Here is a 56,251-nt window from a genome sequence, read left to right as displayed (position 1 = left end):
GTGCGCGCGTCAAGGGGCGACGCGCCCGGACATCGAGGACGTTCCACGCCCATGCCGGGCATCTGACAAGATCGCCGGAATGGCTGCACGCCATCCCGGCCCCGATGGGAGGACGTACGACCTGTGAGTGATCTCCGCTCGGCCGCCGAGCTCAAGGACGTCGCCGATCCCGCCTGGCCGGAGCTGCGCGAGCTGCTCGGCCGCACCGACGGCCACCAGACCGCCGAGATCCTGCCCATCGGGCCGGAGGCCGGCGAGGAGGCCCTGCGCGGGATCCAGGTCAGCGCCGGCTCGTACCTGGGAGCGCTCGCCCTGCACACCGGCGGCGCCCTGGTCGCGAACGGATGGGTGCGGGTGCTGGGCGGCGGCTTCCCCGAACGCGGGCTGCCGAGCCTCGCCGAGGCCAATCCCGCGCTCGCCGTACGCGGCGGGCCCGCTCCCCCGCTGCTGGTCGGGTACGACGTGCTGGGCGGGCGGTTCGAGGTCAACGGCTCCGATCCGGCCGCCGACGGCCGTCCGGGCGAGCCGGGGCAGGTGTGCTACTTCGAGCCCGAGAGCCTGGAGTGGAAGCTCCTCAAGACCCCGCAGCGCGTCTTCGGGCACAGCATGTGGCTGCGCTTCCTCATCCTCGGCAACCTCTCCGACTTCTACTGGACGCTGCAGTGGCCGGGCTGGGAGGACGACATCGCCGGCCTCCGCCACGACGAGGGCATGAGCTTCTACCCGCCGCTCCCCACGCTGAAGGGCGCCGAGGAGATCGCCGCCGCCGACCGCAGGCCCGTCCCGGTCGGCGAGCTGTTCGGCATGTACGAGGACCTGCGAAACGCCTGAGTCAGGGCGCCTCGCCCGCGAGCTTCCGTTCGCGCGCCACTTCGTGCGCCTCCAGGCCCCAGTGGCCCTCGTTGCGGCGCTGCTCGGCCTGCTGCTCGATCCAGCGGTTGTGGGTCTCCCAGGCGGTCTGCTTGCTCGTGCCCATGGCCCGGCCGATCTGCGACCAGGAGGCCCCGGCCTCGCGCGCGGTGCGTACCGAGAGCTGGCGGCCGTAGCGCGCCTTGTGGGCGATGACCTCACCCAGGGTGATCAGCTCGAGGGCCTCGGCCTTGCCGAGCGGCCGGTCGGCGAACGCGTCGTGCTCGCGCAGCTCCTCGAACCTGGCCACGGCGGTCCGCAGCGTCAGCGCGGTGTCCAGCTCATCGGGTGACATGCCCCCATCCTTGCGTCAGGACCACCTGACGTCAAGTCGCCCTGACGAACCCTCATGTCGGATTCCCGCCAGCGTGGCACGCGCGCCGGCGGGCAGGCTGGGGCCCATGAGCAAGCGCTTCCGATTCGGCGTCGTCGGCGAGTCGGTCCGTACGGCCTCGGAGCTGACCGCCCTGGCGCTGCGGGCCGAGGAACTCGGGTACGCGACGCTGACGCTGCGGGACCACTTCGTGGCCGAGCCGTTCGGCGACCAGCTCGCCCCGATGCCCGCCCTCACCGCCGCCGCCTGCGCCACCCGCACGCTGCGCGTCGGGACGCTGGTCCTGGGCAACGACTACCGGCACCCGGTCATGCTCGCCAAGGAGGCCGCCACCCTCGATCACCTGTCGGGCGGGCGGTTCGAGCTGGGCATCGGCGCGGGCTGGGCGCGCGAGGAGTACGAGGCGGCCGGGATGCCGTTCGAACCGGCGGGTGTACGGGTGGGGCGCCTGGAGGAGGCGCTCCAGATCGTCACGAGCCTCCTGCGCGGCGAGGCGACCACGTTCGCCGGCGAGCACTACCAGGTCGGCGGCCTGACGGTGTTCCCACGGCCGGTCCAGGCACCGCCGCCCCTGCTCGTCGGCGCGGGCAGCCCGCGGATGCTCCGGCTCGCGGGCCGGTACGCCGACATCGCGGGCGTCCTGCCGCGCGCGCTGCCCGGCGGAACGATCTCCGACGAGATCACCGAGCGGCTGCCGGAGACGATCGCCCGGAAGGTCGCCCACGTACGGGAGCCGGGACGCGACGTCGAGCTGAGCATGCTGGTGAACCCCGCGTTCGGACCGGATCCCGATGACTGCGCCGCGCGGATCGCCCGCCGCCGCGGCTGGGACGCCGATCTCGTGCCGGACATGCCGTCGCAGTTCGTCGGGCCGCCCGAGCACATCGCCGGGCAGATGGCCGAGCGCCGCGACCGGTACGGCTTCAGCTACTACCTCGTCTCCGACCGCGACCTGGAGGCCTTCGCCCCCGTCATCGGCCTGCTGACCTAGCCGATCCGCTCTCGAGGGAACTCATCGGCTCGAACGGTAGCGGCCCGGGGCGATGCCGTATTCGCGCTTGAACGCGTTGGCGAAGGCGTACTCCGACCCGTACCCGACCCGCTGGGCGATCGCCGCCAGTGGCGCGTCCCCGCCGGCCAGGAGCCCGGCGGCCGTCGTCAGGCGCCACCAGGTGAGGTAGCCGAGCGGGGGCCGCCCGACCAGCCCGGTGAACCGGCGCGCGAACGCCGCCCGCGAAAGCCCCGCCACCGTGCCCAGTTCCTCGACCGTCCAGGGCCGCGCCGGGTCGTCGTGGACGGCGCGCAGCGCCGCGCTGATCCCGGGATCGCCCAGCGCTCCGGCCCATCCGGTCTCGGGACGCTCCTCGTACCAGGCGCGCAGGATGAACAGCAGCAGCGTGTCCAGCAGGGCCGGTACGACCGCGTCGGTGCCGGGGCCGGGACGTTCCATCTCGGCGGCGAGCAGGTCGATCGCGGCCCGCAGCGGCGCGCGGCGGCCGAGCCTGGCGGGCAGGTGGATGATCTCGGGCAGCTCGTCCAGCAGCGGATGCGAGCGGCCCCGGTCCATCGTGTAGGCGCCGCACAGCATGACCGCCGAGGCCTGCGCGTCCTCCACGCTGGATTCGAGGGTGTCGAGCTCGACGATCGACTCCAGCGGCCTGGAGGGATCATCGGTCAGGCCGTGCGCGGTCCCCCGCGCCGCGAACACCACGTCGCCGACGCCCAGCGGCACCGGCGCCCCTTCCTGCGGGACGAGCCAGCCCGACCCGGCGAGCATCACATGGAAGCCGGCCCCCGACGAGGCATGCAGCCACGAGCCCCAGGGCGCCCGCTCGGTGGTGCGGGACGAGTGCGGCCGACCGGTGCGGACGGAGGCGATGACATCACTGAGCACGTCCATGAAGAGACGATCACGTATCCCAACGAGACAATGGATTATTCACGATCTCATGATGCCCTCCTAGATTGACGGACATGAAGATCGTCATCTACGGAGCGTACGGCTACCAGGGCCGGCTCGTCCTCGCCCAGCTGGCCCGGCACGACACGGAGATCGTCCTCGCGGGCCGCGACGCACGGCGCCTCGCCGCCGACGCCGGCGGCCGGGAGACCCGCGTCGCCGCCCTCACCGACCACGACGCCCTCGTCGCCGCCTTCCGCGGGGCCGACGCGGTGATCAATTGCGCGGGCCCGTTCACCCCCTCGGGTACGGCCGTCGCCCGTGCCGCCATCGCCGCCGGGTGCCACTACACCGACACCTCCGGCGAGCAGCTCCATGTGAAGCGGATCTACGACACGGTCTCGGCGGACGCCGAACGCGCCGGGGTCATCGTCACCCCCGCCATGACCGACGGCGGCGTCCCCGGCGACCTCCTCGCCCGGCTGCTGTCCGAGCACCTCGGCGGCGGTCCCCTCCACGAGGTCCTGGCCGGGCACCGGGTGAGCGGCGGCGGGGGAATGTCCCGCGGCTCGATGCGCTCGCTCTTCGGCACCGTGGACGTCCTCAAGTCCGGCGGCCTGGCCTACGAGGACGGCGAATGGCGCGCCGACGTCCAGCCACGCCTGTCCTCGCTCACGTTCCCGGGGGACTCCCCCGTACCGGCGGTCAGGTTCGCGCTGAACGAGGTCGTCACCATCCCTCACCACCTGGAGGTGGCCCACGTCCAGGGTTTCGTGGAGGCCGAACTGGCCGCGCTGTTCTCCGACGCCATCCCGGAGGAGACCATCGCCGCCCAGCCGGAAGGCCCCGACGGCGATACCCGCCGCGGGGAGCGCTGGACGATCGTCGTGCAGGCCACCACCCCGGACGGCCACCGCGCCGGCGCCTGGGCGGAGGGCCCCGACACGTACGGCACCACCGCCGTAATGGCCGCCGAGGGCACCCTCCGCCTGTCCGGCCCTCCCGGCGTACGGGCCCCGGCCGAGGTCCTCCGGCCCGCCGCGTTCCTGGACGCCCTCGCCCCGTACGGGATCACCTGGAAGGTCGGCCGGCCGGCTTGACCGGTGGCACCGCGGGCCGGTGGCCGGCACTCGCGCCTGCGGGGGGCGGAATCGCGTAGCGTTCCGTTCATCATGGCCGACATGGGGAATGCGCTGCCCGGGGATTATGACGCCGACCCGGGCCGGTTCGCGGCCGGGCAGGAGCGGCGCCGCACGGCCGGACGCTCGGCCGGCACTTCCGCGACCGCGCCTGGACGTGAATCGCCGTGTCAGGCCTCTTCGGGGTGGACGTCGCCGGGGGACTTGTCCGGGCGGATGCCTCGCCAGGTGGGGTGGCGGAGACGGCCGTCGCCGGTCCATTCGGCGTAGGCGACCTCGCCGACGAGCTTGGGTTCGACCCAGTGGGCGTTGCGGGCGTCGGGGGCGGGTACGGGGGCCGGCGGGACGTCGCGTTCCAGCGGCGTCAGCTTCTCGGACAGGTCGCGGAGCATGGTGTCGGTGAACCCGGTGCCGACATGGCCGGCGAACGTCAGGGGCCCGGACGGGGCGTGCACGGCGAGCAGGAGCGCGCCGATGCCTCCGGCGCGGCGGCCGGCGCCGGAGGTCCAGCCGATGACGACGACCTCCTGGGTACGGATGTTCTTGACCTTGGTCCAGCACCGGTCGCGGCGGCCGGGGCGGTAGCGCGAGTCCAGGCGCTTGGCGACGATGCCCTCCATGCCGAGCCGGCCCGATTCGGTGAACGCGTACGCGAGGTCCTCGTAGCTGGGCGGCGTGTCCCAGCGCGGGGCCGATAGGCCGAGATCGAGCAGGAGGTCGCGGCGCTCGCCGTACGGGCGGTCGATCTGCGGCTTCCTCCCGGTGTGCAGGACGTCGAAGACGATGTAGGTGACCGGGTTCGCGGCGGCGAAGGCCTCGATCCTGGCCGGGCTGCGGACGTGCATGCGGTGCTGGAGGGCCTCGAACGAAGGGCGGCCGGCGCGGAAGCCGACGATCTCGCCGTCCAGGACGGTGGGGCGGTCGAGCGCCCCGGCGAGTCCGGCGAGCTCGGGCCAGGCGGGGGTGATGTCGCGGTCGTTGCGCGACAGCAGGCGCAGGCGTCCCTCGTTCAGGTACGCGACGGCGCGGATCCCGTCCCACTTCATCTCCGCGGCCCAGGGGCCCGCGGGCAGCTCGCCCGCGACGGCGAGCATCGGCCGGTACGTCGGCAGTAAGCCCATGGCCTGGGGCGTACCGGCGAAAGGACCAGGTCAAGGCCATGGCCGCGAAAAGACTTCGCTCAGCGGCCGGCTTCGGATCCCGTCCTAGTCGCCCAGGTCTTCGGCCAGCTCGTCGACGTGCAGCCGCTCCTGGTGGAAGCGTCCCGTACGGTACGCGGCGCGGCCGACCATGTGGGCGGCGACGGGGACGGTGACCAGCTGGAGCAGCGCCACGAGCAGGATGGTGGTGATCACCGAGGCGGCGGGGAAGTTGATGGCGACCGCGACGAGGATCAGGATCAGGCCCACGGCCTGCGGTTTGACCGCGGCGTGCATGCGGGTCAGCAGGTCGGGCAGGCGGAGCATGCCGAGCGCGGCGCTCAGCGTGGCGCCGGAGCCGGCCAGCAGGCAGAGCGCCATCACGACGGTCATCGGTCCTCCCTGTCACGGATCACCAGGAAGCGCGCGATCGACACCGAGCCCACGAAGCCGACCAGCGACAGCGCCAGCAGCGAGGTCAGCACCCAGGGGTCGCCGGTGGCGATGGCCTGGACGGCGAGGCCGCCCATGGTGATCGCCACCATGACGTCGAGGGCGACGGCGCGGTCGAGCATGGACGGGCCGCGCACGAGGCGCACCAGGTTGAACGCGGCGGCCAGGGCCAGGGCCCCGGACGCGATGGCGATAACGATGGTCACGGGCCCTCCAGGGCGCGGCGGTCGGCGCGGGTACCGAAGGCGCGCACGACGCGGGTCTCCAGGGTGAGCACGTCCGCGCGCGCCTTGGCGACGGCCTCGTCGCTGGAGCCGCCGAGGATGTGCAGGTAGAGCGTCGAGGTCCGGCGCCGTACGTCCAGGACGAGGGTGCCGGGGGTGGCCGACAGGGCGATCGACATGACGGTGAGGATGAGGTCCGAGCGGGTGCGCAGCGGGACCGCGATGACCGAGTTGGCGTTGCCGCTCTCGGGGGTCCCGAACGCCTGCCAGGCCAGCGGGCCCGCGCTGCGCAGCAGGTCCACGCCGAAGCGGGCGGCGAAGTGGACCAGGCCGACCGGGTGCAGGCGCAGGCCCGGATCCAGCGGCGGCAGCGGGAAGATGATCACCACGGCCAGCCCGAGCAGTGCCCCGGACACGGCGTTGGCCACCGAGAAGCGGTCCCACATCAGCAGCCAGATCAGGGTGAGCCAGGCGATCAGCGGGAGCGGGACGACCCGGCGCCCGATCCGGATCGTGGTCCGCGGCAGCTCGTTCACGGCGCTCCTTCCGGCGCGACGGCGCTGGTGTACGCGTGCGGCCCGGCCAGTTCGGCGGCGGTACGGCCGGTCAGCTCGACGAGCGGGCCGCCGCCCACGGTGTAGGCGAGGCTGAGCGCGACCATCACGAGGGTGGCGCCGACCATGGCGGCCGGCAGCCGGATCGTGGGCTGGACCTCCTCGTCCTCGTCCGACTCCTCGTCCTCGTCGGTCTCCTGCGGCTCCGGGACGACCGGAGCCCGCCAGAAGACCTGGTTCCACACCTTCACCAGCGCGTACAGCGTCAGCAGGCTGGTCACCACGGCGGCCGCGACCAGCACCAGGGCCAGCGGGCCGCCGTCCCGTACGCCCGCGTCGAGCAGGCCCAGCTTGCCGAGGAAGCCCGACATCGGCGGGATGCCGCCGAGGTTCATCGCCGGGACGAAGAACAGGACGCCGATCAGCGGCGCGGTCCGGGCGAGGCCGCCGAGCCGGTTCATCGAGGCGCTGCCGCCGCGCCGCTCGATCAGCCCGCTGACCAGGAACAGGGCGGTCTGGATCGTGATGTGGTGCAGGACGTAGAAGACGGTGGCCGACAGCGCCGCGACGGAGCCCAGCGCCACCCCGAAGATCATGTAACCGATGTGGCTGACCAGGGTGAACGACAGCAGCCGCTTGAGGTCGACCTGCACCATCGCGCCCAGCACCCCGACCAGCATGCTCAGCAGCGCGGCCACCAGCAGGACGGTGCGCACCGCGCCGCCGGGGAACAGCAGCGTCTCGGCCCGGATCACGCCGTAGATGCCGATCTTGGTGAGCAGGCCGGCGAACACGGCGGTGACGGGCGCGGGGGCGGTGGGATAGGAGTCGGGCAGCCACATCGACAGCGGGAAGACCGCCGCCTTGACGCCGAACGCGGTCAGCAGCATCAGCTGCGCCGCCAGCGCGATCCCGTGCGGCAGCTCGGCGATCCGGCCGGCCAGATGGGCGAGGTTGACCGTGCCGGTGGCCGCGTACAGGACGGCGATCGCGATGAGGAACATCGACGACGACAGCAGCGCCACGATGATGTACATCGTCCCGGCCCGGATCCGGGCGGCGGTCCCGCCCATGGTGATCAGGACGTAGCTGGCCATCAGCATGATCTCGAAGCCGACGAACAGGTTGAACAGGTCGCTGGCCAGGAACGCGTCCGCGACGCCGGCGGCGAGCAGCAGGTAGGTGGGGTGGAACACCGACAGCGGGGTGAGCGGGCCGCGCTCGGCCATGTCCTGCCCGATGGCGTAGATCATCACGCAGAGGGTGACCGCCGAGGACACCACGAGCATCAGAGCCGACAGCCGGTCGGCGACCAGCGTGATGCCGATCGGCGCGGGCCAGCCGCCCAGCCGGGCGACCAGCGGACCCGACCGGTCGGCCGCGACCAGCAGCGCGATCGCGATGCCGAGCACGGCGGCCAGCACCGTCACGCTGATCGCGCGCTGCAGGCCGGGCCGCCGGGGACCGAGCATGATCTTGATACCGGCCGCCAGCAGCGGCAGCAGGACCGGGAGCGGTACGGCCTGGTTCACCGGCCTGCCCCCGCTCCGCCGCCGCTGCGGCCGGTGGCCTGCGGGCCGTCGCCGTCCGGATCGTCGTCGAACATGCCCGGGTCGTCCACGGCGCGGCGCTCCCGTTCGGCCCGGATCCGCTCGCGCAGCTCGGCCCGCCCCTGCCTGATCTCGGTGCGCCGCAGCCGCCGCAGCCGGCGGAACTCGCGGCGCTGCGCGCGGATCCGGTCGCGTAGCTCGTGCCGGCCGCGCGCCAGCCGGCGGTCCTCGATGTCGTCGCGGACCTCGTCGTCGCCGCCCCGCCGGCCGGCCCGGTAGGCGATCGACAGCACGAACGCGGCCGAGGCGAGCGCGATCACGATCGCGGTGAGGATCATCGCCTGCGGCAGCGGATCGCTCATCGGGCGGGACGGATGCACGCCGGGCGCTCCGCCGTACCGGATGGGCGCGCGCCCGGCCGGGCCGCCCGCGGTGAGGATCAGCAGGTTCACGCCGTTGCCCAGCACGAGCACGCCGACCACCAGCCGGCTCAGCGTGCGCTCCAGCAGCATCGTGATCCCGGCCGCGATCAGCAGCCCGCCGGCCAGCGCCAGCGCGACCGACGCGGTCATCCGGCCGCCCCCGCGCCCGGCCCCGTGCGGGCCTCGTCGCCGGCGTCCTCGTCGGCCTGCCGGTCCACCTCGGCGCCGAGCGCGCCCAGGATGTCCAGGATCAGGCCCAGCACGATGAGGTAGACGCCGATGTCGAACAGCAGCGAGGTCGTCATGTGCAGGTCGCCGAGCAGCGGCAGGTGCGCGTCCAGGGCGGCGCTCTCCAGGACCGCGCCGCCCCACACCAGCCCGAGGAACGCGGTGACCGAGGTGACGACGATGCCGGCGCCCAGCAGCAGCCCGACCTTGACCGGCGCCGCCTCGGCCAGCTCGAACGGGCCGCCCGCCAGGTAGCGGATGGCCAGCGCCAGCCCGGCGACGATCCCGCCCACGAACCCGCCGCCGGGCGCGGAGTGCGCGGTGAACAGCAGGTACAGCGAGTACAGCAGCACGGTGTGGAAGACCAGCCGGGCGACGACCTCGATCACGATCGTGCGCCGTTCGGCGGCGAGCGTGAGCCCGGCCGCGGGCAGCCAGTGCCGCTCGCGGAACCCGTCCCCGGCCTCGTCCCCGTCCCGGCTCTCGCCGTCCTGGGCGGCGTCGGCGTCCCGGACGTCGTCCCGGCCCGCCGGGGACATGTCCCGTACGGCCCACACCGCCGTACCCGAGGCCACGTCGCTCGCTCGCGGCCACGGGAAGCGCTGCCGGCGTGCGAACACCATGCTGGTCACGCCGAGCGCGGCGAGCGCGATCACCGAGCTCTCCCCCAGCGTGTCCCAGGCCCGCATGTCGACCAGCAGCATGGCGACGATGTTGGAGCCGCCGGCCTCCTCGGCGGCCTCCGGGTACCGGCCCGAGATCGGCGGCGACTGCCGCGCCTGCGCGGCCAGCAGCGTGAGCCCCGCCGCCAGCAGGCCGGTCAGCGTTCCGACGGCCACGTGCAGACGGCGGCGGCGGCGCGACGTACGGGAGAAGTCCTTCGGCAGTTCGCGCAGCACCAGGACGAAGACCACCAGGCTCACGGTCTCCATCAGCAGCTGGGTGAGCGCCAGGTCGGGGGCGCCCTGCAGGCCGAACAGGACCGACACCCCGTAGCCGGAGGCGCCCGCGAGCACCACCGACTGGGCCCGGTAGTCCGCCCGTACGGCGGCGATCGCGGCGGCCACGGTGAGCGCCGCGACCATCACCTGCGGTATGCCGTCCCACCACAGCCACGGCACCGGAGTGGGCCACGGGCTCTCCTTGATCACGACGGCGCCGGTGAGCAGCACGGCGGTCAGCAGGATCGACAGCAGGTAACCGGGCAGCGATCCGCCCTGGACGGTCCCGGTCACCTGGAAGGCGACGTCGTTCAGCCGGCCCATGATGCGCCGGTAGACGGCCTCGGGCTCGGCCAGGGTCAGCCGCCGGTGCAGGTGCGCGAGGGGCGTGGCGGCCAGGAACATCCCCACGCCGATCAGCAGCGTGAGGGCGGTGAGCAGGAGCGCGCCGCCGAATCCGTGCCACGCGGCGAGGTGGTAGTCGCCGGAGCCCTGGTACGGGGCGGCCTCCCGTTCGAGCGGTACGTGCATGGGCGAGGCCAGCAGCCCCAGGACCACGCCGCCCACCGCCAGAAGTGCGGGCGGCAGGAGGAAGAGCAGCCCCTGTGGTTCGACGGGCGTTCGCTCCTGGTCCTTCCGGATGCGCCCGGCGAAGGCTCCCCAGACGAACCGCAGGCTGTAGGCGGCGGTGAACGCCGATCCGAGAACGAGCAGGGCGAGCAGCACGGGCCGTCCGCCGAGGAAGGCCTCGTACGCGGCCTCCTTGCCGGCGAAGCCCAGCGTCGCCGGGATGCCCGCCATCGACGCCGCCGCGAGGACCGCGATCCCGCACAGCACGGGGGCCGAACGCCCGAGCCCGCGCAGCGACCGCAGGTCGCGCGTGCCGGTGGCGTGGTCGATGATGCCGACCACCATGAACAGGGTCGCCTTGAACAGCGCGTGCGCGAGCAGGATCGTGAACCCGGCGAGCGCGGCGACCCGCCCGCCCTCGCCCAGCAGCACGGTCATGAAGCCGAGCTGGCTGACCGTGCCGTAGGCGAGCAGCAGTTTCAGGTCGTGCTCGCGCAGCGCGCGCCAGCCGGCCAGGACCATCGCGGCCGTGCCGAGGACCAGCACGATGGGCCGCCACACCGGGACGGCGGCGAACGCGGGTGCCAGCCGCGCCACCAGGAAGACCCCGGCCTTGACCATCGCGGCGGCATGCAGGAACGCGCTCACCGGCGTCGGCGCGGCCATCGCGGCGGGCAGCCACAGCCCGAACGGCACGATCGCCGACTTCGACAGCGCGCCCGCCAGGATCAGCACCAGCGCCACCGACACGGCGGTGCCCCCAGGGGGGCGCTGCAGGATCTCCGACAGCCGGAACGTCCCGGCGGCCTGGCCGAGCACGATCAGGCCGACCAGCATCGCCAGCCCGCCGAACGTGGTGATGACGATGGCCTGGGTCGCGGCCCGGCGGGAGGCCGCGCGCTCCGCGTCGTACCCGATCAGCAGGTAGGAGAAGACCGTGGTCAGCTCCCAGAACACGTACAGCAGGATCAGGTCGTCGGCCAGGACCAGGCCCAGCATCGCGGCGGCGAACGCGATCAGCTCACCGGCGAACGCGCCCAGCCCCCGCTCGGTACCGGAGAAGTAGCGGGCGCAGTAGACGACGATCAGGGCGCCGACGCCGCCGACGATGATGACCATCATCCAGGCCAGCGGATCGGCGCGGAACGCCAGGTCGAGATGGAGCCCGGTGATCCACGCGTACGTCTCGGCGCGCGCCGCGCCGCCTTCCAGCCAGGGGACCAGCGCCCACACGCCCGCCGCGGCGGGCACCAGCGCGAGCAGCAGGAACGCGTTGCGTCCGAACCATCGCACCAGGAGCGGTGCCAGTGCCGCGGCCACGCAGTGCGCGGCGAACAACACCAGCATGGCGCCCCAGGGTGACTAGACAGTGACTATCGGTCACTTTAATGGCGCCCGGGTTGCGTTGGCGTCACCCGCCCCCCAAGAGTCTGCGCTACTTCATCGACGCGAACGACCTGCGGACACGGCGCAGGTCGCGCATGCGGTGCTCGTACGTGGCGCCGGTGAACAGCAGCGCCGTCCCGGTGAGCGCGATCGGCAGCCAGCGCGGCCCGTTCCCGACCAGATCGGCCAGGGCCGGTGACAGCTCGTGCGCCGCGTTCAGGACGAGCACGACCCCGCCGAGCACCAGCGGTGCCTGCAGCCGGTACCAGGCTCCCGCGAGCGTCGTCCCGAACGCGACGAGGCCGAGCAGCAGCGGGCGGATCAGGCCCTCGTCGTTCCAGGCCATGACGAGGCTGGGCAGGAGCGTCAATGCGAGCGCGGGCCCGTAGGCCGTCCAGGACGGGACCACGTGGTCGTGGCGGCGCAGCCACCAGCCGGCGAGGACTCCGATGACGGTGACCGAGGTCGTGTACGCCTCCGGTGCGGTCACTCCGGCGTCGCCGAGCCGGAGCCACAGGGCCAGGTGGAGCAGAAGCACCCCCGCCCACATCGCGTGGCGCCGGTCGGCGCGCAGCGCGATCGCCAGCGCGAGCAGCCCGGCGCATGCCAGCGCGATGCTCGCGTACGCGGCGCTCGCGCACGTCAAGGCGACACCGATCGCGGCGGCCGCGTACCCCGCGGACTCGACCGCGAGTGCCGGTTCGCGGCGCCGATGGCCGATCTCCCAGGCCGCGAGCGCGGTCATCGCGGCGACGGCGAGAACGGCCAGACCGGCGACCTCGACGCGCAGGCCGGCCGCGAGCGCAGCCGCCGCGGCGAGCCCGCCGGAGGCGAGGACCGCGACGGCCGCCGCCCCGGAACGCATCGGCTCGTGCCGCGCGGCGAGCGCGCATCCCGCCGCCAGCGCGGCGAGCCCGCCGGCGACCGCGAGCGTCGGGATGATCGCGGCCAGGGACCAGGCGACGGCATGCGCGGACAGCACCGCCGCCATGCCCGCCGAGACGACGTCCATGTGGCGCGATAGGGCGGCCCGTACGGCGAGCGCCACGGCGAGCCCGCACACCAGGGCGAGGCCCGCCACGTACGGAAGCTCGGCGGCCAACGGCAGCACCAGCACTGCCAGGGGCACCGCGATGACGGCCGAGCGGGAGGCGGCAGGCGCACCGCCCAGGACGCGGGCGCTCGCGATGGCCGTCAGTACGGCGACCCCCGCCACCGTCACCGCCACCAGGGCTGCGGAGTCGGCGATCGTCGGAAGGCTCGCGCCCCACGTGTGCCCGACCCAGCCGTACGGTTCCAGTACGGCGTACGCGAGTTCGGGCAGATGCAGCAGCAGCGCGAACCCCTCGATCGCCCAGGCGAAGAGAAGGACCGGCCGGCGGGCCTCGTCGCGCAACCGTGCCGCCGCCATGACCGCTGTCAGCCCGCCTATCGCCGCGACGAGCGAGAGCTGGTCCGTATGGCCGCCGGTCATGACGAGGGCACCGAACCACAGCACGAGCGCCGCCGCGTTGAGTGCTTGGCCTATCCAGGGTTGGCGCTCGTGGAGCAGCGTCCCCGTTCGTACGGCCAGCGCGGCGATGGCGAGCACGACGAACGCCGCGTACCGCGCGGGCAGATCGGCAGCCAGCGCCGCCGCCGCGCCCTCCGCGCCCACGGCCAAGGCCGCAACCGCCGAGGCTCCGGACGCCACCGGGGACTCGCCGCCCCGGAGCGCGCACACCACCGCTGCCAGCACGAGGGCCGCGAGCACGGCGAGCGTGGCGGTCTGGTCGGCCAGCGACCACGACACCGCGAGCGTCGCCGTCCACAGCGCCACTCCGCCTGCGGCGGAACGGTGCACGGCCGCCCACAACGCCAGGCCGGACGTCAGTGCGACCAAGAACACCAGCGCGGCCCAGTAGGGAAGGTCGGCGGCGAGCGGTATCGGCGCGATGGCCACCGGAACGACCACTTGCGCCACCCCGAGCGCAGCCCATCGGCCCTTCTGCACCGCCGCCGCGCACACGACCGCGAGCGCCGCCAGGAGCAGGACCGGCATCAGCATGGGCTCTACGGTCCAGGCCGCCTCCGGCGACAGCGCCCCGCGCGCGCTTTGGGGATCGCCCGCCCACGCCTTGGCCAGCCAACCGTACGGGCCGAAGAGCGCGGGGAAGAAGGCATCGCTCAGCGGCAGCGGCGCCAGGGCCGCGAAGAGATAGGACTCCCCGATCGATGGAGTGGCCACAAGCCCGGCCCGCTTGCGCGACCAAGCAGTCGCGGCGGCCAGCAGCGCGGTGAGGGCGAGGAGGAGCGCCAGCGCGCCCGGCCAGAACTGCTCCTGCGACCGGGACAGCGCGAACGCGCATCCGAACCCGATCGCGCCCAGGGACACCACGACCGAGGAGATATCGAGCGCGACCGCCTGCGCGGGACGGCGGCGCTGCAAGGCGGCTCCGAGCGACAGCGCCACCACCACCGCCAGCAGGCGGATGCCCAGCAGAGTGAACGGCAACGCGATCAGCGGCCAGTCGTACGCCTTCCAGGCGAGCAGGACGAGCACGCCTGTCATCACCACGGCGCCGACCGCCATCACGACCTGCGCGACCGCCGTACGGGCCGGGCCCGCGAGTGCGAGGAACGCCGCCGCCAGCAGCGCGGCAGCGATCAAGGAGGTGGACTCGCCGGTCATTGCCCAGGAGAGTGCGAACACGGCGATGTACGCCCCGGCGGCGGTGGCGACGGGCGCCAGCGGCGTCGTCCCGGCGCGGGCGGCGAGTACGAGCAGGGACACGGCCAGGGCGAGTAGCAGCGCGACTTCGGCTTCGCGCGACAGGTCCATGGCCGCCGGCAGAACGGCCACGGCCAGCGTCACGAACACCAGCGCGGAGGCACGGGTGGTGCGTGCGGGCACCGCCGCAGCGACGAAGGCCGCCGCTGCCAGCACGACGGGCGTCGCGGGGGAACCGTGCCAGCCCCAGAACGCGAACGGCATCTCGTTCCAGTCGGGGTGCACGATGACCGCGGTGAGCACACCCGGGACCACCCACACGACGGTCAGTGCCAACGCGCCCAGGCCCGCCGCCGCGATCCCGGGGCGGAGCCGCTCTGGTGGCCAGGTGGCACCCAGCAACACCAGGCAAGCGGACACTGTGTACGCCGCGACGCCCCAGTCCGGATCAGGGAAGACCTTTGCGAGGGGCGTGGCACAGGCGACGACGGCGCACGTTCCGGCCGCCCCTGCCACGAAGGCGCGCAACGAGCCGTCCCTCGTCGCCCACGCGCTCGACGCGGCGAGCAGGGCGGCCAGGACGAGCACCCCGGAGACGCGCAGCGCGGCGATCGGCGTGTCCACCACGAAGGAGGCGCTGAGCGCCGTCGCCGTTCCCGCGACACCCGCCAGGCCTCCGGCGACCGCGGCGACCGCGCGCACGGGCGTCTCCGAGGCGCGCTGCCAGAAGACCAGGTCGAACGCCGCCGTGAGGATCAGGGCGAGCGCGATACCGGCCGGCGTCGGCCCGGCGATCGCGGCGAGCGGAAGTGGCACCTGGGCGAGCGCGAGGGCCGTCGGGCCGGGCAGGCGCAGCGGCGCGATCCGCGCATACCCGGCCCAGGCCCCCGCGACCGCGGCCGCGATGGCGGCCGCGGTCCAGAGCCCCGAACCGCCCGTCCCGGGCAGGTCGATCTCCTCCGGTGCCGCCGACCTTCCGGCGAAGGCATTGGAGACGGCCATGTACGTCAAGGGCAGGAGTACCAGGCCGATGAACGCGACCGTCTCGGCGGTGGACCGCAGGCGGCGCCGTGCGAGAAGCCAGGGCGCGGCCAGCGTGCCCGCCGTGACCGCCACCAGGATCGCCGCCCGGAAGCTCAGGTGCCCCCAGCTCACCACCGTGAAGACGATCGCCGCGATACCGAGCAGCAGGCCGCCGAGAAGCAGCAGGACGTTCTGCACCGCGTGCCGGGAGAGGTCCCGTCTCGGCTCCTTCGGAGCCGGAGCCGGAGCCGGAGCCGGAGCCGGCGCGGGCTCAGGCCGGGGCCAGGCGGCGGGCGCGGCGGGCGCTGGAGGCCCGGCGGCGGCTCGGGCCATCGCCGCCGCCTGCTCGATATCGCGAAGGTAGACGATCAGTTCGGTCCTGCGAGCCGACAGCTGCGCATGCGTGGACTCCAGCCGCACCAGTTCGGCGTCGATCCGCCGGATCTCGTCGTGAACGGCCCAGGCGTCGATCGCCGCCACCTCGCCAAGGTCGGGAGCAGAGTCCCGGACTGTAGCGGCGACAAGGCGACAATGACGGCATATTTGACCAATTCGATATCTGTTCGATGAGCGGGAATTCACGCGCGCCGAAGTCGTCCATTTCCGGCAAGCAGCGCGGAGATCGGCGGGGGGATCAGAGCGATCAGCGGGGAGGTCGGTGGCGGGTGGCGAAGCCCGCGTTCATGGCGATGCTGAGATCGGCCTCGCTGAGCCGGTCGCCGGTCAGGGTCTCGACGATCCGGCCGTGCTGGAAGACCAGGACGCGGTCGCACAGGTCGACCAGCTCGGCCAGGTCGGTCGAGGCGATGAGCACCACCTTGCCCTCGGCGGCCAGGCCGCCGACCAGGGCGTGCAGCTCGCCGCGGGCCCCGACGTCGACGCCGCGCGTGGGGTCGTCCAGCGCCAGGACGGACGGCGCGGCGTCCAGCCACTTGGCCAGTACCGCCTTCTGCTGGTTGCCCCCGGACAGCGCGCCCGCGCGGTCGCGGACGTCGCCGCGTACGCGCAGCCGTTCCAGTCCGGTACGGGACCGTTCGATCAGCGCGGAACGGGCGGGCATCATGCCCAGCCCGCCCTGCCCGAGCCAGCTGACGGCGGTGACGTTCTCCCAGAGCGGTCTCTCCAGCATCAGCCCGCGCCCCTTGCGGTCGCCGGAGATATAGGCGACGCCGGAGGTGACGGCCCGGCGCGGCGAGCGCGGCGAGGTCCCGTCGGGCAGCCGCACGGTACCGGCGGACGGCCTGGCCCGCCCGCAGACGGCGTCCAGGACTGCCAGGTGCCCGGCGCCCTGCAGGCCGGCCAGCCCGACGATCTCGCCGCCGGCGGCCGTGAGCGAGACGTCCTCGAGCCGGCCCGGTACGGTCACACCGCGCAGCGTGACCTCCGGACCGCCAGTGCTCTGGGCGGCCGGGCTCAGGTCGGCAGGGCTCAGGTCGGCAGGGCCGGCGCCGAGGCCGGTGGCCGCGCCGCCACCGGCCCCGGCCCGGCGCCGGGAACCGGCCGCGCCGTCCACCGGCCTCCCGATCATGGCGGTGACCAGGGCGTCCAGCTCCACATCGGGCACGGCCGCCAGCACCACCCGGCCGTCCCGCAGGACGGTCACGCGGGTGGCCACCCGCATCACCTCCTCCAGGAAATGCGAGATGTAGAGGATCGCCAGGCCGCGCCCGGCCAGCCGCCGGGTGGTGGCGGCCAGCCGCGCGGCCGCCTCGCGGGGCAGCGCCGAGGTCGGCTCGTCCAGGATCAGCACGTGCGGGTGCTGGAGCAGCGCGCGGCAGATCTCCAGCAGCTGCCGGTCGGCGAGCGAGAGCGTGCCGACCCTCGCGTCCGGCGGCGGGTCCAGGCCCAGCTCGGCCAGCACGGGCTCGGCGAGCCGGTGCATCTCGCGCCGGCTGACCAGGCCGCGGCGGCGGGGCGCGCCGTACGGGAACAGGTTCTCCAGCACGGTCAGGTCGTCGTAGGTCATCAGCTCCTGCGAGACGATCGCCACGCCGGCCGCGGCGGCCTGCCGCGCGCCGGGGAAGCGGACCCGGGCGCCGTCCAGCTCGATCGTCCCGGCGTCCGGGCGGACCACTCCTGAGATGATCTTCACCAGGGTGGACTTGCCCGCGCCGTTCTCCCCCACCACCGCGTGCACCTCGCCGGGGGTGAGCGTGATGCCGACGCCGTCCAGCGCGGTGACGCCGCCGTAGTGCTTGACCAGGCCGGAGGCGACCAGCATCTCAGCGGGCCTCCTTGAGCGGCCGGAGGCTCGCGGCGGTGTCGGCCAGCAGCCTGTCCAGCTGCGGCTTGTACCAGGCGTGCGCGCTCTTCGGGCTCTTCTCGCGCTGGACGATCTCGTCGATGTTGCCGGCGTCGATCACGAAGCCGGGGGTCTTGAACCACCCGTCGGGCAGCCTGCCGTCGCTCTCCCGGACCGACTTGATCAGGATCGCGGTGGCCAGGTAGCCCTTGAGGAAGTGCTCCGGGTCGATCGCGACGAAATTGGTCCCCCGCTTGACGGCCTGCAGCGTCTTGGGATCGACGTCGAAGCCCGCCGTCAGGTACCCGCCCTTCCGCTGCTCCTTGAGCCGGGCCAGGTTGTAGCTGTCGGCGTCGCCCACGCCGAGGAACGCCAGCGCGCCGGGGTTGGCGTTGACCTGCGACTGCCAGGCACCGTAGTTCTGCGCCGGGTCGCTGTAGGTCTGGAACGGGCCCACGACCTTGATCCCGGGCGCCAGCCTGCCGAGCGTGTCCTTGATCCCGGCGGCCCGGCTGTCGAGGACCGGCGTCCCGGGATTGGGCACGCCGATCACGACGGTGCCCTTGGCGTCCGCGCCGAGCCGTTCGACGGTCTGCTCCGCGAGCAGGCCGCCCAGCTCGTAGTTGTCGTTGCCGACATAGAACGTCACCTTGCTGCCGTCCGTCGGCGCGGTGTCGAGCGCGACGATCGGGATGCCCTTGTCGACCGCCTGCGCGGCGGGCCGGGTGAAGATCGGCGGGTCCAGGTTCTCCAGCACGATCCCGTCCGGATGGGTCACGGTGAGGCTCTGGAACAGCTTCTGCTCGGCGGGCCCGTCGGTGTTGGGCGGCCCGACGACCTTGAAGTCCACGTTCCCGGCGTGCGCGGCGGCCTCGGTCGCGCCCTCGTACATCGCGCGGGCGAAGTTCAGGCTGTAGTTGGCGACGGCGATGCCCATCTTGAGCCGCTTGCCGGAGCCGGTCCCCTCGGAGCCGGAGTCGCCGCACGAGACGGCGAGCCCCGCGGCGAGGGCGAGCGCGGCGGCCGCGGCGAGCAGCGGCCGGGGACGCCGGGGACGGACGGTCATGGGTTCCTCCCTGCGGAACGCAGATCACGGACCCGGCGCAGCAGCGGCGCGGCGCCCACGGCGACGAGGATGACGCCCCCGGTCGCGAAGGTCGTCCAGTTGATGGGGACCTCGAAGAACACCAGCGCCGCGGTGACGACGCCGAGGATGAGGGTGCCGGCGGCCGCCCCCGGCACCGAGCCGGTACCGCCGCCGAGCGGGGTGCCGCCGATGATCGCGGCGGCGATCGCGGTCAGCTCGTACCCCTGGCCGATCGTCGGGTCGCCGGCGATGAAGAACGCCAGCGACAGCACCGCCGCCAGCCCGGCCATCAGGCCCGACAGCGCCAGCGCCGTGATCCGGGTCCGGGCGATGGGCAGCCCGCCGAACTCGGCCGCCTCCGGGTTGGACCCGATCGCGCGGACCCGCGCCCCGAAGCGGGTGCGGGTGAACAGCACGGTCAGCGCCACGACCGCCACCAGGAACACCCACACCGCGTTCGGTACGCCGAGCAGTTCGCCGCCGCCGAGCACCCGGAAGAACGCGTGCTCCTGCGGCAGTTCGGCGATCTGCTTGCCGCCCGCCACCGCGAGCCCGATCCCGCGCAGCAGCATCAAGGTGGCCAGCGTGACGATGAACGACGGCAGCCGCAGGTACGTGGTGATCGCGCCGTTCATCGCCCCGAACCCGGCCGACAGGGCCATCACCGCGACGGCCGCGAGCCAGGGGTTCATCCCCTCGCGGATCAGCAGCGCGCCGACCACGACGCCCATCGCGTACATGCCGCCGACCGACAGATCGACCTCGCGCATCGCCAGCGCGAACACCATCCCGCAGGCCATCAGCCCGACATAGACCGAGTTGTGCGCGGTGGTCAGCAGGTTGCCGCTGTCCAGGAAGCCGGGCCGCAGCAGGCCGACGCCGACCACCAGCAGGACCAGCACGCCGATGACGCCGGCCTCGTCCGGGACCGAACGGCGCAGCCGCGGGCGCGCGGCGGGCCTGGCGTCCTTCTCGCTCGCGGAGGCCGGCGCGGCCGGCGATGGGGGCGATGGGCTCGACATGCGGTGAGCATGGAACCCGCCCGGCCGCCCGACAAGGAACGCGTTTCGCTCAGTGAAAACGCGTCCTTGTCGGTTCCGCCGCCGAGGGCGAGGCTGCCAGACATGAGGCGAGCGGGAGACAGAGCGCGAGCGGGAGACGCACCATGAGCGTGACGCGGCGGGTCGCGCTCGTCACGGGTGCGGCCGGGGGGCTGGGCCAGGAGTTCGCGGTCGCCCTGGCGGCGCGCGGGCACCGGGTCGCGGGCCTGGACCTGGCGGACATGTCCGAGACGGCCGAACGGGTCGCCGGGCTCGACGGTTCCCCGCCCTTCCATCCGGTACGGGCCGACGTCGCCGATCCCGGCGAGGTGGACGCCGCCGTCGAGGAGGTCGCGGCCCGGTACGGCGGGCTGCAGATCGTGGTGAACAACGCCGGGATCTACCCGCCGATCCCGTTCGAGAAGACCGAGCCCGAGGAATGGCGCCGGATCATGCGGGTCAACCTGGACGGCCCGTTCCTGGTCACCCGGGCCGCGCTGGCGCATCTGAAGGCGGCCGGGTGGGGCCGGGTGGTCAACATCGTCTCCGCCGTGATCTTCCTGGGCCCGCCCGACCTGGTCGCCTACACCGCGTCCAAGGCGGGGCTGGTGGGCTTCACCCGGGCTCTGGCGAGCGCCGTCGGCCCGTACGGGATCACCGTCAACGCGATCGCGCCGGGCCTGACCCGTACCGCCACCGCGGCCCGGACGACCGGCGCCGACGGCGGGTTCGAGCGGGTCCGCGCCCTGCAGGACGTCCCGGCCGTCGAGGAACCGGCCGACCTGGTCTCCACCCTGCTGTACGTGTGCGACGAGGGCAGCGGGTTCCTGACCGGCCAGACCATCAACGTCGACGGCGGATCCGCCAAGCACTGAGCGACCGAACACCGAGCCACCGAGCACAGGGTCAGCGAACACGGGGCCACCGAGCACCGAGGGAGATCCATGAGGCCGATCGAGGCGCTGCTGGAGATCGTCCGCGGCGAGGGTGTGACCCGGGTGTTCGGCAACCCGGGCACCACCGAACTGCCGCTGATCGACGCGCTGGCGGAGGCGGACGACCTGGAGTACGTGCTCGGGCTCCAGGAGGGCTCGGTGGTGGCGATGGCCGACGGGTACGCCCGCGCCACCCGCCGCCCGGCGTTCGTCAGCCTGCACGTGGCGGCGGGCGTGGCCAACGGCCTGATCGGGATGCTCAACGCGATGCGCTCGCGGACCCCGCTGGTGATCGTGGCGGGCCAGCAGGACCGCCGGCACCTGATCCAGGACCCGATGCTGTCCGGCGACCTGGTCGGGCTGGCCGCGGCCGCCACCAAGGGGGCGGTTGAGGTCCAGCACGCCCGCGACCTGCCGATCGTGCTGCGGCGGGCGTTCGCGGCGGCGGTCCGGCCGCCCGCCGGGCCGGTGCTGGTCTCGGTGCCGATGGACCTGCTCGAAGAGCGGGGACAGGTGATCGTCCCCGGCCGCTCGCCCCTCGCCGCGCCCGGCCCGGCGGCCGGCGGGATCGCGGCGGCCGCCGACCTCCTCGCGGCGGCCGGGCGTCCCGTGGTGATCGCCGGGGACGGCGTGGGGCGGGCGGGGGCCGTCGGCGACCTGGTCGCGGTGGCCGAGCGGCTCGGCGCCATCGTGCACCACCAGCCGATGAACGACGGCGTCGACTTCCCCGGCGGGCACCCTCTCCACGCGGGCATGCTGCCGCCCCGCAACGCGCTGATCAGGGAGATCCTGGCCCGGTACGACGCCGCGCTGATCGTCGGCTGCCACGCGTTCATGCCGCACCACTACACGGCGGGCGCGGCCGTCCCCGACGGCCTGCCGATCGTCCAGCTGGACGAGGATCCGGCGGAGATCGGCCGCAACTTCGCGGTACGGCTCGGGCTGACCGGCGATCTCGGCGGCACGCTGCGCGCCCTGGCCGTCCGGCTGAACGGCCGCGTCCCGCAGGCACGCGCGCGTACCGAGGCCGCCGCCGCCGAGCACGGCCGCGAGCGCGCCGCCGTCGAGGCCCGCGCCCGGGCGGCCTACGACGCCGTACCGCTGGATCCGCTGGCCGCCGCGCATGCCGTGGCGGCCGGGCTCCCCGACGGCGCCGTCGTGGTGGAGGAGGCGATCACGGTCGGGATGCGGCTGCGCTCGGTGCTGCGCCAGGACCTGCCCGGCTCGTACGTGCACACGGTCGGCGGCGGGCTCGGCTGGGGCATCGGCGCGGCGATCGGCCACCGGATGGGCGACCCGGGCCGTCCCGTGGTGGCCGTGCTGGGCGACGGATGCGCGATGTTCGGCCTGCAAGGGCTGTGGAGCGCGGCCCGCCACCAGGTACCGGTGGCGTTCGTGGTCATGAACAACGGCGAGTACCGGACGCTGAAGGACACCCTGGACGAGGGCGGCGGCCCGTCCGCCGAGCACGGCCGCTACGTCGGGCTCGACCTCGCTCCGCCCGAGCTGGACTGGGCGAGCGCCGCCCGGCTGTTCGGCATCGGCGCGCTGCGCGCGGGCTCGGCGGCCGAACTGCGGGACGCGGTCGCCTCGGTGAAGGATCTGGAGGCTCCGCTGCTCATCGAGGTCCCGGTCGGCGGCCACCCCTCCGGGCGCTCGTCCGGCCGGGACGCCGGGCCGTGAGCCCGGACGTGCGGAGCCTTGCCCGAAGACCGGCCCGCGGTGACCATCGAGCCATGGACCTCCTGCCCCCGGCCGGCGAGCCGCCCAAATCCGTGCTGGCGCGGGGACTGCGGCTGCTGGACGCGTTCGGCTCGGCCGACGCCGAGCTCACCCTGACCGAACTGGCCCGCCGCACCGGCCTGCCCAAGCCGACCGCCTACCGCCTGATCGCCGAGCTGGTGCGCTGGGGCGGTGTCGAGCGGACCGGGTCCGGCTACCGGCTCAGCATCCGGCTGTTCGTGCTGGGCCAGCGCGCGCCCACGCCGCGCGGGCTCCGCGAGGCCGCGCTGCCCTACCTGGAGGACCTGTACGAGGCGACGCACGAGAACATCCATCTGGCGGTGCCGGACGGGACCGACACCCTCTTCCTGGAGAAGGTCAGCGGCCGCCGCTCGATGCCGATCGTCTCGCGGGTCGGCGGGCGGCTGCCGGCATATTGCACCGCGACCGGCAAGCTGTTCCTGGCCCTGGGGCCGCCGGACACCCTGGACCGGGTGCTGGCGGCCGGGCCGGCCCGCTACACCCCGCACACGATCATCATGCCGGGGCTGCTGCGGCGCGAGCTGGCCCGTACGGTCGACCGCGGGTACGCGGTCAACCGGGAGGAGTCCGAGGCGGGCGTCTCCGCGATCGCCGCCCCGATCATCGGCCCGGACGGGCGCCCGATCGCGGCCATCTCGATCACGGGCAGCACCCACCGGCTCGACCTGGAACGCCTCGCGCCCGCCGTCCGCACGGCCGCCTCCGCACTCACCCGCGAGCTGGCCCGCGAGCTCGCCCGGCGCTAGCGGGCGGCCCGATCAGCCGACCGCGACCGTCTCGGGGGACGCGGGCGCGGCCGGCTCGGAGCGCCGGACCAGCAGGGAGTCGAAGATCTCCCCCGCGCGGACGGCGCCGTTGGACAGCAGCGACGAGGTGATGCCGTGCGTGTGCTCGGTGCCGCCCTGCAGGTAGATCCCCGCCCTGACGCCTGGAACGGTCGTCACGCGGTAGTCGCGCTCCACCCGGATCCGGCCCCGCTCGTCGCGCTCGCACAGCCCGGCGGCCGGGCCGAGGAGGCCCGCGACGTCGTACGGGCGGTACCCGGTGGCGCAGATCACGACGCCGGAGTCCAGCTCGATCCGCTCGCCGGTGGGCAGGAACTCGTACGCCGTCCGGACGCCGCCGGCGATCTCGCGGACCTCCAGCACCCGGCACGTGTTGAGGATCCGCAGCCGCTCGCGGCCGCGCACCTTCTCCTGGTACGAGCGGCGGTACAGCTCCTCGATCAGCTCCAGGTCCACCACCGAGTAGTTGGTGCCCCGGTGGTAGTCGAACAGCCGCTCCTTCACCTCGTCGGGCGCCGCGTAGAAGTGGTCGACCGCCACCGGGTCGAAGATCCGGTTGGCGAACGGGCTGTCGTCGGCCGGGCTGTAGCCGTACCGGGCGAAGATCGCGCACACCTCGGCGGCCGGATAGGCCCGGTGCAGGTGGTCGGCCACCTCGGCGGCGCTCTGCCCGGCCCCGATCACGGTCCAGCGCTCGGGCGCGGGCCCCTCGTGCTCCTTCAGCCGGGTGAGCAGATCGCTGTTGTGCCAGATCCGCTCCGAGGGCCGCACGCCCTCGGGCAGCGACGGTCGCAGCCCGCCGCCGATCACCAGGTCGCGGGCGCGCAGCACCCGCTCGACGCCCGAGGGGTCGCGGACCGTCACCGTGAAACCAGTCACATCGCCGCCGTCCTCCACGGCGCCCACGGCGACGGCCTCGGTGCCGTACCGGACCAGGTGCTCGACCCCGCCCGCGGCCCACGAGAGGTAGTCGTGGAACTCGGTCCTGGCCGGGAAGAAGGTCTTGTGGTTGATGAAGTCCACCAGCCGGCCCCGCTCCTTCAGGTAGGAGAGGAACGTGAAGCCGCTCGCCGGGTTCCGCAGCGTGACCAGGTCCTTCAGGAACGACACCTGCATGGTCGCGCCCTCCAGGAGCATCCCCCGGTGCCAGCCGAACTCGGGCTGGCGCTCGACGAAGACGGCGCTCAGCCGGTCGGCGGGGGCGGCCCGGACGTTGTGCTCCTCCAGCGCGATGGCCAGGGCGAGGTTGGCAGGGCCGAAGCCCACGCCCACGATGTCGTACGGTCGGTCTCCCGGCTGGGACACGGGGGCTCCTTCTTAGGTAAGGCTAAGCTAACAACAGCTCTCCCCACCTAAGCACCGCTTGATCAGCAGGGTCAACGGCCGGGCGCCCCCGACCCCGCAAGAGCGACCCAGGCCACACTCCGGCCCCCCGCGCACCGGCGGAGTCCCCGTCCTGGAACGGCGAAACGCCCCGATGACCGGAGTCATCGGGGCGTTCCCGCCGTTCGCCAAGTGACGCGGCTCGCGCTTTTGTCGCCCCTCAGGAACCGAAAGGCTGCGGCTTGCCGCGCTCGCCCTTGCCCTTGCCCCACTCGAGAACCTCGTACTTGAGGCCCTTGATGTGGCCCTCGCCGGTCCCGGCGTTGTACTTGCTCTTCGGCTTATCGCCGTCCAGCAGGTACCGGAACGTGTAGGTGTCCAGGTCGAGCATGACGCCCTTGTGAGAAGGGTCACCCGGGCCGCGGTCGCCCACGAAACCGGTGATGCTGCGGCCGTTGGCGCTCACCTTCACCTTGGTGTGCATGGGCCAGCTCGGGCTGGCGAACAGGCCCTTCTGCATCGGCTTCCCACCGGCGGGGGCGCCGGTGTCGCCATTGACGCCCGAGCCGTCGTCCCAGAAGTACGACGCGGTCGTCTTACCGGAGACGAGGACCTTCTTCTCGGCCTTCTTCTCGATGTTCTTCTTCGCCGACTCGTTGGCCGGCTCACCCGCCTTCTCGGCCAGGCTGCGCGCCTGGGAGCCGTTCTTCTGCTCCGTGGTGTCCTGCTGCGCCATCGGCGTCTGCGACGGTGTCTTCTGCTGCTGTGCGGTGTCATCGCCGCTGGCGGCGGCCACGCCGGCCACCAGCATGCCCGCCAGGCAGGTACCGGTCACGCCGGTCATGGCAAGGTTGAGCGCACGCTTCTGCATGAAAGTCCTTTATTCGGCGGTCAGGGATGCCGTTTCACGCCGGGACATGGGGAGTCCCGTTAAGGCTGGGGAAACGGCCCCGAGAGTCGAGCTCCGGGAGGAGAAGCCGTCGCGTGGGGGGACCCCGCAGTGGGCTGATGGCCCGCGTACATGGCGGACCGCCGTTCGGGTACTGTGCGCGACCGAACATCGGTCACGCGCGGAACGCGAACGTGATCTGCGGGAGATATGCCGACCGGGGGCTCATGGGCCCGTCCGGGGCGGCCGTAGCATGGAACGGCCGGGATTCGGCGAAAGAGGACCCCGCCTGGCGGGCGGGAAGGCAACGGCTATGCGGTTGGCCAGGTCAACGGATCTTTGACCCCGACCTGGCGTCGAGTATATGCGCCATTACCACGCTTTGGGCAAATCACACATTTCTTTACCTTCGGCGAGGTAGATCTTTTTGTTCGTGGTGCCCGTGGGTTTGAACGCCCCGCCCGTCCCAAGGATTCCCCATGAACAGGTCACGCACTGGAACGCCCTGAGGCAAGGGGCTGTGGAACGATGGCCCGCATGACCGATCCCGCCGGCCTGCGTACGGCCGACGACGACGACCTCCTTCCACCACCCGACTGGGGCGCCCGGCCCGCGGGAGCGGGGACCAGAGCCGCCTGGGGTTTCGCCGCCCTGGCCGCCGCGCTCGTCGCGGGCCGTGCCTGGGTGGCGCCCCTGATCGACGCCCGGGCCCTGGACGCGTGGACGACGATCTTCGTGGCGATCTGCGTGCAGGCGCTGCCGTTCCTGGTGTTCGGGGTCGCGCTGTCGGCCGCGATCACCGCCTTCGTGCCGCCCTCGTTCTGGAACCGGGTGCTCCCCCGCAGGCCCGGTGCCGCCGTCCCGGTCGCGGGCGCCATGGGCGCGGTGCTGCCGGGCTGCGAGTGCGCCTCGGTCCCGGTGGCCGGCGGGCTGATGGCCCGCGGGGTCGCCCCCGCCGCCGCGCTGACCTTCCTGCTGGCCGCTCCGGCGATCAACCCGATCGTGCTGGTGGCCACCGCCGTCGCCTTCCCGGACGCGCCGGAGATGGTGCTCGGCCGGTTCGCCGCCTCGCTGATCGTGGCGGTGCTGGCGGGCTGGGCCTGGCTGCTGTTCGGCAGGAGCGAGTGGATCAGGATCCCGTCCAGGCCCGAGACCGGCACCGGCGCGGGCGCGCGCTGGGAGGCGTTCCGGCAGGCCATGCGGCACGACATCATGCACGCGGGCGGCTTCCTGGTGGTCGGCGGCGTGGCCGCCGCCACCATCAACGTGGCGGTGCCCGCCGAGATGGTGAACGGCGTCGCCGGGATCCCCTGGGCCTCGATCCTGGTCCTGGCCGTACTGGCGGTGCTGATGTCGATCTGCTCGGAGGCCGACGCCTTCGTGGCCGCGAGCCTGACCCAGTTCTCCCCCACGGCCAAGCTGGCGTTCCTGGTCGTGGGCCCGATGGTCGACCTCAAGCTGATCGCGCTGCAGACCGGCTTCTTCGGCCGCCGGTTCGCGGTCCGCTTCATCCCGCTGACGTTCGTTCTCGCCGTGGTGATCAGCACGATCGCCGGAGGAGTGCTGCTGTGACCAAGGCCGCCCAGAACCTGCTGCTGATCGTGATCGGTGCCGCCGTGCTCTGGATCACGCTCGGCTCCGGCGAGTACGTCAACTACGTCAAGCCCGGCTTCCGCTACCTGCTGGTCGCCGCGGCCGTGGCGCTGCTGGTCCTGGGCGCCGCCGGGCTGCGCCGCGAGTGGCGTACTCCGTCCGGCGAGAGTGGCCGATCCCACGCCACCGCGCAGGACGGTTGTTGCGCCGTTCCCGGCGAGACCGGCGGGCACGACGAGCACGGCGGCGCGCACGATCAGGGGCACGGACACGACCACGGGGGGCGCGGGCCCCGGGTGGCCTGGCTGATGTGCCTACCGGTGCTGGCGATCTTCATCGTGGCGCCGCCCGCGCTCGGCTCGTACAGCGCCGGTCGTGACACCGGCCGCCAGGCCCAGCCGCCCGCCCCGCCCGCGCAGGGCTTCGGGCCGCTTCCGCAGAACGGCGCGCCGGTCCAGATGACCATGGGCGAGTTCATCGGGCGCTCGTTCGAGGCGCAGACCGGGCAGTCGCCGTACATCAAGGGCGTGCCGGTGGCGCTGACCGGCTTCGTGACCCCGCGCCCCGGCGGCCAGGGCTGGCAGGTGACCCGGCTCAAGATGGCCTGCTGCGCGGGTGACGCGGTGCCGTTCCCCGTGCTGGTGCACGGGCTGCAGCCGCCGCCCGCCGACACCTGGGTACGGGTCGTCGGCACCTGGCGGCCCCCGAACGGCCCTGCCGTGTCGGGCCTGCACGAGTTGCAGGGACGGTCGGTCACGAAGATCAAGAAGCCGAAGACCCCGTACGAGTAGAAGGCCGCGTACGCGGCAGGCCCCGTACGCGACCGAAGGCCCCGTACGGCCGGCCCGAGCAGCGGGCCCCACAAGAAGAGAAGACCCCTACGGATCGAGGGCGTGATGGCCGTGATGGCGTCGTGACGGCGGAGGGCGGCCGGGCGCTGGTCCTGGGCGGTGGCGGGATCACCGGGATCGCCTGGGAGTGGGGCATCCTGTCCGGGCTGGCCGAGGCGGGCCTCGATCTGGCCGCGGCCGATCTGGTGGTCGGTACCTCGGCGGGTTCGATCGTCGGCGCCCAGGTGGCCTCGGGCATCGATCCCGAGGTGCGCTACCAGGCGCAGCTGGCCGGGGCCAACGGCGAGATCCCCGCGCGCGTGAGCCGCGCCGTCGTGGCCCGCTGGGGCTGGGCCGCCGTACGCTCGCGCAGTCCCGAGCGGCTCGGGGCGCGGATCGGCCGGCTCGCCCTGGCCGCCCGCACGGTCCCCGAGGCCGAGCGGCGGGCCGTGATCGAGTCGCGGCTGCCGGTCCGGGAGTGGCCGGAACGGCCGCTGCTGATCACGGCCGTGGACGCGGCCACCGGCGCGTTCACCGTCTTCGACCGCGCGGCAGGGACACCGCTGGTGGACGCGGTCGCCGCGAGCTGCGCCGTACCGTGCGTCTGGCCTCCGGTGACCATCGGGGGCCGCCGCTACGTCGACGGCGGGCTCCGCTCGGCCGCCAACGCCGATCTGGCGGCGGGGCACCGCGGCGTGGTGGTGCTGGCTCCGACGACGTCGGGGTTCGGGCCGATGGTGAGCGTGGGCCGCCAGGTGGCCGCGCTGCGCCGCGCGGGCGTCCGGGTCGCGCTGATCTCACCGGACCGGGCGGCCCGGGAGGCGTTCGGCGGCAACTCGCTGGACCCGGCGCGCCGGGCCCCCGCCGCCCGCGCCGGGCGGGTGCAGGCACCGTCGGTGATCGAGTCCGTGACCGCCGTCTGGAAGGACGCGTAGCCGACCGGCAGGGCCCTCGTCATCGCGGGCCGGCCGGGCGGGCCCAAGCTCGCGTACTTCGGGGCCCGGGGTCGCGTCAGCGCCGCAGGAGGGGCGGCACTGCAGGACGATCAGCACTGCGGAAGGACCGTGCCACAGCACGATCAGCACTGCAGGACTATCAGTGCTGCAGGGATCGGTGCTGCAGAGGATCGCTGTTGCCGAAGGGTCAATGCGGCGAACAGGTCAGTGCGGCAAGCAGGTCAGTGCAGCGGGAAGACGGTGGGCAGCAGGCCTGGCGGACCGCCCGCCGTCATCGGTGCCACAGGCATGTCGGTCGCCGTCACATGCGGCACGTGTGGCGCATGCGTCGCATGCGGCGCGTACGGCACGTGCCGTGGCGGCGGAGCCGCCATGGCGGGCTCGGGGGGCGGTGGCACATGGGTACCGTCGGCGCGCCGCGCCTCGGGGTACCGCTGGGCCTGCTCGCGACGCTCCACGAGCAGCGCCATCATGGCGCGCGCCGTCTCCTCGTCCATCTTCAACAGGACGGCGGGCCGCCCCGAAGGATCGACGAACGGGGAGACCGAAGGTCCGGCGGCCTGCCGTGGCAGGGCCTGCCGCATCTCTTCGCGGAGGTCGTGGGCAAGCCGCAGGGCCTGCCGGTCACTGTCACTCAAGTGTGCGTTCATCGCGATCTCCGGGGGAGTTCACGTGCGGGGGTCCGGGGCAATCCTGCTAGGAATGTCGTGCATGTGCAAGGGCCGATGCACGTGCAGATGCTCAATGATCGCTTTCCGGTAACGGTCGCGAACGATATTGGAACGGTCCGATCCGGGCCGTGTCGAAGCGCTCCCCAAGCGCCTGACCGGCGACGACGAGCAGGTCCCGGGGCGTGCCGCACACCGCCCGCCCGGGACGGTGAGCCGCCCGCCAAGTTTTTATAGAACTCGGTTCGAGCACGGAGGGTCGCCACTGACCGTGTGGTCACCACTACGCAGCGGTCCGGCCGCGATCACGTCGGGCCGCCGCGTACATGCGCTCGGTGACGGAGATCGCGGAGCCCCGTCCCGTTCGCCGGACGATCATGGTCCGGTCACCTAACCTGAGGCCGGTGACCAACGACCCGATCTCCCTCCGGGCCCTGAACCGGGCCACGCTCGCCCGGCAGGCGCTGCTCGCCCGCGAAGAGATCTCCGTCACGGAGATGGTGCGGCGGCTGTGCGGCATGCAGGCCCAGGAGCCCAAGCCCCCGTTCCTCGGCCTCTGGACCCGGGTCAGGGGTTTCCGCGCGGAAGACCTCCACACCGCCCTGAACGAGCGCACCCTCGTACGGGCGACGATGATGCGCGGCACCCTCCATCTCATGGCGGCCGCGGACTACCTGTCCTTCCGTACGACGATGCAGCCGATGCTGGACGCGGGTCTGAAGGTGCTCGGCGATCGCACCAAGGGAATGGACAGGGAGGCGGTCCTTCCCGTGGCGCGCGCTCTGTTCGAGGAGTCGCCCCGTACGTTCACCGAGATGCGGTCGCTGCTCCAGGCGGAGTTCCCGGATGTGAACGAGCGCGCGCTGGGCTTCGCCGCACGGATGTGCCTGCCGCTCGTCATGGTCCCCACCGAGGACCGCTGGGGCTTCCCCCGTACCGCTCGGTTCACGCTCGCGGACGGCTGGCTGGGCGCGCCTCCTCCGGAGTCCCCGGCCGTGGCGGAGCTCGTCCTGCGCTATCTGGCGGCCTTCGGCCCCGCCTCCGCCGCCGACGCCCAGGCCTGGTCCGGCCTGCCCGCCCTCGCCGAGGTCCTGGACGGTCTCCGCCCACGGCTGCGCGCCTTCTCCGACGAGCGGGGCCGCGAGCTGTTCGACCTTCCCGACGCCCCCAGGCCGGACGAGGCCACTCCGGCCCCCGCGCGCTTCCTGCCGGAGTTCGACAACCTCGTACTGGCCCATTCCGACCGTACGAGGGTCATCTCGGACGAGCACCGCCCCGGCCTCACCACCAAGAACCTGCGGGTGCGGGCGACGTTCCTCTGGGACGGCTTCGCCCTCGGCACATGGGAGATGGAGCGCAAGCGCAAGACCGCGACCCTGCGCCTGCGCCCGTTCGAGCCACTCCCCCGCGGTGCCCTGAAGGAACTGACCGCCGAGGCCGAGTCCCTGCTGTCCTTCACCGACCCGGACGCGACCGACCTCCAGGTGACCGCCGAGCCGGTGTAGCCGACCAGGGGTAGCGGGCCCGGGGCAGCGGGCCCGGCACAGCCTTCGCGGCCGGCGCTGCGTAGCCGGCACAGCCGGTGTCGGGCTTTCAGGCGATGGTGCGGCCGAGGCCCTCCCAGTACGGTGCGCGCAGGTCCTTCTTCAGGATCTTGCCGCTGGGATTGCGCGGCAGCGCCTCGACCAGATCGACCGAACGCGGCCGCTTGAAGCCCGCCAGCCGCTCCTTCGCATAGGAGAGGACCTCGTCCTCGCTCAGGGCGGCGCCCGGCGCCGGGACGACGACGGCCTTCACGGTCTCGCCCCACCGGTCGTCCGGAACGCCGATCACGGCGACGTCGGCGATCCCGGGATGGGCGGCGAGGACCTCCTCGACCTCGATCGGGTACACGTTCTCCGCCCCGGTGACGATCATGTCCTTGATCCGGTCGGTCAGGAACAGGTAGCCCTCGGCGTCGACGTGCCCGGCGTCGCCGGTCCGCATCCAGCCGTCCCCGGCCAGCAGCCGCCCGGTCTCGGCCGGCCGCTTCCAGTAGCCCGGGGTGTTCTGCGAGGAGCGGATCAGTACCTCCCCGACCTCTCCGGGCGCCCGCTCGGCCCCGGTCGCGGGATCGACGACCCTGATCTCCACCCAGTCGTACGGTCGGCCCGCCGAGCGCATCAGATGCCGGCGCGGGCCCTCGGGGTCGTGGTCCTCGGGTTCGAGCTGGACGATCGCGCCGGTCGTCTCGGTCATCCCGTACAGCTGGAACAGCGGGGCCCGGAACGTCTCCAGCGCGCGGCGCAGCGCCTCGGAGGTGATCGGCGAGGCGCCGTAGGTGATCGCCCGCAGCGCCGAGTAGTCGCGCCCGGCCGCGCCCGGCACCTGGCACATGAACTGCAGCACCGCCGGGACGATGAAGGCGTTGGTGATCCGCTCGCGCTCGACCATGTCCACCAGCGCGGCCGGGTCGATGTCGCGGACCAGGACCTGCCGGCACCCCGCGTACAGTCCGGCCAGCGCCCAGCCCGTACCGCCGATGTGGAACAGCGGCATCGGGACCAGGCTCACCGACGACGCGTCCAGCCGCCAGCGCAGCGCCATCCGCTCCCCGACGGCGAAGTTGGCGTTGCTGAGCTGGACGCCCTTGGGCACGCCGGTCGTCCCCGAGGTGTAGAGCTGGACCACGATGTCGTCGGGCCGGCCGTTGAAGCCGGGATCCTCGGCGGGGTGCCCGGCCAGCCACTTCTCGTACGGCTCGCCCGTGACGATCACCTGTCCGGCCAGCCCGGCATCGGGCGCGGCGAGCGCCTCGGCGAACTCGGCGTCCACCACGGTCACCCGGGCCTCGGCGTCGGCGGCGATCGCGACGATCTCGTCCCGGGTCAGCCGCCAGTTGACCGGCGTCACCACGGCACCGATCTTGGCCGCGCCGAAGAGGAGATCGAAGTACTCGGGCGCGTTCTTGCCCACGTACCCGACCCGGGACCCCGGGCCGAGCCCGGCCGCCAGCAGTCCCTGCGCGGCACGGCTGGACCGCTCGTGCAGTTCGGCGTACGTTACCGTCCGGCCGTCCCCGCTCACGGCGGGCGCCCCGGGGCGCTGCCGAGCATGATCGCGGACGATCGACACGACGCGGTAGTCCAACTCCGACCTCCTCCGAATGCAATTCGGTTACCGCACGTAACCCTAGCCACCGACCTGCGCGTCCCGTAAGAGGACCCGTGTCGGCATCACCCTACGGACGTGCATGACTTCGAATAGTGATCAATCCGATATCTCCGATGATTGAAAGATCCACCAAACAGCCGCAAGCTTTCCCTCACATCTGGAAAGCCCCGCGCCCCACCCCCTATCGCCGACAGGACGCGACCATGTTCGAGATCTGGGAGACGGGCGAACCCGCCCGCCTCATCAGCGACGCCGGCAGCCTCAAGGTCGCGCTCGAGAAGGTCGACACGATGTGCCGGCTCCGCCACGACCAGGCCGTGGCGCACATCGGAGAGGCCGCCGCCGCGGACGGCTACCACTTCGAGATCCGCGACCAGGACGGCAGGGCCCTGGCCCGGCTGACCTACGTTCCCGACACGACCCGCGACTTCCAGAGCGTCGTCGTCGAGGAACTGCACGGCGGGGACTCCCGCTGAACGGCCCCCGGTCAACGGCCCGCACGGGCCGTTGACCGCCGGTCCGCCCGCCGGTCCGCCCGCCGGTCCGCTCCCGCGCGGCGCCGCCCGTCCAAATCCCTGACCTGGTCACCTCCACTGCGCGCAGCGTGGCAGGATGCCGTGGGACGTGGACGCGGAAAGGAGCGGGGCCGGTGGTTGGGGCGACCCGATGGTGGAACCGGAAGGCCGGCGGATCGGCGCCGCCCGAGGACCACACGGCGCGGAGCCGCCCGCTCCAGGGCCCCGTGTCCCGCCTCCAGCAGGGCGTCACGACGGCCTGGGCGCGCGGCTGGCAGCCCGCCGACCTCGTCCGCCACACCGCGCGCAAGCTGGGCCCCCGGCACGAGCGCCTGCTCGTCGACGCCATCGCCGCCGAGATGCGCGGGTACGCCGCCACCGAGGTCGACGGCCGGTGGCGTGAGCAGCTCACGGCGATCGGCGCGCGGATCTGGTGGGCGGACGACTACGCGCACGCCTGGTGCGACGCCGAGGAGGCCGGCCCCGAGGACCTCCAGGCCTGCGCCGCCGAACTCCTGGACCACCTCCTGGCCCTCCCCCGGCTCCCGACCGTCGGCCCGCGGCCCGGTACCGCCGTACCGGACGCCGCCCGGCCGCCGGAGATCGACCAGCGGATGCTCGGCAAGGTACGCGCCCTGCTGGCCAAGGCCGAGTCGACCGAGTTCCCCGAGGAGGCCGAGGCCCTGAGCGCGCGCGCCCAGGAGCTGATGGCCCGGCACAGCATCGACCACGCCCTGCTGGACGCCGAACTCGGCGGCACGAGCGAGCCCGCCGGCCGCCGGATGGCCGTGGACACCCCGTACGACGGCCCCAAGGCGGCGCTGCTCACCGTGGTCGCCGACGCCAACCGCTGCCGCGCGGTCTGGCACCGCGAGCTGGGCTTCTCCACCGTGCTGGGCTTCCCCGCCGACCTCGCGGCGGTCGAGATGCTGTTCACCTCGCTGCTGGTCCAGGCGACGACGGCCATGGTCCACGCCGGTCCCCGGCGCGATGCCGCGGGCCGGTCACGGACCCGCTCGTTCCGCCACGCGTTCCTGAACGCCTACGCCTCCCGCATCGGCGAGCGGCTCCGCGAGGCGGCCGGCCGGGCCGCCGCCTCCGAACCCGGCGGGCGCGACCTCGTTCCCGTCCTGGCCGCGCGCGACCGGGCCGTCGACGACGCCGTCGAGACGATGTTCCCCAATTTGGCCAGGGGCCGGGCCCGTACGGTCTCCAACCACGAGGGCTGGGCCGCCGGCCGCGCGGCCGCCGATCTGGCGAGCCTGAACGCCCGTTCCGAGGTGTCCGGCCGCTAGCGGCCCCTGCTCCCCGCTTCGGTCCCCCTGTTTCGGCGCACCCCCCGGTCCGCCGCCGCTGCCCCCTGTTCGTCACGGTCCCGTTCGGGTCCGTCACGGTCCCGTTCGCGCCGCAGCGTCCCCCCTGGGAGCCCGGGGGGACGCCTCGTCAGTCCTTCTTGCGGCGGGTGTTGCCGCCCCGCCCACGCAGCGGGATCCCCGCCTCCTTGAGAACGTTGTAGATGAATCCGTACGACCTGCCGGTCTCGGCGGCCAGGTCTCGGATGCTTTCTCCTGCCGCGTACCGAGGGGCGAGCTCCGCCGCCAGCCGGGTGCGCTCGGCACCGGTCACACGGGTGCCCCTCGCCAGGGTGCGGGCCACGAGTACCTCCTCCATCGACGCGTGAGCCGGACATAGAGATCATCCCCGCAGCTCACGGCTGTGTTGATCTACCCAACGTACACAATCCCCAATAATCCGCCCCCGATGCCGCGCGAAACGACACAAGACCGGCCACTGGTGGTCTTTTCCACGGCGAACGGCGTGTCGTTACCAGGCACACCACCCACCCGTACCGGACCAACGCCCCCTCCCCGGGCTTTCCTGGTCCTTCCCCAAGAACCAGACGCTCCCTGAACGATCCAGGTTGGCAAAATGTCCCCCGGAATCCACCTCTGGCCACCTCCGGGCCCCCGTCCCGTGGTAGTGGACACCCAGGGTCAGCGGGCACCGCTTTCGTGCCCCAGGGCGCCGTGGAGGTTGCGGATGAGGCCGACCTCGGCGACGTTCTTGGTCAGCTCGATGCTGACCCAGCCCGCCACCTCGGCCAGCGTCAGATCCCGTCCCCACGGCAGCCCGGCGGTACGGTCGGTGGAGTCGAGGTCGGCGTCGGAGAGGTCGCGCAGCCTGACCCGCCACGCCTCGTTCAGCCCGCGCAGCCAGTCGGCCATCGCCGCGGCGCCGCCCGGCCAGGTGATCGCCTCGCGCTCGGGCGCCCCCGACCCGAAGCAGTGCCCGATCGTGGTCGTCCACCAGAAGCCGATGTGCCAGGTCACCCAGGCGATCGTGACGGCGGGCACCGGATCCGGCTCCGGCACCTGCCAGTCGGCCACCCAGCGGCCGTGATCGTCCGGCCGGACGGTCCAGCAGTGGGGGGCCGGCTCCCAGAGGCAGACCACATCGTCGAGGTCCTTCAGGTGGTATTCCAGCAGTGACCAAGCGATGTCGAGTTGCCGGACCAGGAGATCAACGCGCGGGACGGTCATTCCGGGAGTCTGCCACCGCCTCCGATCCCCATGCCAAATGACTCGCCCTCCGGTCGCCGCAGGGCGCGGGGCACCCACGGGCACGGGGCACGCACGGGCACGCGGAGGGCGAACCGGCTAGGCCTCGGTGCCCGGCGAGCGGCCGTCCGCCACAGCGGCGACCGCGAGATCGCCCGCGGGCGGGTCGGGTACGACCACGCCCTGCGAGGCGGCCTCGCGCAGCGACAGATCGGCCCGGCTCAACGGGTGGCGCAGGGGCTGGAACGGGTGCACCGAGGTCTCGTTCAGCCCGTTCACGATCAGCAGCTCGCCCGGCTCGAGCAGCCGCCAGCCGGGCTGACCGTCCATCGGCTCGCTGGCCACGACGACCGCCGGAACATGCCCCTCGGCTCCGGCGTGTCCGTGCGCCGCGGAGGCGCACTGCGTTCCGGCGGACGAGCCCGGCCCGCTGAGGCCACCGCGCTGGGGGGACAGGACCCACAACTCGTTGGACTCCGGGTAGCGCAGGGCCCAGAGGCGCCCGGCCTCGGCGATGAGCAGGTTCAAGGAGAACACCGGCAGCTCGGCACCGATCCGGCGCACGGCCTCGATGAGGCCTTCGGTGGTGTCGCCCCTCCGGCGGATCTCCGCGGTGATGTAGGCGAACAGCAGCTCGGAGTCGGTCTCCCCGGCCACATGGGCGAGATCGACCTCCGTCAGCCAGGAACGCAGCGTGGAACGGCCCTTGACCACCCCGTTGTGCGCGAACAGCCGGTCGTTCATGACGAACGGATGGCAGTTGTGCACCGTCAGGCCGCCCACCGACGCGTCACGTACATGGGACACGAACGTGTGCGAGACCACGTTTCGGGCGTGCAGGGCGAAGTCGGGGCTCTCGAACGCGGCGAGCGGAGCCCGGTCCCGGACCGGCTCGTCGCCCAGCGAGAACCAGCCGAGACCCGCGCCGTGCGGCATCCGGTGGCTCTGTGCCCGCAGGCACCCGGGGGCGTCCATCAACCAGTGCGAGGCCCGGATCCGGGGCCCACCGGTGCTCATGGCGAACAGTCGGCACATGCCGTTACCTTTCATTTTGTCGGTCGTGCGTGTCCCCCTCCGGCCCAGGCCACGGGGCACCGGCGCCTTCGGGGCCTGCCGCCGAGCCGGGCGGGCGGCCGCACGCCGTCGCGTACGCGCGGGCCCGTTCGCCCCTTTTCTCGGCGTTGCCGACCCTGTGGGCATGCCGGAACACGACACCGCGGGAGATAACTGCGGGTGACCATGACTTTACCCTGTGCATTGCCCGGCTGTCCGGCACTCTTCGCCGACGGCCGGTGCCGGTCGTTGTGACAATGCGTCCGCCTTCGGCCAGTACGACCACTGTCTCTACCCACGAACCATCGGAACTTGCACGGAAGTCGCTTGTCCGCGATAGGCAAACCCTCGCGTCCGGGACCGGAAAGACGGCGCCGTCTCCCCGGTATTGACTGAAGGCGACGGCACCCGACCGAGGAGAGGCCATGCCCGAGGAAGCGCGCGAGGAGTTCTGGAAGACCCTCAAGCCCATCGAGAACTCGCAGAAGCCGGACGCCCTGCCGGAGGTGTACCTGTCGAAGGTCGCCACCGACGACGACCGCTACTACGTCCCGTTCACCGAAACGGTCGGTTCACGCCCGCTGTGGATCAACGTCAAGGACAATTCCTGGGCCGACGTCCTGCGCGCCACCAGCGCGGGCCTGGTCAACCGGCACTATCACCCGCACGAGGTGTTCGCTTACACCATCTCCGGCAAGTGGGGATACCTCGAACGCCCGTGGACCGCCACCGCCGGCGACTTCGTCTACGAGGCGCCCGGCGAGGGCCACACGCTCGTGGCGTACGAGAGCGACGAGCCCATGAAGACCATGTTCATCGTCAAGGGACCGCTGATCTGGCTGGACGAGAACGGCGACGCCGACGGCTATTTCGACGTCCACGACTACATCGCCATGTGCCGCGAGCATTACGACAAGGTGGGGCTCGGCGCCGCCTACGTCGACTCGCTCTTCCGCTGACCCTCGTCAACGTTACCGGGCCGGTGGCCCCTCAAGCCTGGTCACCGGCCCGTCCGGCGCCTGCTCATCCGGCACCGCCTCATCCGGCACCGGCTCATCCGGACCGGAAGTCGCCGTCCCGCGGCGTTCGAGCAGCACGAACGCCACGCCGTACAGGGTGAGAGAGAGGATTCCGGCGGAGATCGTTCCGATGACCCCGCTGGCCACCGTCATGTGGAACGTCCGGGGAAGATCCGGCTGGTTGAACAGCAGGACCGCCGCGAGCAGGCCACCGGCGATCGCGGCGGCCGCCACCGCTCCGACGACCCCGAGCACGGCCCGGCCGGACAGGCCCGGCAGCGGCGCGGGATGGACGGGCTCCCGGCGCGCCCAGCGATACAGCCACCACGCGATGACCGCGATGCCGATCACGCCGCTCCCGTACTGCAGCCAGCGGTAGGCCTCCATGCCCGCGAAGGAGGTCGTCACCAGGGCGGGCATCACATCGGCGAACCCGTGGTAGCGGTGTGTGAAGGCGTCCCAGAACACGTGGGTCACCCCCCCGACGAGGACCGACGGCGGCACCCAGACGATCATCGAGCGCCGGAAACCCGTCGCCGGACCGGTGAGCCGCCGCCGTGCCCAGCCGGGCGCCAGCGCGACCAGGGGCCGCTTCCACACCACCTGGAACAGGGTGAGCAGCACTATGCCGAGCACGAGATCCACGGTGAGAACACCGACCGGTTCGTGCGTGGCGGCCCGCAGCCCCTCTGCCAGGCCGAGGAAGGACGGTACGTCCGGCGCCATCGAGCCCGCCACGAGGGCCGAGGGCACCAGCCGGCCTCGGGCGAGCGGGATCACGGCGGCGGGATGACTGAGTGTGAAGGGCACGGACCTTCCCTATGCCATGCCCTGCCGCCGATCAACCGCGAAACGGCGGTGACCGCCACAAAGCCGCAACCGGCCACGCCCGCCGGGGGATGAATAGACTCGTCCCAGTCGGGAGGTGATGGCCGTGCTGCTGTCCCGGGTGTCGACCGAAGGCGTCGCGCCTGCCGAGCGGATCGCCTTCTGGGAGGAGCACAACGCCCGGGCGCTGGTCGGGCTGACCTGCACCTCGTACGCCGAGGACGGGCTCCTGGCCCGGCAGGCCAACCTGCGCGTCGGCACGCTCGGCCTGACCGACATCGCCGGTAACGCGCACGTCATCGAGCGCACGCCCCGCATCTGCCGCGAGCTTCCCAAGGACTCGGTGTTCGCGAGCCTGGTGCTGCGGGGAGACGCGGTCTTCTTCCACCCCGGCGGCTGCCTCACCGTCCGGGCGGGCGAGATGGTCCTGTACGACACCACCAAGCCGTACCTCTTCGGCTTCTCGACCTCCATGCGCAAACTCCTCGTGGACATCCCCCGCGAAGCGTTCAGGGACCGTTTCGACGGGGCGGGCCTGCCCGCCCCGCTGATCGTGGACGAGACCGCCACCAGCAGAGCCCTGCGCTCACTGCTGCTGGACATCACCACGGGAACCGTTCCGGGGAACGTCACGAACGCCGAAGAGGTCATCCTCGGGCTCATCCACCTGTCGACCACGGAACGTGCACCCGGTTCGTCGCCCAGCCGCCTCCTCCAGTCCGTCGTCGCCAAGGACTACATCGACCGCCATCTACACGACCCGGGACTCACCACCCGTCATGTGGCCGACTCCCTGGGCATCTCCGTCCGGCACCTCAGCCGGGTCTTCGCGCCGGAGGATCTGACCCCGGCCCGCTACATCCTGGACCGGCGCCTGACCCGGGCCCGCGACCAGCTCCGCGATCCCGCATCGCGCCGTACGACCATCGCCGACATCGCCCATCGCTGGGGCTTCACCAGCCAGTCGCACTTCACCCGAGCCTTCCGCGCCCGCTTCGACCAGACCCCGGGCGCGGCCCGGCCTCCCCTCGCGGCCCCGTAGCCCGTCGAGCGGACGCGTGGGTCAAATCCGACCGGCTACACCCACACCGGGTCCAATGCCTCACTCCACGACAAGTGGAGCGGGGCTTTACCGCTGCGGGCCCATGGCTTGGAGAAGCGGCTCGACCACACGAACAACTGTGACCAAATGTCAACGCTCCGTAGCCAAACTGACTATGATCGGCTACCTGACGCTGACCACCGCGATCCCCCCGGGGCGAAGATGAAGCGCTTGCTGGCTGACCTCGGCCGAACCGGCTCCCCTCGTGCGGCCGTCCGTTGCGCGTGCGGGCTGCTGGGCTGCCTGGCCATGGTCGGCGCCGCCTCGTTCGGCATGACCCAGCCCGCGGCGGCCGACGAGCCGCGGCCGCGCAGGACCATGCCCGCCGACTGCCGCCTGGCCATGCGCTCGGGCGACTGGCATACCTGGCGCAAGTGCAGGGCGGCGTGGCGGGCGATGTACCAGGACCGCCGGGGGCTGGAAGCCCGTCCCCGGGAGCGCCGCCGCAAGGCACCGCCCAAGCCCCGGCCGCGGTCCGAGCCGGACGAGCGGCCCAGCCCACGGCGGATCGTCACCGCCCCGCCCAGCACCGTGCCCCCCGCACCACCGCCCGTCACGGCGATTCCCACGCAGAATCTCGCCAGAGAATCGGCCGGGACGGGGACCTTGCGGCCGTTGCTGCTGCTCGGCCTGCTCCTTCCGGCCGCGGTCGCGATCGGCTACCCGATGCGGCACCGTTTCTACGCCATGGCCGGTCCTCCCCTCGTCGTCCCCGGTCCCCTGCCGTTCCAGCACATGGGCGCCTTCGGCTACCGGCCGGCGATCGACCCGTTCGCCGTCCCGCTGCTGGCCCTGTCCGGTGCCGGCGCCGCCGCCACAGCGCGCGTGATCGCACTGGCCGCGCTGGAGGACTGCGGCGACAGCACCCTGGTGATCGTCCCCCGGCCCGACACCGGCGCGCTGTTCGGGCTGGCCGAGGACGACCTGCTCGACGACACCGGCGCGGGCCTGTTCATCCCCGGCAACCTGGACGCCGCGCTGGCCTACCTGGAGACCGAACTGGCCATCCGCCGCGACGCCGGGGCCGCACCGGCGCGCCGCCTGCTGCTGGTGGCCGACTGCGCCAAGGACGCCGACCGGATCGGCGAGCTCCTCGCCCGCCATCCCGGCGCGTTCACCGCCCTCCTGCTGGGCGATTGGCCCGGCGACCATGTCACGGTCGACGAGGAGGGCCTGCCCGAGGCGCCGCCCGCCCTCTCCGGCGTCCTCCCCGAGCGCCTGCCCGCGATGTCCCGTACCGAAGCCCGCGACCGTCTCTTCGCGACCATCCGGCTCCAGCGATCGCCCCGCGCGGAGCCGCCCCGCAGATCCCGCGCCCGACGCCGCTGACCCGCCGTCCAGAGGACCGCCGTGCAGGCCTGCGGCAGGCGCCGCTGGGCTAGGCGGGGTGGAGGTGGACGGTGGATCTGAGGACCTTGAGGGCTCGCAGGGCTCGGGAGGCGGCCTTGGGGTCGGGCGGGTCGTCGGCGGTGCGGTCGAGGTAGGCGCCGCAGCGCAGCATCCAGGTGCGGAGGGCGTCCTCGTGGCGTTCCTCGTTGCGACGGGCCCGGGCCAGGGCGCGGCGATGGCGTTCGGCGTTGACTCGCGCGCCGAGGTCGCCGTCGGCGGCCAGGGCGCGGACGTCGGCGAGAGAGTAGCGGCCGAGCTGGTCGGTCGGGAGGGCCCGGTCGGCGGCGATCCGGTCGAAGACGTCCTTGGGCCAGTCCAGGACGAGTGCGGCGGCCTTGGCCTCGACGGTGTCGAACAGCGGGCCCTTGCGGTTGGCGACGACCTCGGAGACGCGCTCGGCGTCGAGGGCGTCCAACTCGCGGAGCAGGTAGATGGGGTACCGCCGGTAGCGGCTGATGACGGTGAGCTCGCCGCGCGCGACGAGGACCTCGACGTCGGCGCGTTCGACGTCGAGGGCCAGCCGCGGCGCGAGGCGGGCGGCGGCCTTTTCGGCGCCGACCGGGGGCTGCTCGCCGAACGCCTCGATGATCTTTCCGGTCCGGGCCCGGCCGGCCGTCTCGGCCGGCCACCGGCCCTCGGCGTCCGGCTCGGGGACCAGGCCGTGCTCGACGGCCAGCCGCAGCTGCCAGGCGGCCAGCCCGAGGCGGCCGGCCAGCTGCCGGAAGCCCAGGTCGGCGCCGGCCTTCATCGTGGTGCCCATGTCGTGTACTCCTTGCCCGCTTGCCTGCCGGATACGGTCGGCAACAGCGTCGTCGACGCCGCGTGGCCGCGACAGTGGAACGCCGTTCTGTGGATAACTCTTCGTGCGAGGCTGGTGACATGAGTGACATAGGTCGTCTGGGACTGGGCCTGGCCGCGCTGGGGCGGCCCGCGTACATCAACGTGGGGCGCGCGGAGGCCCTGCCGCCGCAGCGCGGGGTGGACGATCTCCGGAAGGCCACGTGGGCCGTTCTGGACGCCGCGTACGCGGCGGGCGTGCGCTGGGTGGACGCGGCGCGCTCGTACGGGCGATCCGAGGAGTTCCTTGGCGGCTGGCTGGCCGAGCGCGGGCACCGGGACGTGACGGTGTCCAGCAAGTGGGGGTACGCCTACGTCGGCGGATGGCGGGTGGACGCCGATGTGCACGAGGTGAAAGAGCACAGCCTGCGGCGCTTTCGCGAGCAGTACGCCGAGACCAGGCGCTTCCTGGGCGACGCCCTCGACCTCTACCAGGTGCATTCGCTCACACTGGACAGCCCTTTGTTCGGCGATCGAGCGTTGCAGGCCGCCCTCGCTGAAGTGGCGGGGGACGGGGTACGCGTGGGGTTCTCCACCTCCGGGCCGCTACAAGGCGAGACCGTGCGTAGGGCTCTGGAGTTGGAGGTGGAGGGGCAGCGCCTGTTCACCGCGGTCCAGTCCACATGGAACGTCCTTGAGCCCTCTGCCGGGACGGCTCTCGGCGAGGCACATGCAGGCGGCGCCCATGTGCTGGTGAAGGAGGCACTCGCCAATGGCCGGCTGGCCGTACAAGCACCAGAAGCGGTCCGGCGAGTGGCGGACGAGCAGGGTGTGGGAACGGACGCCGTGGCCCTTGGGGTCGTGTTGCGGCAGCCCTGGGCCGACACGGCCCTCATCGGCGCGGTGAGTACGGATCAACTCCGTTCCAACCTGGCGGCGTTGGATCTCGGTTCTGACGAAGATGCGCTGGGGTCCGTGGCCGTTACGCCTGAGCGCTACTGGGAGGAACGAGCCGCACTCCCCTGGACATGAGGCAGGGTTTCGTCATGGGAACATGAGACGTTCACCCGTCGTGATCGGAATCGGTGCCCATGCAGCCTCTGCCCCCTGACGTCCCCAGGACGATCGGGCCTTACCGGGTGGCCGCCAAGCTGGGAGAGGGCGGCATGGGGCAGGTCTTCCTCGCCAGTTCGCCGAGCCGCCGGCTGGTCGCCGTCAAGGTGATCCGGTCCGAACTGCTGGGCGATCCCCACTGGAGGGAGCGGTTCCGCCGCGAGGTGGCCTCAGCTCAATCGGTCAGCGGTTTCTACACCGCACCGGTCGTGGACGCCGATCCGGACGCCGAGCACCCGTGGCTGGCGACGCAGTACATCAACGGTGTCAGTCTCTCGGCCGCGGTCACGGAGAAGGGGCCGCTGCCCGAGCAGGCGGCGTGCCGGCTCGGGGCGGGCCTTGCGGAGGCGCTCATCGCCATCCACCGGGCCGGGATCGTCCACCGGGACCTGAAGCCGTCGAACGTCCTGCTCGCCGCCGACGGCCCCCGCGTCATCGACTTCGGCATCGCCCGTCCCCTCGGCGCCGTTCCGCTGTCGCGGTCGCAGATCCTGGGTACGCCCGCCTACATGTCCCCTGAACAAGCCCTGGGCGAGGACATCACGCCGCAGAGCGACGTCTTCTCCCTGGGAGCCACGCTGGTGTACGCGGCGGTCGGCCGAGGGCCGTTCGGCGCCGATCGCAAGGTGCGTGGCCGCATCGTCTACGGGGAACCTGATCTGACAGGGTTGCCGGAGCCCATGCGCGGTCTCGTCACCCGCAGCCTCTCCAAGGAGGCCGGGGAACGTCCGACGCCCGAGCAGGTACTGACGGCGCTGTCGCTGCTGCTCGACGCCCACTACGGCGAGGAGTGGCTGCCGCCGGACGTGGCGTCCCTCATCGGCGAGAACCAGCAGACCGTGACGGAGGTCACGGCGATCCTGCCTCGGCCGGAGGAGGCGTCGACCACCACCGTCAACTGCGGGCAGGCCGGGGATCAGAGCGCATGATCGCCTGGATACGATGAAGTACGGAGCGTCTACGCAGGTGTGGACGGAGTTGGGAGCGAGAGAGAGTATGTCCGATTTCGAGCTCAACCACGCGGGCGGGCGGATGCCCCTCGAGGTGACGCAGGCGAGCGAGGGCCCATCCGGCCTGCGCATCGGGAGCCTGCTCAAGGAGACCGGTCAAGTCACCCTTGACACCGGTTTCACCAACACCGCGTCCACCACATCGGAGATCACGTATATCGACGGTGACGCGGGGATCCTGCGTTACCGCGGTTACCCGATCGACGAGCTGGCGGAGAAGTCGTCTTTCCTGGAGGTCGCCTATCTGCTGATCTACGGGGAACTGCCGTCCGCGGACGACCTCTGGTCGTTCACCGACAGCGTGCGCAACCACACGCTGCTGGACGAGAAGTTCCGGGCGTTCTTCTCGGCGTTCCCGCGGCGCGCCCACCCGATGGCGGTGCTGTCGTCCGCGGTGAGCGCCCTGTCGACCTTCTACCAGGACAGCCTCGACCCGTTCGACGCCGAGCAGGTCGACCGGTCCAGCATCAGGCTCATCGCCAAGCTGCCGACCATCGCGGCCTACGCGTACAAGACCTCGATCGGGCAGCCGCTGCTGTACCCCGACAACTCGCTGGGGTACGTGGAGAACTTCCTGCGGATGACGTTCGGGCTGCCGACGCAGTCGTACGAGGTCGACCCCGAGATCGTGCGCATCCTGGACATGCTGTTCGTCCTGCACGCCGACCACGAGCAGAACTGCTCGACGTCGACGGTGCGGCTCGTGGGCTCCAGCCACGCCAACCTGTTCTCCTCCATCTCGGCCGGGGTGGACGCGCTGTTCGGCCCGCTGCACGGCGGCGCCAACCAGGCCGTGCTGGAGATGCTGGAGGGCATCCACGAGAACGGCGGGGACATCCCCTCGTTCGTGGAGCGGGTCAAGAAGAAGGAGCCCGGCGTCAAGCTGATGGGCTTCGGCCACCGGGTCTACCGCAACTACGACCCGCGCGCGGCCGTGGTGAAGAAGGCCACCCGCAACGTCCTGGAGACGCTGGGCAAGTCCGACCCGCTGCTGGACCTGGCGATGCAGCTCGAGGACGTCGCGCTGAACGACGACTACTTCATCGAGCGCAAGCTCTACCCGAACGTCGACTTCTACACCGGCGTCATCTACAAGGCGATGGGCTTCCCCACCAACGCCTTCACCGTGCTGTTCGCCCTGGGCCGGCTGCCTGGGTGGATCGCCCAGTGGCGCGAGATGATGAACGACCCCGCCACCAAGATCGGCCGTCCGCGCCAGGTGTACGTGGGTCCGGGCGAGCGCCACTACGTCGACCTGGGCTCCCGCTGAGCCAGGGCTAGAGGCACCGCGCCGATGGCACGGCGCGGTGCCCGCGAGAACGTCCGCAGGGCCGGGCGATGGTCCCAGACCGTCGCCCGGCCCTGATCGCTTTGCCGGGACGGCGCGGGTTAGCCTGGCGGCGGCGTTCTGTTGCCCCATGGCGGAAGGTGCCGGCGATGTCCCTCGTACGCGAACCGAACCTCGTGAGCCTGGACTTCTGGGCCGGAACCCAAGCGGAACGCGACGCCACGTTCGAAAGCCTGCGCGCCGTCGAGGGGCCGGTGTTCTGCCCGGTCGACGGCGAGCCGGGTTTCTACGCGCTGACCCGTTACGAGCAGGTCGCCGAGGCCAGCCGTACCCCCGAGGTGTTCAGCTCCCAGCCGACCTCGGTCAGCCTGGCCGACCCGCCGCCGCAGCTCGTCGAGTACTCCGGCTCCATGATCAGCCTGGACGATCCGCGGCATGCCCGGCTGCGCCGGATCGTGTCCCGCTCGTTCACCCCGCGCATGATCGGCAGGTTCACCGGCGACGTGGCCGAGCTGGCCGGGCGCATCGTCGACGAGCTGGTCGAACGGGGTCCCTGCGATTTCGTCGAGCATGTCGCGATGCCGATGCCGCTGCGGATCATCTGCGCGATGACCGGCATCCCGGACGCGGAGTACGACGCCGTCACCGACGCGACCGAGGCGATCCTCGCGATCGGGAACCCGGACTACGTCGGACCGGACGGCAAGGACCGCGCCACGATCCTGGACGAGAGCTTCAGCTACCTGCACGCGCTGATGGCCGACCTGAGCGCGCGGCGCCGTGCGGAGCCCGCGGACGACCTCGTCACGGCGCTCACCCAAGCGAACGTGGACGGCGAGGCCCTGACCGACCTCGAACTGGCGCGGTTCTTCACGCTTCTCGTGGTGGCGGGCAATGAGACCACACGCAACGCCCTGTCCCATTCACTCGCTCTCTTCACGGCGCACCCCGAGCAGAAGGCCCTGCTCTTGTCCGACCTGGACGAGCGGCTTCCGGGTGCGGTCGAAGAGGTCGTCCGTTACGCGACACCCGTGACGTGGATGCGCCGCACCCTCACCCGCGACCACGCATTGGCCGGGCACACCTACCGGCAGGGCGAGCGTGTCCTGCTCTTCTACAACTCGGCGAACCGCGACGAGAACGTCTTCGACGACCCGTACGCGTTCGACATCACCCGTTCTCCTAACCCGCACGTGGGATTCGGGGCCGCGGGGCCGCATTTCTGCCTGGGCGCGCATCTGGCCCGCCGGGAGATCACCGTGTTGCTCCGCGAACTGTTCGGCCGCCTGCCCGATGTCCACGCGACCGCCGAGCCCGTCCGGCAGCGCGCCAGCTTCATCAACGCCATCAAGACCCTGCCCTGCGCCTTCTGAACGGCCCGGATCCGCCGGGTTATCCACAGAATCTCGTTCTACCGCACTCGGGTGCGACCTCGTTCCAGGCTGGAGGCCAGTCGTCCGGCCCGGCCCGAGGAGGCGTTCCATGTCCGAGTCCATCGGCTTCACCGTTCCCGAGCGGACCACCTCGTGCTTCGTCGTCGCCACCGGCCGCGACCCCGGTGAGCCGCCGCTCGCCGCCCTCCGCGGGCTCGGGGAGCCCTTCGCGGGGGCGGCGGTCGAACGGCTGGGCACGCCACGGCTGACGATCAGCTCCTATCCGGCGGCCTACTCCCCCTGGAACATCGAGCACGCCACCGGCGTCACCGATGACGATCCCGGCGCCGAGGCCCGCGCGCTCGATGCCGCGCACCACATCGGAGTCAAGGCCCTGGCACCGGCCGGCGACCGCCCGTTCGCGCTCCAGCTGGCCCGGGCCGTGGCGTGCTCCATCGCCGAGCACCTCGACGCCGTCCCCGTCGACCTCGACACCGGGCAGATCCTGCCGGCCCGGTCCTGCCTCGACGCCCGGTTCAGGCTGGCCGACGACTGGCTCGGCGCCTGGCTCCCGCCCTACCGGAACGCCGGCCGCTGCAGGGTCTCCGACGACGACATCGACGGCTGCGCCTGCGTCGCGTACACCACGCGCGGCCTGACCCGTTTCGGCCTGCCCGAGCTGCGGATCACGGGCGTCTCCTGCCCGCACGACCTCGCCGCGCTCAACATCGTCCGTACGGCGGCGCAGCGTTTACTGCCCATGAGCGACCAGGCCGGCGACCACACGTTCCCTCGGGACCTGCCGCTCACGGGCAGGGACTTCGCCGCCTTCTGGGGCGCGCGCGAGCCCGTCTGGAACGACGAGCCCGTCGTCGTACGGCTCACCCCGGCCGGGCCCCACGTGATGGGCATGGGCCCGCCCGAGGACTTCCCCGGCACCCTGAACGAATGGCTCTGGGACGAGGTCCCGCCCGTGCTGTACGACCTGATCAGCTGCGGCACGGACCACCCAGCCTGACAGGCGCGGCCGATCCCGGCCTACCCGCCCGTCAGGCATGGTCGGCGACGGGGTCGGGGCGGGAGGCGCGGAGTGCGTTGAGGCGATCGGCGGTGAGGTCGTACTTGAAGGTGCAGACGATGGCGAGCAGCATGAGCAGCCCGGGTGCCAGGGCACCGCCGAAGACGATGGCGTCGATCGCGCTGTCCGGCTGCGCGACGGGCTTGTCCGGCTCGGAGGAGATGAACCCGGACACGGCGAGCACCCCGCCCAGCACGAGCGCGCCGAGCGCCATCATGAACGTCTCGACCGCCGTCCAGAGCCCGGTGAACATTCCGGCGCGGCGCTTGCCCGAGCGCAGCTCGTCGTAGATGAGGGTGTCGGCCAGCATCGAGAACTGCAGCAGCTGCACGCCCGCATAGCCGATCCCCATGATCACGACACAGCCATGGGCGTACAGCGTCCCGAAGACCGGGGTCATCGACAGGGCGATGGCTCCGATCATGAACAGCAGGGTCGCCACCATCATGCTCAGCCGCTTGTCGAACTTGCGCGACACCCGCACCCAGACGGGCATCAGCACCAGCATCGGCCCGATGATCCCGAGGAACAGCGTCGTGACCGCACCCGTGTTCCCGACCACATAGGAGGCGAAGTACGGCGAGCCGGACAGCATGATCCCCACGCCGAGCATCTGGGCCGCGCTGATCGCCATCAGCAGCATGAACGGGCGGTTCCCGCGCGCGGCGGCGAGCTGGCTCTTGATGGTGCTGTGCTCGGGCACGGCACGTTCGACGCGCGGCGCCCGTGCCGTTCCGAAGAACGTGGCGACCATCGCGACCAGCAGCACCGCGCCGATGACCAACCCCATCAGCCGGTAGCCGGCGAACGAGGGCTCGCCGTCCTCGATGTTGACCAGGGCGGGGGCCAGCCCGCCGGAGATGAGGATCGCGAGACCGAGGAAGGCCATCCGCCAGGTCAGCAGCGACGACTGCTCGTGGTAGTCGTCGGTCATCTCCGCCGGCATCGCCTTGTACGGCACCTCGAACAGGGCGTACGCCGTGGCGGCGAGGAGGAACAGCATTCCCACGTACAGCGCCGCGCCCGCGCCCCGTACCGGGCTGCCCGCGAACGTCAGCGCGAAGGCGGGCGGCAGCAGCACCGCGCCCGCGAGCAGCCAGGGCCGCCGGGGGCCATGGCGCGAGACCGTGCGGTCCGACCAGCGCCCCACGTACGGGTTGACCACCAGGTCCCATGCCTTGGGCAGGAAGACCGCCAGCCCCGCGAGCACGGCGGGCACGCCGAGGGAGTTGGTCATGTAGTAGAGGAGCAGCAGACCCGGGACGGTACTGAACGTGCCGGAGCAGAACGAGCCGAGACCGTAACCGACACGGAGCGAGCGGGGCAGAACGGCGGAAACCATGCGCCATTAGAACCTGTTTCACCCCACGGGTGGAAGACCGAGATCCAATCGATGACTACCGTCGCCCTCCATGGAGTCCCCCAGGGAGCACAAGGCGACGACCAGCGCACTCGCCGGCGTCGGGGTTCGGTCGGCCGACGCCCGCCACCGAGACCCGGTCGCCGGCCCCGCCGAGAAACTGATCCGGGACCGGATACCGGAGATCATCCGTACCGCCGGCAAGGAGCCCGCCACGCGCATCGCCGACCCGTCCGAATACCCGGCGCTACTGCGCTCGAAGCTGTACGAGGAGGCCGCTGAGTACGTGGCGTCGGGCGACCCCTCCGAGCTCGCCGACATCCTCGAGGTCGTCCACGCCCTGGCCGCCCTGCACGACCTCGCCCCGGAAGACCTGGAGGGCCTGCGCGCCGCGAAGGAGACCGCCCGGGGCGCGTTCACACAACGCCTCGTCCTGACACTCGCCCCTCCCGCTCACCCTCACCCTCACTAAAAGGAGAACGCCAACCCACCAGAGCATTGACGACACCCCCTTGCCGACCACCGCTACTGCCCCCAGCCACCAGCCACCAGCCACCAGCCACCAGCCACCAGCCACCAGCCACCAGCCACCAGCCACCAGCCACCGAGGATCGTCTCCGGGCACAGCAGGATGCTCACCCGTCACCACACCAGCTCGCGATCGAATCAGTCGGTGGCGAGGTGCCTGGCCAGCGGGGCGGGGAGCGGATAGGGGCGCTCGCGCGGGAGCAGGCGCTCGGCCTTGGACACCTGGCCGTCCATGAGGTGCCGGTGGATCTTACGGACCAGCGGGGTCCGGTCCTCGATGGCGACGGTCCAGTCGTCGACGTAGCGGTCGACGATATGGCGGCTCAGGCCGATCTGGATGCTCCGGGCGTCGGACTTCTGCCCGCGCAGGGTGCGTTCCGGGTCCCACTGGACGTGGACGAGGGCCTTCGCGAAATGGGCCCTCCACTGGTCGCTGCCGGCGTAGACGCGGCGGTCCGGATGGGTGGGTACGGCCTGCTCCAGGGCCTCCTCCCAGCCGGTCCGGGTGATCCGTACCGCGAGGATCATCTCCTGGCCCGGCTTGCGGGCCCAGTTGCTGCGGGCCATCAGCCACAGGAAGGAGGGCTTGATCCAGGTCATCCGGCCACGGGAGAACGGGGGCACGAACCGGCCCTGCTCGACGGCCGGGACACCGATCTCAGGACGGTACGCCTGGTAGACCGTGATCGAGTTCTGGTCGAATCCGGCACGGATCGTCCGCATCGCGCTCCTCGGGTGGTGTTCGGTGTCCACAGTGGAGGCGGAGAGGCTGATCGCTCAACCGATTTTCCGGCGCAGGCGGCAGGTGGCTCCCTCACTGGTGGCAGGTCGTTCTGGCCTCGGCCATCACGAGGATCATGCGCCCGTCAGGCGGTGCCGGGAGTGTCCGCCGTGGCGTCCCTACCCGACGAGTTCGGCGATGTCTTCCGGGCTCAACCTCAGCGCGCGGGCGGCGATGTTCTCTTCGAGGTGGTCGAGTGAGCCGGTGCCGGGGATGAGCAGGATGTTCGGAGATCGGGTCAGCAGCCAGGCCAGGGCCACCTGCGGCACGGTCGCGCGGTGGCGGGCGGCCACGACGTTCAGGTGCTCGGCCGTGAGCGGCTGGAAGCCGCCGACCGGGAAGAAGGGCACGTAGGCGATGCCGTCCCTCGCACAGGCGTCGATGAGGGGGTCGTCATCGCGCCGGGACAGGTTGTAGAGGTTCTGAACGCAGGCGATCGGTGCGATCTCGCAGGCTTCGGTGAACTCGGCGGCGTTGACGTTGGAGACGCCCAGATGGCGGATCAGGCCCTCCTCCCGCAGAGCGAGCAAGGTCTCCAGAGGTGCGGCCAGCGCTGTCCGGCTGCGGTCCAGGTCACCCATCCGCAGGTTCACCACATCCAGGCGGTCCACGCCGAGCGTGCGCAGGTTCGCCTCGACACCACGGCGCAGGTTGTCGGGCGTGAGGCCGGTCTTCTCATCCGCCGGGAGGTCGAGGTCGGAGCCCTCGACCAGCGCCCCGACCTTGGTCACGATCACCAGATCGTCCGGGTAGGGATGCAGTGCCTCTCGGATCAGCTCGTTGGCCGCCACCCCGTCACGCGCGTAATAGTGCGAGGTGTCGATGTGGTTCACCCCGAGTTCCACGGCCCGGCGCAGGATGGCCAGGGCCGTTTCCCGGCGGGGCCGGTCGCCCTTCGGCCAGCCGGTCAGCTTCATCGCGCCGTACCCGATCCTCGCGACGCTCAGGTCGCCGCCCAATGCCCATCGTTCCGTCGCCATGATCACTCACTCTAGATGTTCTGGGCGATCGGTCAGGGACCGGGCAAAGCCCAAGGTCGGCACCGGGCTCTCACCTACCATGCCGGGATCACGGGACACCCTAGGGGCGCGGGCGGACCAGGCCGGTCTCGTAGGCGGCGATGACGAGTTGGGCGCGGTCGCGGGCGTGGAGTTTGGCCAGCAGGTTGCCGACATGGGTCTTGACGGTGGCGACGCTGAGCTGCAGGTGCTCGGCCAGTTCGGTGTTGGACAGGCCGCGGGCGATGAGGCCGAGGACCTCGCGTTCGCGGTCGGTGACGCCGTCGAGGCCGCTCGCCGGACGGTACGCGGGGTCGGGGCGGCCGGCGAACTCGGCGATGAGGCGGCGGGTGATGGTGGGGGCGAGCAGGGACTCACCGGCGGCGATCACGCGGACGGCCGCGAGCAGATCGGCGGGGACGGTGTCCTTGAGCAGGAAGCCGCTCGCTCCCGCGCGCAGCGCCGCGTACACATAGGCGTCCAGGTCGAACGTGGTGAGGATGAGCACCCGTACGGACGGCGTGGCGGCGCAGACGCGGCGGGTGGCCTCGATGCCGTCCATCTCGGGCATCCGGACGTCCATCAGGATCACGTCCGGTCCCGTGCGGGCGGCGAGTGCGACGGCCTCGGTCCCGTCGCCCGCCTCGCCGGCGACCTGGAAGCCGGGGCTGTTCTCGAGCAGGACGCGCAGGCTTCCGCGCAGCAGGGCCTGATCGTCGGCGATCAGGACGCGGATGGGATCGGGGCCAGGGTCGGTCACGGGGTGCTCCGGTCGTACGGCAGCCGGGCGGAGACCGCGAAGCCGCCTTCGCGGCGGGGGCCCGCGGTGAGAGCTCCGCCGTACATCATCGCCCGTTCGCGCATGCCGATCAGCCCGTGGCCGCCGGGATCGCCGGGCAGGACACGGACGCCGGGGCCGTCGTCGGTCACCTCGATCCGCACTTCGGACGCGTCCTGCTCGATCAGGACGCGGCCGTGGGCGGGGGCGGCGTGCTTGACGATGTTCGTCAGCGCCTCCTGGACGATCCGGTAGACGGCGAGCGCCATGCCCTCGGGCAGGTCCGTCGCGCGGACCTGGAGGTCGACCCGTACGCCGGCCATCGCGGCCCGGTCCACGAGGGCCGCCAGCCCGGTGAGGCCCGGTACGGGGGCGAGATCCCCTTCCGGCGGGCCGTTCTCGCGCAGCACGCCGAGAAGGTGGCGCATCTCGGCGAGCGAGCCGCGGCTGGTGTCCTCGATGACGCGCAGGGCGTCGAGGGCCTCCTGCGGGCGGGCCTCGGCGACATGGACGGCGACGCCGGCCTTGACCGCGATCAGGCTCATGCTGTGCGCGACGACGTCGTGCAGCTCGCGGGCGATCCGCAGCCGCTCGTCGGTGACGGCGCGGTCGGCCAGCTGGCGGGCCGAGTGCGCCGCGTACGCCCGGCGCTCGCGCAGGGCCCGGCCGAGCGTCCAGCAGCCGCCCATCAGCGCCAGGCCGATCAGCAGCTCACCGACGTCGGAGGCGGCCGATCCGACCGGGCCGGCGAGCGGGACCATGACCAGGACGAGCCCGCTCAGCGTGCCGATCAGCGAGGTCGGGATCCAGCGGCGGCGGGGCAGCGACAGGGCCGCCGGGTAGAGCGCGAACGCGGCGGCGACGAGCGAATCGCGGGGCATCTCCAGCACCGCCCCCAGGACCGTCATCGCCAGGACGAGGGCGAAGACGGGGACCGGCCATCGCCGGCGGACGATCAGCGGTGGCCCGGTGAGGGCCAGCACGGCGTACTCGGCGAGCGCGGCGTCCGCCTCCTGGCCGAGCTGCGCGAACATCACCATGGTGTAGAGGAGCGCGACGACGGCGTCCAGGCCGATCAGCTGCCGTCCGCTGAGCCGCCGGACGAGGAGGGAGCGCAGCTCTGGGTCGTTCACCCATCGACGGTATCCGCCCAGGGTGAGGGGCGCGTCAGGCCAGGGCATGTCATACCTGGGGTGGAGCCGGGCCCCGTACGGGCGCGCGGGTCGGCCCAGGGGCCGAGGCCGAGGTCCCGACCGCGCTCCGATGTGCCGGACCGGGCCGGTACGGAACCGTCGGCGTCATGATCGAAGTACGTGAGCTGACCAAGCGCTACGGCAGGTCCGTCGCGGTGGACGGCCTGTCGTTCCAGGTACGGCCGGGTTCGGTGACCGGGTTCCTCGGGCCGAACGGGGCGGGCAAGTCCACCACCATGCGCGTCGTGCTGGGGCTGGACGCCCCGGCGTCAGGGGTGGCGCTCGTGAACGGGCACCGCTACCGGGAGATCCGCCATCCCATGCACGAGGTCGGTGCGCTGCTGGACGCCAACGCCGCACATGGCGGGCGCAGCGCGTTCAATCACCTGCGCTGGATGGCGCGCAGCAACCGGATCCCGGTGAGCAGGGTGACGGCCGTCCTGGAGCAGGTGGGCCTGGCGGGCGTCGCGCGCAAGCGGGTCGGCGGGTTCTCGCTGGGGATGCGGCAGCGGCTCGGCATCGCTGCGGCGCTGCTCGGGGACCCGGGCGTGCTGCTGTTCGACGAGCCGGTGAACGGGCTGGACCCGGACGGCGTCCGCTGGATCCGCGAGCTGATGCGGGCACTGGCCGGTGAGGGCCGCACCGTGCTGATCTCCAGCCATCTGATGAGCGAGATGGCGCTGACCGCCGACCGGCTGATCGTGATCGGCCGGGGCCGGCTGATCGCCGACACCTCCGTACAGGAGCTGGCCGACCGGTTCCGGCAGGGCGTACTGGTGCGGTCGCCGCGCGGGCCGGAGCTGTCGGCGGCGCTCGTCGCGGCGGGCGCGCGGGTGGAGTCCGGGCAGACCGGTGACCTGTCGGTGCACGGGCTGGACGTGGCCGAGATCGGCGACCTGGCGGCGGCCAAGGGGATACCGCTGTACGAGGTGACACCGCGAAGCGCCTCCCTCGAGGACGCCTACATGGAACTGACCTCCGACAGCACCCAGTACCGGGCCGAAAGGAACCCCGCGTGAACGGCCCGGGGATGCGACACGCGAACAGCTCACTGATGCGCAACGGGCAGGCCGTGATCGCCGGAACCTCCGGGACGGGGGCCGGGTCGTGATGGACGTGCTCGCCTCGGAATGGCTCAAGCTGCGCTCCGTACGCTCGACCGCCTGGATCCTGAGCGTGCTGGCCGCGTTCGTGCTCCTGTGCGGCCTCTGGTCCTGGTACATAGCGTCCTACTGGGACGGTCTGACGCCCGAGCGCCGGGCCACCATCCAGACCGCGCCGGCGGAACAGCCGCTGGTCCTGGCGCTGCCGATCTGTGCCGCCGTGCTGGGCGCGCTGGCGATCACCGCCGAGTACGCGACCGGCATGATCCGGGGCAGTCTCGCCGCCGTGCCGCGCCGGCCGGCGCTGTTCGCGGCCAAGGCGGTGCTGGTCGGCGGGGTCACGCTGGTCACCGGGCTGGCGTGCATGACGGTGGCCGTGGCCGCCGGGCGGCTGATCGTCGGCGACCGGGCGGTGCCGTCGTTCGGTGCGCCGGTGAGCGAGCAGGTCCCGCATCTGCTCGCGATGGCCGCGTCGGCCGCGGTCATCGCGCTGGTGGCGTACGGCGCGGGCGCCGCGCTCCGGTCGACCGCCGCGACGATCACCGCGGTCGTGGTCCTGCTCATGGTGCTGCCGTCGATCGCGAACCTCCTGCCCGCGCCCTGGGGCGAGCGCGCCACGTCGGTGCTCCTGACCAACCTCGCCGACCAGATCGCGGCGGCACCCGGCTCGTCCGGGGAGATGGGGACGCTCTCCCCCGCCGGGGCGATCGCGATGCTGGCGGCGTACGCGGTCGCGGCCCTGGCCGCCGGCGCCGTCACGTTCGTACGGAGGGACTCATGACCTCATCCCCCTCGCCGGTGCCAACGGCGAAATCGGTGTCGACGGAGGAACCCCGATGATCAGAGACGTGATCGCCGCCGAGTGGCTGAAGCTGCGCACGGCCCGTTCGACGGCCGTCGTGCTCGGTGCCGCGCTCGCCGTCATGGCGCTGTTCCTGCTGATCACCTGGCAGGGGGTCGGCATCTGGGACCGGTCGTCCCCCGAGCAGCGGGCCCGGTTCGGCATGGCCGAGCCCGCCTGGCTGGCCGGCTGGGCCGCCGGGCTGTGCCTGGCCGTGCTGGGCGTGCTCGCGATCACCTCCGAGTACCGCTCGGGCATGATCCGTACGACGCTCACCGTCGCACCGGGACGGTCCGCCGTGCTGGCGGCCAAGGCCGCGGTGGTCGGTGGCCTCGCGCTGGGCGCCGGGCTGTTCGTGGTGCTCGGGACCTTCGCCGCTACCCGGCTGATCGTCGGTGACCGGGCGATCGCCGGATTCCAGAGCCCGATCGCCGGCCACCTGCCGGAGATCCTCGTCCGCGGATGCCTGGTGGCGGTCTACGCGCTGCTGGCGCTGGGGCTGGCGGCACTGCTGCGGTCGGCGGCGGCGGCGATCGTCACCATCGTCCTGCTGTGGTACATCCTGCCGATCGGCGGCAACCTCCTGCCCGGCCCGTGGGGCGAGCGGTTCACGTCGTTCACGCTGGACGCGCTGCCGGAGCAGGTGATCGGCCAGGACAACGAGAACTCGGTGTTCGGCGCCGTCCTGCCGCCCGCCGCGGCCGTCGCGGTGATGGTCGCGTACGCGGCGCTGCCCCTGGCCGCCGCGATGCTCGCCCTCCGCCGCCGGGACGCCTGACCCGGGCCGTGGGCGGGCGCCCAACCCCGCCCCCGCCCCCG

The 56,251-nt window shown here is 72.3% G+C and carries 51 protein-coding genes; 24 read left to right on the top strand and 27 right to left on the bottom strand.

Annotation, left to right across the window (positions count from 1 at the left end):
- Positions 1–123 precede the first annotated feature (123 nt).
- Positions 124–831 (top strand): DUF2625 family protein, encoded by a 708-nt coding sequence (locus tag ACH34Q_RS40745; RefSeq protein WP_395988549.1) that lies wholly within the window; start codon positions 124–126, stop codon positions 829–831.
- 1 nt (position 832) lies between these two features.
- Here the strand turns inward: ACH34Q_RS40745 and ACH34Q_RS40740 are convergent, their stop codons facing one another.
- Positions 833–1,204 (bottom strand): hypothetical protein, encoded by a 372-nt coding sequence (locus tag ACH34Q_RS40740; RefSeq protein ID WP_395988548.1) that lies wholly within the window; start codon positions 1,202–1,204, stop codon positions 833–835.
- A 106-nt stretch (positions 1,205–1,310) separates the two neighbouring features.
- Between ACH34Q_RS40740 and ACH34Q_RS40735 the strand changes: the two genes are divergently transcribed.
- Positions 1,311–2,234: a TIGR03621 family F420-dependent LLM class oxidoreductase gene (locus ACH34Q_RS40735; RefSeq protein ID WP_395988547.1), complete on the top strand. Its 924-nt coding sequence runs from the start codon at positions 1,311–1,313 to the stop codon at positions 2,232–2,234.
- 21 nt (positions 2,235–2,255) lie between these two features.
- On the opposite strand, the gene ACH34Q_RS40730 is transcribed toward ACH34Q_RS40735, so the two are convergent.
- Complete coding sequence (locus ACH34Q_RS40730) at positions 2,256–3,143, bottom strand: AraC family transcriptional regulator (protein ID WP_395988546.1); 888 nt, start codon at positions 3,141–3,143, stop codon at positions 2,256–2,258.
- A 74-nt stretch (positions 3,144–3,217) separates the two neighbouring features.
- Here ACH34Q_RS40730 and ACH34Q_RS40725 point away from each other — a divergent pair, with 74 nt between their 5' ends.
- Positions 3,218–4,243: a saccharopine dehydrogenase NADP-binding domain-containing protein gene (locus ACH34Q_RS40725; protein WP_395988545.1), complete on the top strand. Its 1,026-nt coding sequence runs from the start codon at positions 3,218–3,220 to the stop codon at positions 4,241–4,243.
- 209 nt (positions 4,244–4,452) lie between these two features.
- On the opposite strand, the gene ligD is transcribed toward ACH34Q_RS40725, so the two are convergent.
- The 11 genes from ligD to ACH34Q_RS40670 all read right to left on the bottom strand — a co-directional run bounded on the left by ligD (position 4,453) and on the right by ACH34Q_RS40670 (position 19,833).
- Complete coding sequence (ligD, locus tag ACH34Q_RS40720) at positions 4,453–5,403, bottom strand: non-homologous end-joining DNA ligase (protein WP_395988544.1); 951 nt, start codon at positions 5,401–5,403, stop codon at positions 4,453–4,455.
- Positions 5,404–5,487: 84 nt separating this feature from the next.
- Complete coding sequence (gene mnhG, locus ACH34Q_RS40715; protein ID WP_395988543.1) at positions 5,488–5,814, bottom strand: monovalent cation/H(+) antiporter subunit G; 327 nt, start codon at positions 5,812–5,814, stop codon at positions 5,488–5,490.
- Entirely contained in the window at positions 5,811–6,080 is a 270-nt protein-coding gene (locus tag ACH34Q_RS40710) for a monovalent cation/H+ antiporter complex subunit F (protein WP_395988542.1), read from the bottom strand. Before ACH34Q_RS40710 ends, mnhG begins: the two co-directional genes overlap by 4 nt.
- Complete coding sequence (locus ACH34Q_RS40705; protein WP_395988541.1) at positions 6,077–6,634, bottom strand: Na+/H+ antiporter subunit E; 558 nt, start codon at positions 6,632–6,634, stop codon at positions 6,077–6,079. The genes ACH34Q_RS40710 and ACH34Q_RS40705 overlap by 4 nt, the downstream gene beginning before the upstream one ends.
- Positions 6,631–8,184, bottom strand: a complete 1,554-nt coding sequence (locus ACH34Q_RS40700; protein WP_395988540.1) for a Na+/H+ antiporter subunit D — start codon at positions 8,182–8,184, stop codon at positions 6,631–6,633. The genes ACH34Q_RS40705 and ACH34Q_RS40700 overlap by 4 nt, the downstream gene beginning before the upstream one ends.
- Positions 8,181–8,774 (bottom strand): Na(+)/H(+) antiporter subunit C, encoded by a 594-nt coding sequence (locus ACH34Q_RS40695; protein ID WP_395988539.1) that lies wholly within the window; start codon positions 8,772–8,774, stop codon positions 8,181–8,183. Before ACH34Q_RS40695 ends, ACH34Q_RS40700 begins: the two co-directional genes overlap by 4 nt.
- Positions 8,771–11,710 (bottom strand): Na+/H+ antiporter subunit A, encoded by a 2,940-nt coding sequence (locus ACH34Q_RS40690; protein ID WP_395988538.1) that lies wholly within the window; start codon positions 11,708–11,710, stop codon positions 8,771–8,773. Before ACH34Q_RS40690 ends, ACH34Q_RS40695 begins: the two co-directional genes overlap by 4 nt.
- Before the next feature lie 88 nt (positions 11,711–11,798).
- Positions 11,799–15,962, bottom strand: a complete 4,164-nt coding sequence (locus ACH34Q_RS40685) for an SCO7613 C-terminal domain-containing membrane protein (RefSeq protein ID WP_395988537.1) — start codon at positions 15,960–15,962, stop codon at positions 11,799–11,801.
- Between the two features lie 163 nt (positions 15,963–16,125).
- Entirely contained in the window at positions 16,126–17,703 is a 1,578-nt protein-coding gene (locus tag ACH34Q_RS40680) for a sugar ABC transporter ATP-binding protein (protein WP_395988536.1), read from the bottom strand.
- 1 nt (position 17,704) lies between these two features.
- Positions 17,705–18,790 (bottom strand): sugar ABC transporter substrate-binding protein, encoded by a 1,086-nt coding sequence (locus ACH34Q_RS40675; protein ID WP_395988535.1) that lies wholly within the window; start codon positions 18,788–18,790, stop codon positions 17,705–17,707.
- Entirely contained in the window at positions 18,787–19,833 is a 1,047-nt protein-coding gene (locus tag ACH34Q_RS40670) for an ABC transporter permease (protein ID WP_395988534.1), read from the bottom strand. The genes ACH34Q_RS40675 and ACH34Q_RS40670 overlap by 4 nt, the downstream gene beginning before the upstream one ends.
- 143 nt (positions 19,834–19,976) lie before the next feature.
- On the opposite strand from ACH34Q_RS40670, the gene ACH34Q_RS40665 reads away from it, so the two are divergent.
- From ACH34Q_RS40665 to ACH34Q_RS40655, 3 genes are all read left to right on the top strand, one after another.
- Positions 19,977–20,726, top strand: coding sequence for an SDR family NAD(P)-dependent oxidoreductase (locus ACH34Q_RS40665; protein ID WP_395988533.1), 750 nt, complete (start codon positions 19,977–19,979; stop codon positions 20,724–20,726).
- 69 nt (positions 20,727–20,795) lie between these two features.
- A complete protein-coding gene (locus tag ACH34Q_RS40660; RefSeq protein ID WP_395988532.1) occupies positions 20,796–22,469 on the top strand; it encodes a thiamine pyrophosphate-binding protein in 1,674 nt (557 codons plus the stop codon).
- 53 nt (positions 22,470–22,522) lie between these two features.
- Entirely contained in the window at positions 22,523–23,296 is a 774-nt protein-coding gene (locus ACH34Q_RS40655) for an IclR family transcriptional regulator (protein WP_395988531.1), read from the top strand.
- A 12-nt stretch (positions 23,297–23,308) separates the two neighbouring features.
- On the opposite strand, the gene ACH34Q_RS40650 is transcribed toward ACH34Q_RS40655, so the two are convergent.
- Positions 23,309–24,640 (bottom strand): lysine N(6)-hydroxylase/L-ornithine N(5)-oxygenase family protein, encoded by a 1,332-nt coding sequence (locus tag ACH34Q_RS40650; RefSeq protein WP_395988530.1) that lies wholly within the window; start codon positions 24,638–24,640, stop codon positions 23,309–23,311.
- 238 nt (positions 24,641–24,878) lie between these two features.
- Positions 24,879–25,529 carry a hypothetical protein gene (locus ACH34Q_RS40645; protein ID WP_395988529.1) on the bottom strand — a complete coding sequence of 217 codons (651 nt, stop codon included), beginning with the start codon at positions 25,527–25,529 and terminating at the stop codon, positions 24,879–24,881.
- A 546-nt stretch (positions 25,530–26,075) separates the two neighbouring features.
- Between ACH34Q_RS40645 and ACH34Q_RS40640 the strand changes: the two genes are divergently transcribed.
- From ACH34Q_RS40640 to ACH34Q_RS40630, 3 genes are all read left to right on the top strand, one after another.
- Positions 26,076–27,119 (top strand): permease, encoded by a 1,044-nt coding sequence (locus ACH34Q_RS40640; RefSeq protein WP_395988528.1) that lies wholly within the window; start codon positions 26,076–26,078, stop codon positions 27,117–27,119.
- Complete coding sequence (locus tag ACH34Q_RS40635; protein WP_395988527.1) at positions 27,116–27,931, top strand: TIGR03943 family putative permease subunit; 816 nt, start codon at positions 27,116–27,118, stop codon at positions 27,929–27,931. Before ACH34Q_RS40640 ends, ACH34Q_RS40635 begins: the two co-directional genes overlap by 4 nt.
- Positions 27,932–28,053: 122 nt before the next feature.
- A complete protein-coding gene (locus tag ACH34Q_RS40630; protein WP_395988526.1) occupies positions 28,054–28,905 on the top strand; it encodes a patatin-like phospholipase family protein in 852 nt (283 codons plus the stop codon).
- A gap of 242 nt (positions 28,906–29,147) precedes the next feature.
- Here ACH34Q_RS40630 and ACH34Q_RS40625 read toward each other — a convergent pair whose 3' ends face one another.
- Positions 29,148–29,576, bottom strand: a complete 429-nt coding sequence (locus tag ACH34Q_RS40625) for a hypothetical protein (protein WP_395988525.1) — start codon at positions 29,574–29,576, stop codon at positions 29,148–29,150.
- Between the two features lie 422 nt (positions 29,577–29,998).
- Here ACH34Q_RS40625 and ACH34Q_RS40620 point away from each other — a divergent pair, with 422 nt between their 5' ends.
- A complete protein-coding gene (locus tag ACH34Q_RS40620) occupies positions 29,999–31,099 on the top strand; it encodes a winged helix DNA-binding domain-containing protein (protein ID WP_395988524.1) in 1,101 nt (366 codons plus the stop codon).
- An 88-nt stretch (positions 31,100–31,187) separates the two neighbouring features.
- On the opposite strand, the gene ACH34Q_RS40615 is transcribed toward ACH34Q_RS40620, so the two are convergent.
- Positions 31,188–32,723 carry a long-chain-fatty-acid--CoA ligase gene (locus ACH34Q_RS40615; protein ID WP_395988523.1) on the bottom strand — a complete coding sequence of 512 codons (1,536 nt, stop codon included), beginning with the start codon at positions 32,721–32,723 and terminating at the stop codon, positions 31,188–31,190.
- A 227-nt stretch (positions 32,724–32,950) separates the two neighbouring features.
- On the opposite strand from ACH34Q_RS40615, the gene ACH34Q_RS40610 reads away from it, so the two are divergent.
- Entirely contained in the window at positions 32,951–33,223 is a 273-nt protein-coding gene (locus tag ACH34Q_RS40610; RefSeq protein WP_395988522.1) for a hypothetical protein, read from the top strand.
- Positions 33,224–33,396: 173 nt separating this feature from the next.
- Positions 33,397–34,557: a DUF2786 domain-containing protein gene (locus ACH34Q_RS40605; protein ID WP_395988521.1), complete on the top strand. Its 1,161-nt coding sequence runs from the start codon at positions 33,397–33,399 to the stop codon at positions 34,555–34,557.
- Positions 34,558–34,705: 148 nt separating this feature from the next.
- On the opposite strand, the gene ACH34Q_RS40600 is transcribed toward ACH34Q_RS40605, so the two are convergent.
- From ACH34Q_RS40600 to ACH34Q_RS40590, 3 genes are all read right to left on the bottom strand, one after another.
- Entirely contained in the window at positions 34,706–34,918 is a 213-nt protein-coding gene (locus ACH34Q_RS40600) for a helix-turn-helix domain-containing protein (RefSeq protein WP_366620391.1), read from the bottom strand.
- Positions 34,919–35,256: 338 nt separating this feature from the next.
- Entirely contained in the window at positions 35,257–35,802 is a 546-nt protein-coding gene (locus ACH34Q_RS40595) for a DinB family protein (protein WP_395988520.1), read from the bottom strand.
- A gap of 117 nt (positions 35,803–35,919) precedes the next feature.
- A complete protein-coding gene (locus ACH34Q_RS40590; protein ID WP_395988519.1) occupies positions 35,920–36,837 on the bottom strand; it encodes a class II glutamine amidotransferase in 918 nt (305 codons plus the stop codon).
- Between the two features lie 461 nt (positions 36,838–37,298).
- Here ACH34Q_RS40590 and ACH34Q_RS40585 point away from each other — a divergent pair, with 461 nt between their 5' ends.
- Positions 37,299–37,832 carry a 2,4'-dihydroxyacetophenone dioxygenase family protein gene (locus ACH34Q_RS40585; protein WP_395988518.1) on the top strand — a complete coding sequence of 178 codons (534 nt, stop codon included), beginning with the start codon at positions 37,299–37,301 and terminating at the stop codon, positions 37,830–37,832.
- Between the two features lie 12 nt (positions 37,833–37,844).
- Here the strand turns inward: ACH34Q_RS40585 and ACH34Q_RS40580 are convergent, their stop codons facing one another.
- Positions 37,845–38,702, bottom strand: a complete 858-nt coding sequence (locus ACH34Q_RS40580) for a DUF4184 family protein (RefSeq protein WP_395988517.1) — start codon at positions 38,700–38,702, stop codon at positions 37,845–37,847.
- A 124-nt stretch (positions 38,703–38,826) separates the two neighbouring features.
- Here ACH34Q_RS40580 and ACH34Q_RS40575 point away from each other — a divergent pair, with 124 nt between their 5' ends.
- Both ACH34Q_RS40575 and ACH34Q_RS40570 read left to right on the top strand, forming a co-directional pair.
- A complete protein-coding gene (locus ACH34Q_RS40575; RefSeq protein WP_395988516.1) occupies positions 38,827–39,762 on the top strand; it encodes a helix-turn-helix domain-containing protein in 936 nt (311 codons plus the stop codon).
- Between the two features lie 231 nt (positions 39,763–39,993).
- Complete coding sequence (locus ACH34Q_RS40570; protein ID WP_395988515.1) at positions 39,994–41,151, top strand: hypothetical protein; 1,158 nt, start codon at positions 39,994–39,996, stop codon at positions 41,149–41,151.
- A 49-nt stretch (positions 41,152–41,200) separates the two neighbouring features.
- On the opposite strand, the gene ACH34Q_RS40565 is transcribed toward ACH34Q_RS40570, so the two are convergent.
- The gene (locus ACH34Q_RS40565) at positions 41,201–41,971 is read right to left on the bottom strand and encodes a hypothetical protein (protein WP_395988514.1); all 771 of its coding nucleotides are present in this window, start codon (positions 41,969–41,971) and stop codon (positions 41,201–41,203) included.
- A gap of 119 nt (positions 41,972–42,090) precedes the next feature.
- Here ACH34Q_RS40565 and ACH34Q_RS40560 point away from each other — a divergent pair, with 119 nt between their 5' ends.
- From ACH34Q_RS40560 to ACH34Q_RS40540, 5 genes are all read left to right on the top strand, one after another.
- The gene (locus tag ACH34Q_RS40560) at positions 42,091–43,020 is read left to right on the top strand and encodes an aldo/keto reductase (RefSeq protein ID WP_395988513.1); all 930 of its coding nucleotides are present in this window, start codon (positions 42,091–42,093) and stop codon (positions 43,018–43,020) included.
- Between the two features lie 59 nt (positions 43,021–43,079).
- Positions 43,080–44,030, top strand: coding sequence for a serine/threonine-protein kinase (locus ACH34Q_RS40555; protein WP_395988579.1), 951 nt, complete (start codon positions 43,080–43,082; stop codon positions 44,028–44,030).
- 67 nt (positions 44,031–44,097) lie between these two features.
- Complete coding sequence (locus ACH34Q_RS40550) at positions 44,098–45,381, top strand: citrate synthase (protein WP_395988512.1); 1,284 nt, start codon at positions 44,098–44,100, stop codon at positions 45,379–45,381.
- A gap of 167 nt (positions 45,382–45,548) precedes the next feature.
- Positions 45,549–46,772, top strand: coding sequence for a cytochrome P450 (locus ACH34Q_RS40545; protein WP_395988511.1), 1,224 nt, complete (start codon positions 45,549–45,551; stop codon positions 46,770–46,772).
- 109 nt (positions 46,773–46,881) lie between these two features.
- A complete protein-coding gene (locus ACH34Q_RS40540; protein ID WP_395988510.1) occupies positions 46,882–47,790 on the top strand; it encodes a hypothetical protein in 909 nt (302 codons plus the stop codon).
- Positions 47,791–47,821: 31 nt separating this feature from the next.
- Here ACH34Q_RS40540 and ACH34Q_RS40535 read toward each other — a convergent pair whose 3' ends face one another.
- A complete protein-coding gene (locus ACH34Q_RS40535; RefSeq protein WP_395988509.1) occupies positions 47,822–49,192 on the bottom strand; it encodes an MFS transporter in 1,371 nt (456 codons plus the stop codon).
- Positions 49,193–49,262: 70 nt separating this feature from the next.
- Between ACH34Q_RS40535 and ACH34Q_RS40530 the strand changes: the two genes are divergently transcribed.
- Positions 49,263–49,682 carry a hypothetical protein gene (locus ACH34Q_RS40530; RefSeq protein WP_395988508.1) on the top strand — a complete coding sequence of 140 codons (420 nt, stop codon included), beginning with the start codon at positions 49,263–49,265 and terminating at the stop codon, positions 49,680–49,682.
- Positions 49,683–49,876: 194 nt separating this feature from the next.
- Here the strand turns inward: ACH34Q_RS40530 and ACH34Q_RS40525 are convergent, their stop codons facing one another.
- The 4 genes from ACH34Q_RS40525 to ACH34Q_RS40510 all read right to left on the bottom strand — a co-directional run bounded on the left by ACH34Q_RS40525 (position 49,877) and on the right by ACH34Q_RS40510 (position 53,428).
- Positions 49,877–50,461: a DUF4291 domain-containing protein gene (locus ACH34Q_RS40525; RefSeq protein WP_395988507.1), complete on the bottom strand. Its 585-nt coding sequence runs from the start codon at positions 50,459–50,461 to the stop codon at positions 49,877–49,879.
- A gap of 177 nt (positions 50,462–50,638) precedes the next feature.
- Complete coding sequence (locus tag ACH34Q_RS40520) at positions 50,639–51,499, bottom strand: oxidoreductase (protein ID WP_395988506.1); 861 nt, start codon at positions 51,497–51,499, stop codon at positions 50,639–50,641.
- A gap of 100 nt (positions 51,500–51,599) precedes the next feature.
- The gene (locus ACH34Q_RS40515; RefSeq protein WP_395988505.1) at positions 51,600–52,277 is read right to left on the bottom strand and encodes a response regulator; all 678 of its coding nucleotides are present in this window, start codon (positions 52,275–52,277) and stop codon (positions 51,600–51,602) included.
- Positions 52,274–53,428: a sensor histidine kinase gene (locus tag ACH34Q_RS40510; RefSeq protein WP_395988504.1), complete on the bottom strand. Its 1,155-nt coding sequence runs from the start codon at positions 53,426–53,428 to the stop codon at positions 52,274–52,276. The genes ACH34Q_RS40515 and ACH34Q_RS40510 overlap by 4 nt, the downstream gene beginning before the upstream one ends.
- A 167-nt stretch (positions 53,429–53,595) precedes the next feature.
- Between ACH34Q_RS40510 and ACH34Q_RS40505 the strand changes: the two genes are divergently transcribed.
- From ACH34Q_RS40505 to ACH34Q_RS40495, 3 genes are all read left to right on the top strand, one after another.
- A complete protein-coding gene (locus ACH34Q_RS40505; protein WP_395988503.1) occupies positions 53,596–54,507 on the top strand; it encodes an ABC transporter ATP-binding protein in 912 nt (303 codons plus the stop codon).
- A gap of 91 nt (positions 54,508–54,598) precedes the next feature.
- Positions 54,599–55,372 (top strand): ABC transporter permease, encoded by a 774-nt coding sequence (locus tag ACH34Q_RS40500; protein ID WP_395988578.1) that lies wholly within the window; start codon positions 54,599–54,601, stop codon positions 55,370–55,372.
- A gap of 55 nt (positions 55,373–55,427) precedes the next feature.
- Positions 55,428–56,210, top strand: a complete 783-nt coding sequence (locus ACH34Q_RS40495; protein ID WP_395988502.1) for an ABC transporter permease — start codon at positions 55,428–55,430, stop codon at positions 56,208–56,210.
- The last annotated feature ends 41 nt before the right edge of the window (positions 56,211–56,251 follow it).

The sequence above is a fragment of the Actinomadura sp. 9N407 genome, assembly GCF_044326315.1.
Classification (GTDB): domain Bacteria; phylum Actinomycetota; class Actinomycetes; order Streptosporangiales; family Streptosporangiaceae; genus Spirillospora.
Note: the sequence above shows the minus strand (reverse complement) of the source record. Positions and strands in the feature narration are given on the sequence as shown.

What these genes read in the sequence shown, in the direction of transcription:
- ACH34Q_RS40740 (WP_395988548.1), bottom strand. Translation starts at nt 1,204, where the DNA reads ATGTCACCCGATGAGCTGGACACCGCGCTGACGCTGCGGACCGCCGTG.
- ACH34Q_RS40735 (WP_395988547.1), top strand. Translation starts at nt 1,311, where the DNA reads ATGAGCAAGCGCTTCCGATTCGGCGTCGTCGGCGAGTCGGTCCGTACG.
- ACH34Q_RS40730 (WP_395988546.1), bottom strand. Translation starts at nt 3,143, where the DNA reads ATGGACGTGCTCAGTGATGTCATCGCCTCCGTCCGCACCGGTCGGCCG.
- ACH34Q_RS40725 (WP_395988545.1), top strand. Translation starts at nt 3,218, where the DNA reads ATGAAGATCGTCATCTACGGAGCGTACGGCTACCAGGGCCGGCTCGTC.
- ligD (WP_395988544.1), bottom strand. Translation starts at nt 5,403, where the DNA reads ATGGGCTTACTGCCGACGTACCGGCCGATGCTCGCCGTCGCGGGCGAG.
- mnhG (WP_395988543.1), bottom strand. Translation starts at nt 5,814, where the DNA reads ATGACCGTCGTGATGGCGCTCTGCCTGCTGGCCGGCTCCGGCGCCACG.
- ACH34Q_RS40695 (WP_395988539.1), bottom strand. Translation starts at nt 8,774, where the DNA reads ATGACCGCGTCGGTCGCGCTGGCGCTGGCCGGCGGGCTGCTGATCGCG.
- ACH34Q_RS40690 (WP_395988538.1), bottom strand. Translation starts at nt 11,710, where the DNA reads ATGCTGGTGTTGTTCGCCGCGCACTGCGTGGCCGCGGCACTGGCACCG.
- ACH34Q_RS40680 (WP_395988536.1), bottom strand. Translation starts at nt 17,703, where the DNA reads ATGCTGGTCGCCTCCGGCCTGGTCAAGCACTACGGCGGCGTCACCGCG.
- ACH34Q_RS40675 (WP_395988535.1), bottom strand. Translation starts at nt 18,790, where the DNA reads ATGACCGTCCGTCCCCGGCGTCCCCGGCCGCTGCTCGCCGCGGCCGCC.
- ACH34Q_RS40670 (WP_395988534.1), bottom strand. Translation starts at nt 19,833, where the DNA reads ATGTCGAGCCCATCGCCCCCATCGCCGGCCGCGCCGGCCTCCGCGAGC.
- ACH34Q_RS40665 (WP_395988533.1), top strand. Translation starts at nt 19,977, where the DNA reads ATGAGCGTGACGCGGCGGGTCGCGCTCGTCACGGGTGCGGCCGGGGGG.
- ACH34Q_RS40660 (WP_395988532.1), top strand. Translation starts at nt 20,796, where the DNA reads ATGAGGCCGATCGAGGCGCTGCTGGAGATCGTCCGCGGCGAGGGTGTG.
- ACH34Q_RS40655 (WP_395988531.1), top strand. Translation starts at nt 22,523, where the DNA reads ATGGACCTCCTGCCCCCGGCCGGCGAGCCGCCCAAATCCGTGCTGGCG.
- ACH34Q_RS40645 (WP_395988529.1), bottom strand. Translation starts at nt 25,529, where the DNA reads ATGCAGAAGCGTGCGCTCAACCTTGCCATGACCGGCGTGACCGGTACC.
- ACH34Q_RS40640 (WP_395988528.1), top strand. Translation starts at nt 26,076, where the DNA reads ATGGCCCGCATGACCGATCCCGCCGGCCTGCGTACGGCCGACGACGAC.
- ACH34Q_RS40625 (WP_395988525.1), bottom strand. Translation starts at nt 29,576, where the DNA reads ATGAACGCACACTTGAGTGACAGTGACCGGCAGGCCCTGCGGCTTGCC.
- ACH34Q_RS40610 (WP_395988522.1), top strand. Translation starts at nt 32,951, where the DNA reads ATGTTCGAGATCTGGGAGACGGGCGAACCCGCCCGCCTCATCAGCGAC.
- ACH34Q_RS40595 (WP_395988520.1), bottom strand. Translation starts at nt 35,802, where the DNA reads ATGACCGTCCCGCGCGTTGATCTCCTGGTCCGGCAACTCGACATCGCT.
- ACH34Q_RS40590 (WP_395988519.1), bottom strand. Translation starts at nt 36,837, where the DNA reads ATGAGCACCGGTGGGCCCCGGATCCGGGCCTCGCACTGGTTGATGGAC.
- ACH34Q_RS40585 (WP_395988518.1), top strand. Translation starts at nt 37,299, where the DNA reads ATGCCCGAGGAAGCGCGCGAGGAGTTCTGGAAGACCCTCAAGCCCATC.
- ACH34Q_RS40565 (WP_395988514.1), bottom strand. Translation starts at nt 41,971, where the DNA reads ATGGGCACCACGATGAAGGCCGGCGCCGACCTGGGCTTCCGGCAGCTG.
- ACH34Q_RS40560 (WP_395988513.1), top strand. Translation starts at nt 42,091, where the DNA reads ATGAGTGACATAGGTCGTCTGGGACTGGGCCTGGCCGCGCTGGGGCGG.
- ACH34Q_RS40555 (WP_395988579.1), top strand. Translation starts at nt 43,080, where the DNA reads ATGCAGCCTCTGCCCCCTGACGTCCCCAGGACGATCGGGCCTTACCGG.
- ACH34Q_RS40550 (WP_395988512.1), top strand. Translation starts at nt 44,098, where the DNA reads ATGTCCGATTTCGAGCTCAACCACGCGGGCGGGCGGATGCCCCTCGAG.
- ACH34Q_RS40545 (WP_395988511.1), top strand. Translation starts at nt 45,549, where the DNA reads ATGTCCCTCGTACGCGAACCGAACCTCGTGAGCCTGGACTTCTGGGCC.
- ACH34Q_RS40540 (WP_395988510.1), top strand. Translation starts at nt 46,882, where the DNA reads ATGTCCGAGTCCATCGGCTTCACCGTTCCCGAGCGGACCACCTCGTGC.
- ACH34Q_RS40535 (WP_395988509.1), bottom strand. Translation starts at nt 49,192, where the DNA reads ATGGTTTCCGCCGTTCTGCCCCGCTCGCTCCGTGTCGGTTACGGTCTC.
- ACH34Q_RS40530 (WP_395988508.1), top strand. Translation starts at nt 49,263, where the DNA reads ATGGAGTCCCCCAGGGAGCACAAGGCGACGACCAGCGCACTCGCCGGC.
- ACH34Q_RS40525 (WP_395988507.1), bottom strand. Translation starts at nt 50,461, where the DNA reads ATGCGGACGATCCGTGCCGGATTCGACCAGAACTCGATCACGGTCTAC.
- ACH34Q_RS40520 (WP_395988506.1), bottom strand. Translation starts at nt 51,499, where the DNA reads ATGGCGACGGAACGATGGGCATTGGGCGGCGACCTGAGCGTCGCGAGG.
- ACH34Q_RS40505 (WP_395988503.1), top strand. Translation starts at nt 53,596, where the DNA reads ATGATCGAAGTACGTGAGCTGACCAAGCGCTACGGCAGGTCCGTCGCG.
- ACH34Q_RS40500 (WP_395988578.1), top strand. Translation starts at nt 54,599, where the DNA reads ATGGACGTGCTCGCCTCGGAATGGCTCAAGCTGCGCTCCGTACGCTCG.
- ACH34Q_RS40495 (WP_395988502.1), top strand. Translation starts at nt 55,428, where the DNA reads ATGATCAGAGACGTGATCGCCGCCGAGTGGCTGAAGCTGCGCACGGCC.